At 60.4% G+C, this 54,707-nt stretch carries 68 protein-coding genes and 1 pseudogene (2 of these 69 running past the window's edge); 63 read left to right on the top strand and 6 right to left on the bottom strand.

The genetic code is table 11. From position 1 onward, the window contains the following. On the bottom strand, positions 1-1,044 hold the 5' portion of the coding sequence (locus AC1RR3_RS09090) for an NRAMP family divalent metal transporter (RefSeq protein ID WP_492821558.1). 246 nt of this gene lie to the left of the window's left edge; 1,044 of the gene's 1,290 nt are visible here — the first part of the coding sequence; it begins with the start codon at positions 1,042-1,044; its stop codon lies beyond the left edge, outside the window. A 303-nt stretch (positions 1,045-1,347) separates the two neighbouring features. Between AC1RR3_RS09090 and AC1RR3_RS09095 the strand changes: the two genes are divergently transcribed. Then, positions 1,348-2,052 carry a phytanoyl-CoA dioxygenase family protein gene (locus AC1RR3_RS09095; RefSeq protein ID WP_492821560.1) on the top strand — a complete coding sequence of 235 codons (705 nt, stop codon included), beginning with the start codon at positions 1,348-1,350 and terminating at the stop codon, positions 2,050-2,052. Positions 2,053-2,061: 9 nt separating this feature from the next. Here the strand turns inward: AC1RR3_RS09095 and AC1RR3_RS09100 are convergent, their stop codons facing one another. Next, positions 2,062-2,247, bottom strand: a complete 186-nt coding sequence (locus AC1RR3_RS09100) for a hypothetical protein (protein ID WP_492821562.1) — start codon at positions 2,245-2,247, stop codon at positions 2,062-2,064. Between the two features lie 174 nt (positions 2,248-2,421). Between AC1RR3_RS09100 and AC1RR3_RS09105 the strand changes: the two genes are divergently transcribed. The 3 genes from AC1RR3_RS09105 (at position 2,422) to AC1RR3_RS09115 (ending at position 4,003) form a co-directional block, all read left to right on the top strand. Continuing rightward, a complete protein-coding gene (locus AC1RR3_RS09105) occupies positions 2,422-2,895 on the top strand; it encodes a GNAT family N-acetyltransferase (RefSeq protein ID WP_492821564.1) in 474 nt (157 codons plus the stop codon). A 169-nt stretch (positions 2,896-3,064) separates the two neighbouring features. Further along, positions 3,065-3,451, top strand: a complete 387-nt coding sequence (locus AC1RR3_RS09110) for a response regulator transcription factor (protein ID WP_492821566.1) — start codon at positions 3,065-3,067, stop codon at positions 3,449-3,451. 303 nt (positions 3,452-3,754) lie between these two features. After that, positions 3,755-4,003, top strand: coding sequence for a hypothetical protein (locus AC1RR3_RS09115; RefSeq protein ID WP_492821568.1), 249 nt, complete (start codon positions 3,755-3,757; stop codon positions 4,001-4,003). A gap of 56 nt (positions 4,004-4,059) precedes the next feature. On the opposite strand, the gene AC1RR3_RS09120 is transcribed toward AC1RR3_RS09115, so the two are convergent. Together AC1RR3_RS09120 and AC1RR3_RS09125 are read right to left on the bottom strand one after the other, a co-directional pair. Next, positions 4,060-4,614 (bottom strand): hypothetical protein, encoded by a 555-nt coding sequence (locus AC1RR3_RS09120; protein ID WP_492821570.1) that lies wholly within the window; start codon positions 4,612-4,614, stop codon positions 4,060-4,062. 267 nt (positions 4,615-4,881) lie between these two features. Continuing rightward, positions 4,882-5,436 (bottom strand): hypothetical protein, encoded by a 555-nt coding sequence (locus AC1RR3_RS09125; RefSeq protein WP_492821572.1) that lies wholly within the window; start codon positions 5,434-5,436, stop codon positions 4,882-4,884. Between the two features lie 322 nt (positions 5,437-5,758). Between AC1RR3_RS09125 and AC1RR3_RS09130 the strand changes: the two genes are divergently transcribed. The 6 genes from AC1RR3_RS09130 to AC1RR3_RS09155 all read left to right on the top strand — a co-directional run bounded on the left by AC1RR3_RS09130 (position 5,759) and on the right by AC1RR3_RS09155 (position 11,463). Then, on the top strand, positions 5,759-6,016 hold the full coding sequence (locus tag AC1RR3_RS09130; RefSeq protein ID WP_492821574.1) for a hypothetical protein: 258 nt from the start codon (positions 5,759-5,761) through the stop codon (positions 6,014-6,016). A gap of 476 nt (positions 6,017-6,492) precedes the next feature. Next, positions 6,493-7,266, top strand: coding sequence for a DUF4261 domain-containing protein (locus tag AC1RR3_RS09135; RefSeq protein ID WP_492821576.1), 774 nt, complete (start codon positions 6,493-6,495; stop codon positions 7,264-7,266). Positions 7,267-7,466: 200 nt separating this feature from the next. Continuing rightward, positions 7,467-8,099, top strand: a complete 633-nt coding sequence (locus AC1RR3_RS09140; RefSeq protein WP_492821578.1) for an imm11 family protein — start codon at positions 7,467-7,469, stop codon at positions 8,097-8,099. Positions 8,100-8,866: 767 nt separating this feature from the next. Beyond that, positions 8,867-10,000 (top strand): AHH domain-containing protein, encoded by a 1,134-nt coding sequence (locus tag AC1RR3_RS09145; RefSeq protein WP_492821580.1) that lies wholly within the window; start codon positions 8,867-8,869, stop codon positions 9,998-10,000. Positions 10,001-10,471: 471 nt separating this feature from the next. Continuing rightward, positions 10,472-10,705: a hypothetical protein gene (locus AC1RR3_RS09150; RefSeq protein WP_492821582.1), complete on the top strand. Its 234-nt coding sequence runs from the start codon at positions 10,472-10,474 to the stop codon at positions 10,703-10,705. 419 nt (positions 10,706-11,124) lie between these two features. Continuing rightward, positions 11,125-11,463, top strand: coding sequence for a hypothetical protein (locus tag AC1RR3_RS09155; RefSeq protein WP_492821584.1), 339 nt, complete (start codon positions 11,125-11,127; stop codon positions 11,461-11,463). A 9-nt stretch (positions 11,464-11,472) separates the two neighbouring features. Here the strand turns inward: AC1RR3_RS09155 and AC1RR3_RS09160 are convergent, their stop codons facing one another. Beyond that, a complete protein-coding gene (locus tag AC1RR3_RS09160) occupies positions 11,473-12,432 on the bottom strand; it encodes a hypothetical protein (RefSeq protein WP_492821586.1) in 960 nt (319 codons plus the stop codon). A 200-nt stretch (positions 12,433-12,632) separates the two neighbouring features. Here AC1RR3_RS09160 and AC1RR3_RS09165 point away from each other — a divergent pair. From AC1RR3_RS09165 to AC1RR3_RS09210, 10 genes and pseudogenes are all read left to right on the top strand, one after another. Beyond that, positions 12,633-12,998 (top strand): annotated as a pseudogene (locus AC1RR3_RS09165) (M23 family metallopeptidase); the annotation flags it as partial. Between the two features lie 210 nt (positions 12,999-13,208). After that, positions 13,209-13,427 carry a hypothetical protein gene (locus AC1RR3_RS09170; RefSeq protein WP_492823176.1) on the top strand — a complete coding sequence of 73 codons (219 nt, stop codon included), beginning with the start codon at positions 13,209-13,211 and terminating at the stop codon, positions 13,425-13,427. Between the two features lie 18 nt (positions 13,428-13,445). Next, complete coding sequence (locus AC1RR3_RS09175; RefSeq protein WP_492821588.1) at positions 13,446-14,732, top strand: PBSX family phage terminase large subunit; 1,287 nt, start codon at positions 13,446-13,448, stop codon at positions 14,730-14,732. A 91-nt stretch (positions 14,733-14,823) separates the two neighbouring features. After that, a complete protein-coding gene (locus tag AC1RR3_RS09180) occupies positions 14,824-15,075 on the top strand; it encodes a hypothetical protein (RefSeq protein WP_492821590.1) in 252 nt (83 codons plus the stop codon). Positions 15,076-15,130: 55 nt separating this feature from the next. Next, on the top strand, positions 15,131-15,442 hold the full coding sequence (locus AC1RR3_RS09185; protein ID WP_492821592.1) for a hypothetical protein: 312 nt from the start codon (positions 15,131-15,133) through the stop codon (positions 15,440-15,442). Between the two features lie 62 nt (positions 15,443-15,504). Continuing rightward, positions 15,505-15,693, top strand: a complete 189-nt coding sequence (locus AC1RR3_RS09190) for a hypothetical protein (RefSeq protein ID WP_492821594.1) — start codon at positions 15,505-15,507, stop codon at positions 15,691-15,693. A gap of 541 nt (positions 15,694-16,234) precedes the next feature. Next, the gene (locus tag AC1RR3_RS09195; protein ID WP_492821596.1) at positions 16,235-16,810 is read left to right on the top strand and encodes a portal protein; all 576 of its coding nucleotides are present in this window, start codon (positions 16,235-16,237) and stop codon (positions 16,808-16,810) included. Positions 16,811-16,943: 133 nt separating this feature from the next. After that, complete coding sequence (locus tag AC1RR3_RS09200) at positions 16,944-17,423, top strand: hypothetical protein (RefSeq protein ID WP_492821598.1); 480 nt, start codon at positions 16,944-16,946, stop codon at positions 17,421-17,423. Positions 17,424-18,205: 782 nt separating this feature from the next. After that, positions 18,206-18,874 (top strand): hypothetical protein, encoded by a 669-nt coding sequence (locus AC1RR3_RS09205; RefSeq protein WP_492821600.1) that lies wholly within the window; start codon positions 18,206-18,208, stop codon positions 18,872-18,874. Positions 18,875-19,053: 179 nt separating this feature from the next. Beyond that, on the top strand, positions 19,054-20,025 hold the full coding sequence (locus AC1RR3_RS09210; protein WP_492821602.1) for a M23 family metallopeptidase: 972 nt from the start codon (positions 19,054-19,056) through the stop codon (positions 20,023-20,025). Positions 20,026-20,234: 209 nt separating this feature from the next. Here AC1RR3_RS09210 and AC1RR3_RS09215 read toward each other — a convergent pair whose 3' ends face one another. Then, the gene (locus tag AC1RR3_RS09215; RefSeq protein ID WP_492821604.1) at positions 20,235-21,065 is read right to left on the bottom strand and encodes a hypothetical protein; all 831 of its coding nucleotides are present in this window, start codon (positions 21,063-21,065) and stop codon (positions 20,235-20,237) included. A 237-nt stretch (positions 21,066-21,302) separates the two neighbouring features. Between AC1RR3_RS09215 and AC1RR3_RS09220 the strand changes: the two genes are divergently transcribed. The 43 genes from AC1RR3_RS09220 to AC1RR3_RS09430 form a co-directional block, all read left to right on the top strand. Continuing rightward, positions 21,303-22,475, top strand: a complete 1,173-nt coding sequence (locus AC1RR3_RS09220) for a M23 family metallopeptidase (RefSeq protein ID WP_492821606.1) — start codon at positions 21,303-21,305, stop codon at positions 22,473-22,475. Positions 22,476-23,111: 636 nt separating this feature from the next. Further along, positions 23,112-24,773 carry a portal protein gene (locus AC1RR3_RS09225; protein ID WP_492821608.1) on the top strand — a complete coding sequence of 554 codons (1,662 nt, stop codon included), beginning with the start codon at positions 23,112-23,114 and terminating at the stop codon, positions 24,771-24,773. Further along, positions 24,766-25,761 (top strand): HNH endonuclease signature motif containing protein, encoded by a 996-nt coding sequence (locus AC1RR3_RS09230; RefSeq protein WP_492821610.1) that lies wholly within the window; start codon positions 24,766-24,768, stop codon positions 25,759-25,761. Before AC1RR3_RS09225 ends, AC1RR3_RS09230 begins: the two co-directional genes overlap by 8 nt. A gap of 14 nt (positions 25,762-25,775) precedes the next feature. Further along, positions 25,776-26,231 carry an SMI1/KNR4 family protein gene (locus tag AC1RR3_RS09235; protein WP_492821612.1) on the top strand — a complete coding sequence of 152 codons (456 nt, stop codon included), beginning with the start codon at positions 25,776-25,778 and terminating at the stop codon, positions 26,229-26,231. Between the two features lie 325 nt (positions 26,232-26,556). Next, the gene (locus tag AC1RR3_RS09240) at positions 26,557-26,829 is read left to right on the top strand and encodes a DUF6883 domain-containing protein (protein ID WP_492823125.1); all 273 of its coding nucleotides are present in this window, start codon (positions 26,557-26,559) and stop codon (positions 26,827-26,829) included. Positions 26,830-26,834: 5 nt separating this feature from the next. Next, the gene (locus AC1RR3_RS09245; RefSeq protein ID WP_492821614.1) at positions 26,835-27,086 is read left to right on the top strand and encodes a DUF4926 domain-containing protein; all 252 of its coding nucleotides are present in this window, start codon (positions 26,835-26,837) and stop codon (positions 27,084-27,086) included. 257 nt (positions 27,087-27,343) lie between these two features. Then, positions 27,344-27,592 carry a hypothetical protein gene (locus AC1RR3_RS09250; RefSeq protein ID WP_492821616.1) on the top strand — a complete coding sequence of 83 codons (249 nt, stop codon included), beginning with the start codon at positions 27,344-27,346 and terminating at the stop codon, positions 27,590-27,592. Between the two features lie 25 nt (positions 27,593-27,617). Continuing rightward, entirely contained in the window at positions 27,618-27,917 is a 300-nt protein-coding gene (locus tag AC1RR3_RS09255; protein WP_492821618.1) for a hypothetical protein, read from the top strand. Between the two features lie 109 nt (positions 27,918-28,026). After that, positions 28,027-28,662: a hypothetical protein gene (locus AC1RR3_RS09260; protein WP_492821620.1), complete on the top strand. Its 636-nt coding sequence runs from the start codon at positions 28,027-28,029 to the stop codon at positions 28,660-28,662. Between the two features lie 31 nt (positions 28,663-28,693). Further along, complete coding sequence (locus tag AC1RR3_RS09265; RefSeq protein ID WP_492821622.1) at positions 28,694-29,599, top strand: hypothetical protein; 906 nt, start codon at positions 28,694-28,696, stop codon at positions 29,597-29,599. 409 nt (positions 29,600-30,008) lie between these two features. Next, positions 30,009-30,317 carry a hypothetical protein gene (locus AC1RR3_RS09270; RefSeq protein WP_492821624.1) on the top strand — a complete coding sequence of 103 codons (309 nt, stop codon included), beginning with the start codon at positions 30,009-30,011 and terminating at the stop codon, positions 30,315-30,317. 144 nt (positions 30,318-30,461) lie between these two features. After that, positions 30,462-31,091: a hypothetical protein gene (locus AC1RR3_RS09275; protein ID WP_492821626.1), complete on the top strand. Its 630-nt coding sequence runs from the start codon at positions 30,462-30,464 to the stop codon at positions 31,089-31,091. 35 nt (positions 31,092-31,126) lie between these two features. Continuing rightward, positions 31,127-31,999 carry a hypothetical protein gene (locus AC1RR3_RS09280; protein WP_492821628.1) on the top strand — a complete coding sequence of 291 codons (873 nt, stop codon included), beginning with the start codon at positions 31,127-31,129 and terminating at the stop codon, positions 31,997-31,999. A gap of 144 nt (positions 32,000-32,143) precedes the next feature. Continuing rightward, entirely contained in the window at positions 32,144-33,247 is a 1,104-nt protein-coding gene (locus tag AC1RR3_RS09285) for a hypothetical protein (protein WP_492821630.1), read from the top strand. A 378-nt stretch (positions 33,248-33,625) separates the two neighbouring features. Then, the gene (locus tag AC1RR3_RS09290) at positions 33,626-34,648 is read left to right on the top strand and encodes a hypothetical protein (RefSeq protein WP_492821632.1); all 1,023 of its coding nucleotides are present in this window, start codon (positions 33,626-33,628) and stop codon (positions 34,646-34,648) included. A gap of 45 nt (positions 34,649-34,693) precedes the next feature. Further along, positions 34,694-35,281, top strand: coding sequence for a hypothetical protein (locus AC1RR3_RS09295; protein WP_492821634.1), 588 nt, complete (start codon positions 34,694-34,696; stop codon positions 35,279-35,281). Between the two features lie 226 nt (positions 35,282-35,507). Next, a complete protein-coding gene (locus AC1RR3_RS09300) occupies positions 35,508-36,470 on the top strand; it encodes a DUF5309 domain-containing protein (protein ID WP_492821636.1) in 963 nt (320 codons plus the stop codon). A 79-nt stretch (positions 36,471-36,549) separates the two neighbouring features. Beyond that, positions 36,550-36,912, top strand: coding sequence for a hypothetical protein (locus AC1RR3_RS09305; RefSeq protein WP_492821638.1), 363 nt, complete (start codon positions 36,550-36,552; stop codon positions 36,910-36,912). A gap of 1 nt (position 36,913) precedes the next feature. After that, positions 36,914-37,225, top strand: coding sequence for a hypothetical protein (locus AC1RR3_RS09310; protein WP_492821640.1), 312 nt, complete (start codon positions 36,914-36,916; stop codon positions 37,223-37,225). Then, positions 37,225-37,557 (top strand): hypothetical protein, encoded by a 333-nt coding sequence (locus AC1RR3_RS09315; protein WP_492821642.1) that lies wholly within the window; start codon positions 37,225-37,227, stop codon positions 37,555-37,557. The genes AC1RR3_RS09310 and AC1RR3_RS09315 overlap by 1 nt, the downstream gene beginning before the upstream one ends. Continuing rightward, complete coding sequence (locus tag AC1RR3_RS09320) at positions 37,554-38,207, top strand: phage adaptor protein (protein WP_492821644.1); 654 nt, start codon at positions 37,554-37,556, stop codon at positions 38,205-38,207. The genes AC1RR3_RS09315 and AC1RR3_RS09320 overlap by 4 nt, the downstream gene beginning before the upstream one ends. A 10-nt stretch (positions 38,208-38,217) precedes the next feature. After that, positions 38,218-38,649, top strand: coding sequence for a hypothetical protein (locus AC1RR3_RS09325; RefSeq protein WP_492821646.1), 432 nt, complete (start codon positions 38,218-38,220; stop codon positions 38,647-38,649). Between the two features lies 1 nt (position 38,650). Then, positions 38,651-39,937, top strand: coding sequence for a hypothetical protein (locus AC1RR3_RS09330; RefSeq protein WP_492821648.1), 1,287 nt, complete (start codon positions 38,651-38,653; stop codon positions 39,935-39,937). A gap of 35 nt (positions 39,938-39,972) precedes the next feature. Continuing rightward, positions 39,973-40,377 carry a hypothetical protein gene (locus AC1RR3_RS09335; RefSeq protein ID WP_492821650.1) on the top strand — a complete coding sequence of 135 codons (405 nt, stop codon included), beginning with the start codon at positions 39,973-39,975 and terminating at the stop codon, positions 40,375-40,377. A gap of 3 nt (positions 40,378-40,380) precedes the next feature. Further along, positions 40,381-40,989 carry a hypothetical protein gene (locus AC1RR3_RS09340; RefSeq protein WP_492821652.1) on the top strand — a complete coding sequence of 203 codons (609 nt, stop codon included), beginning with the start codon at positions 40,381-40,383 and terminating at the stop codon, positions 40,987-40,989. Continuing rightward, positions 40,989-42,461: a hypothetical protein gene (locus tag AC1RR3_RS09345; RefSeq protein ID WP_492823127.1), complete on the top strand. Its 1,473-nt coding sequence runs from the start codon at positions 40,989-40,991 to the stop codon at positions 42,459-42,461. Before AC1RR3_RS09340 ends, AC1RR3_RS09345 begins: the two co-directional genes overlap by 1 nt. Then, complete coding sequence (locus tag AC1RR3_RS09350) at positions 42,458-42,772, top strand: hypothetical protein (RefSeq protein ID WP_492821654.1); 315 nt, start codon at positions 42,458-42,460, stop codon at positions 42,770-42,772. Before AC1RR3_RS09345 ends, AC1RR3_RS09350 begins: the two co-directional genes overlap by 4 nt. A 1,491-nt stretch (positions 42,773-44,263) precedes the next feature. After that, entirely contained in the window at positions 44,264-44,836 is a 573-nt protein-coding gene (locus tag AC1RR3_RS09355; RefSeq protein WP_492821656.1) for a tetratricopeptide repeat protein, read from the top strand. A 64-nt stretch (positions 44,837-44,900) separates the two neighbouring features. After that, positions 44,901-45,326, top strand: a complete 426-nt coding sequence (locus AC1RR3_RS09360; RefSeq protein ID WP_492821658.1) for a hypothetical protein — start codon at positions 44,901-44,903, stop codon at positions 45,324-45,326. A gap of 593 nt (positions 45,327-45,919) precedes the next feature. Beyond that, the gene (locus AC1RR3_RS09365; RefSeq protein ID WP_492821660.1) at positions 45,920-46,291 is read left to right on the top strand and encodes a hypothetical protein; all 372 of its coding nucleotides are present in this window, start codon (positions 45,920-45,922) and stop codon (positions 46,289-46,291) included. Between the two features lie 147 nt (positions 46,292-46,438). Beyond that, entirely contained in the window at positions 46,439-46,978 is a 540-nt protein-coding gene (locus tag AC1RR3_RS09370; protein ID WP_492821662.1) for a hypothetical protein, read from the top strand. A 173-nt stretch (positions 46,979-47,151) separates the two neighbouring features. Then, complete coding sequence (locus tag AC1RR3_RS09375; RefSeq protein ID WP_492821664.1) at positions 47,152-47,331, top strand: hypothetical protein; 180 nt, start codon at positions 47,152-47,154, stop codon at positions 47,329-47,331. 451 nt (positions 47,332-47,782) lie between these two features. Further along, the gene (locus tag AC1RR3_RS09380) at positions 47,783-47,962 is read left to right on the top strand and encodes a hypothetical protein (RefSeq protein ID WP_492821666.1); all 180 of its coding nucleotides are present in this window, start codon (positions 47,783-47,785) and stop codon (positions 47,960-47,962) included. Between the two features lie 81 nt (positions 47,963-48,043). Then, positions 48,044-48,922 carry a tail fiber domain-containing protein gene (locus tag AC1RR3_RS09385; RefSeq protein ID WP_492821668.1) on the top strand — a complete coding sequence of 293 codons (879 nt, stop codon included), beginning with the start codon at positions 48,044-48,046 and terminating at the stop codon, positions 48,920-48,922. Positions 48,923-48,930: 8 nt separating this feature from the next. After that, a complete protein-coding gene (locus tag AC1RR3_RS09390; protein WP_492821670.1) occupies positions 48,931-50,127 on the top strand; it encodes a hypothetical protein in 1,197 nt (398 codons plus the stop codon). Between the two features lie 92 nt (positions 50,128-50,219). After that, positions 50,220-50,678, top strand: coding sequence for a hypothetical protein (locus AC1RR3_RS09395; RefSeq protein WP_492821672.1), 459 nt, complete (start codon positions 50,220-50,222; stop codon positions 50,676-50,678). 318 nt (positions 50,679-50,996) lie between these two features. Then, the gene (locus AC1RR3_RS09400) at positions 50,997-51,263 is read left to right on the top strand and encodes a hypothetical protein (RefSeq protein ID WP_492821674.1); all 267 of its coding nucleotides are present in this window, start codon (positions 50,997-50,999) and stop codon (positions 51,261-51,263) included. Further along, positions 51,260-51,748: a hypothetical protein gene (locus tag AC1RR3_RS09405; RefSeq protein ID WP_492821676.1), complete on the top strand. Its 489-nt coding sequence runs from the start codon at positions 51,260-51,262 to the stop codon at positions 51,746-51,748. Before AC1RR3_RS09400 ends, AC1RR3_RS09405 begins: the two co-directional genes overlap by 4 nt. Beyond that, positions 51,714-51,935 (top strand): hypothetical protein, encoded by a 222-nt coding sequence (locus tag AC1RR3_RS09410; protein ID WP_492821678.1) that lies wholly within the window; start codon positions 51,714-51,716, stop codon positions 51,933-51,935. Before AC1RR3_RS09405 ends, AC1RR3_RS09410 begins: the two co-directional genes overlap by 35 nt. A gap of 75 nt (positions 51,936-52,010) precedes the next feature. Next, on the top strand, positions 52,011-53,009 hold the full coding sequence (locus tag AC1RR3_RS09415; protein WP_492821680.1) for a phage tail protein: 999 nt from the start codon (positions 52,011-52,013) through the stop codon (positions 53,007-53,009). 256 nt (positions 53,010-53,265) lie between these two features. Next, on the top strand, positions 53,266-53,952 hold the full coding sequence (locus AC1RR3_RS09420) for a hypothetical protein (RefSeq protein ID WP_492821682.1): 687 nt from the start codon (positions 53,266-53,268) through the stop codon (positions 53,950-53,952). A 151-nt stretch (positions 53,953-54,103) separates the two neighbouring features. Beyond that, complete coding sequence (locus tag AC1RR3_RS09425; RefSeq protein WP_492821684.1) at positions 54,104-54,355, top strand: hypothetical protein; 252 nt, start codon at positions 54,104-54,106, stop codon at positions 54,353-54,355. Then, positions 54,346-54,707, top strand: the 5' portion of a protein-coding gene (locus AC1RR3_RS09430; protein WP_492821686.1) for a hypothetical protein. The gene runs 22 nt beyond the window's last position; the window shows 362 of its 384 coding nt (coding positions 1-362); it begins with the start codon at positions 54,346-54,348; its stop codon lies off the right edge, out of view. Before AC1RR3_RS09425 ends, AC1RR3_RS09430 begins: the two co-directional genes overlap by 10 nt.

Below are 54,707 nucleotides of genomic sequence, written 5' to 3' on the forward strand. Positions count from 1 at the left end.
GGCCGCGATGATGGTGTAGAAGCCGACGGCCTCGTCGGGCTTGGCCTCGAGCGTGGCGTGCCAGCCGAAGATCTCCGCAACGCCGTACGCGGCCGAGCCCGCCAGCACCGGGATCGCAAGCAGGCCCGTGCCGATGATGCCGAGCGCGAACAGGGCGAAGGTGAAGTCGCCGGCAAGCGGCCGCAGCGCTTCGGCGGCCTCCGTCGCCGAATTGATGTTGGTGACGCCATTGGCGTTCAGCACCGAGGCCGTGGTCAGGATGATGAAGAAGGCGATGCCGTTCGACAGCAGCATGCCGAACGTGGTGTCGGCCTTGATGCGCGCGATTTCAGGGGCGCCGCCGCGCCGTGTCTCCTCCCGCAGCGGCTTGTCGCGCTTGCCCTGGTTCATCTCCTCGACCTCCTGCGAGGCCTGCCAAAAGAACAGATAGGGGCTGATGGTGGTGCCGAGCACGGCGACGACCATCATGAAATAGTCGGCGCTGACATTGGCCTTCGGCCATACCGCGGCAAGCAGCGCCGTGCTCCACGGGATCTTCACGGTGAAGGCGGTTGCGACATAGGCAAACAGCGCCAAAGTGAGGAATTTCAGCACGGGCGAGTAGCGTCGATAGGGCAGGAACACCTGGAGCAAGGTCGAGCCCGCCGCGAAGATCAGGGCGTGCTCGTGGTTGAGACCGCCGATGACGAGTGAGAGCGCCTCGGCCATCGCGGCGATGTCGGCGGCGATGTTGAACGTGTTCGCGGCCACGAGCATCGCGACGAGCGCCAGCACCGCCCAGCGCGGCGCGATCTGCATCACGTTGGCGGCCAGTCCCTTGCCGGTGACCCGGCCGATCCGTGCGCTGACGAGCTGAATGGCGATCATGAACGGCGTGGTCAAGAACACCGTCCAGAGCAGGCCATAGCCGAATTGCGCGCCGGCTTGCGAATAGGTGGCGATGCCCGACGGATCGTCGTCGGCGGCCCCGGTGACGAGACCTGGCCCGAGCCTTTGCAGCAATGTCGGCGCGGATTTCGTCGGAGCGAAGGTGCTGTCATTCATGAGGCGGCTCGCGGGGTGTGAAGTCTGGAAAGAATGCTGCGGCGGGAACAAAGGTTCCTGAACAGGGAAAGGTCGCGCGTCAGCCGGGATTTCCGATTAGGCGAATTCAATTTGACCCGTCGGGCAAAACACCTGTATAAGTACATCATCGCAAGAACAGTCGAAGCCCGCGCCTGCACCGGTCGCGGGCTTTCTTTGATGTTCGCCCCCTCTTCAAGACCGCCCCGAAGCCGCACGCGCGAGCCTGCCGGCTGTGATGTGCGAGGCTCTTGCGTGGAGCACGTTGAGGTTGTAGGCAGCGGCATGAGCCATGACCCGACGGCCACGAAGGTCGCTTCCCTGGAGGCTGAGCAGGCGGCTGCCCTCGACCGTGACGGTTACCTGCTGCTGCGCGGCGTCGTTCCTGCGGGGTGGCGTGATGCGCTGCGTGCCGCTTTCGATCTTGGCGTGGGGACCGGCGACCAATGGGCCGCGCCCCGCGGCGCCGGCTGGCGCCACGCCCTCGTCGATCTCGATCCGACGGTGCAGCAGACCTGCCGCCTGCCGTCGCTGCTGGCGGCGGGGGCGCACATGTTGGGCGGTCCGTTCTTTCTCGCCCAGGTCGAAGGCCGCGAGCCGCTAAAGGACGGTGGCCACCAGCCGTTGCATCGCGATGGCGCGGGCGTGAAAGCCGTCGCCGCGCTGGTCTTCCTCGATGCGTACGGGCCGGACAACGGCGCAACGCGCGTGGTCCCGCGTCATCTCGATCCAGGACCTTCTGATCAAGGCGAGCCGGACGAGACCCTGGCGCTGATCACGGCGGGTGAGGCGGGAGACATCCTGGTGTTCGACGCCGACCTGCCGCACGGGGCGACCTGCAACCGCTCCGGCGCGCGGCGCCGTTCGCTGCTGCTGAATTTCATGGGGGAAGGCAATCGCGCGGCCATGGAGGCCTGTCGCGTCATCCGCAACGTGCGCATGGACACCAGCGAGGTGTTCGTCCCCGCGGCGATCGCCTCGAGGTCATGACATCAAGGCCTACTTGATGCTGACGAACATGCCCCAGGCGGCGGCCAGCGCCGCGCCGGTGAACACGACCACCGGGTTCTCGCAGAACGCGCTGCCATAGGTGCAGACGTCCGCGCCGAACTGGCCGAGCTCGTGATGGCTCGCGGAATAGAACACCCCCGACAGCACCAGCAATGCGGCGGCGACGTAGTACATCGACGATCTCTCCGAAGCGGGTTGCGCCCTCGCGAGCGGCATGTCCCAGCATGGCGCGAACAGATTTCATTCCGCCAAATCCGATTTACGGCATTTGAATAAAGTTTGTGCCGTCGGGCAAAACAGGGGCATGATGACAGGATCGCCACAGCTCGGCCTCCTGGAGAAAGCGCGATGATCCGCCGTGCCCACGCGTCAGATATCTCCGGGGTGGCCGCTCTCTATCACGCGGTTTGGCACGAGACCCAGGCTCCCTTCATGCCCCACGCAGAAACTGTTCGTCGGTCCATGGAGTTTTTCATCGAAAGAATGACGGCACTCTTGCATTCGACATTGGTGACGGAACTGAACGATGAGGTCGCGGCGTTCTCGGCGTGGCGAGGCCGGCTTTTGGGCCAACTTTTCGTCGCGATGCCGCATCGAGGGATGGGCGTCGCGTCAAGTCTGCTGACGGCCGCTGAAATCGAGATGGCCAGGGAAGGCATTGCCGAGGCAGAACTGCACTGTGTCGTTGGCAATGAACGTGCGCGCCAATTCTACGAGCGGATGGGCTGGCATCACAAAGCGGAAATCATGGAGCAGGTTGCTGGTGAGCACGGGCAAACCGACGTTCCGTTCTGGTGCATGACCAAGGTTCTCACCATCTAGCACGCGTCCATCCGCCGCGCCCGCTCCTGACCTTCAACGGACATTGATTTCGTTGGCCGCGTTCTGAAGTCGCCATTTATGTGCACTTTTGCACACTTTCCGCGGAACCATCATCCTCTGACCGCGTGTACCCCCGCTGCTGTCAGGGCGGCGCACGTGGAGGCGCAGAATGGCAAGCCAACTGCTTATCCTGGTCGTTGAAGACGATCCGGATGTTCAGAACATCGTCCAGGACTGCCTGAGCGACGGAGGATTCGAAGTCGTCATAGCTTCGTCCGGCGAGCGCGCCATCGAGCTGCTTGATGTCGCCGAAGGCAAATACCGGGCGCTTGTCACAGACATCAATCTGCGTGCTGGAGGGGGAGACGGGTGGCACGTCGCACGACACGCCAGAGAAATCGACCCCAACTTTCCCATCGTCTATATGAGCGGAAAGGACGCCGACGATTGGGCGTCACAGGGTGTCCCTAACAGCATCATGTTGGCGAAGCCGTTCGCGCCCGCGCAGCTTGTCACCGCTGTTTCCAACCTCCTGAACGCAGGGCCGCCGACCTAGCCGACGGAGTTAGCCAACGGGATGAAGGCCTCCTCATTCGCGGATATCAGCATGGCCCACCGGCTAAACGGCCATGTCGCCATGATAGCCCATGGCGGACGAAACAGTCCTGAAACAATCCTGAAACCTGATTGTCCTGAACGCCTTGTCCGCTGGTCTCGACCAACCAAGCGAAAAGGAGATCATCATGATCCAGATCGGTTCGAAGGAAGAAGTCGCGTTTTTGCTGATGCTGTTCGGCACCCACACCCAGCCCGTCAAGCGGCCGAAGCCGAAGTCGCGGCAAGGCTGAGGCCGAAACCCATGCCCGGCTTGGCCGAATGCCAGAGCCTGTTGCGGCTCTTGATCGCAAGGGGCGATCCGAAGGCGATCCCGCAGGCCAAGGGGGCCATCGATTCATTCCTGAACACGGCGCCGGTCAGTGCCCGCGGGCGCGGCCTGCGCGTGCTCCAGCGCGATGCGCTGGACCTGCACGTTGCCGCGGTCGGCGTGCAGCGTTCCTTTGCGGAAACGGTGGACGCCTATATCGAGCGCAAGCTCGCGGAGGAGTGAGTCGAACGCGGCAACAGGGCTTGCCGCGCTCGTCGTCATCGATTGCGACCCGGGGATTACTGGGTCGGCGGCAGCACAACCTGCGAGGTCTGCTGCGGCAGGTTGGTGTAGGTCGCGCTCTCCCTGGTGCAGATATCCCGGAAGACCACGACGCCGGCCTGCGGGTATTCCTTCACCAGGCAGTTGCAATTGTTGTTGACGACCGGCGCGGGGGCCGCCGCCGCGACGGGCGTGCTCGTAACCACGGTCGCGGGCCGCTGAATGACCACCGTCTCCTTCACCACCTGCGGGGTCGGGACATACACCGGCCTGTTGACGACAACCGGCACCGGCCTGACGACGACCGGCGACGGAATATAGACCGGGGGCGGCGCGGGCCGGGGATAGACGACGACCTGCGGCTGCATCGGCCGCGGGCCGGGAACCACGACGACGGGGCGCTGGCCGCCGTTGCCGCCATAACCGCCAAAGCCGGGATTGGCCTGGGGCGCGTTGCCGTACTGGCCGTTCGACCCCCAGCCGGCCTGCGCCGAATTGCTGGTAACGCCTGCCGCCACGCTCGCCAACACCATCGCGGCCGCCATCTTGGTGATCATCGCTGTCTTCGTCATGGTCCACCTGTTTGTTTGTTTTGCTGCATTGTTGCCGTGGGATGAGTGATAGGCCGGCCTGACGCGGGCATCCGTGACGCGGCGCACACAAGCGGCGAAAACCTCCTCCGATGGAATGAGGGAGCGGCATGGCGCCGCGATCGGCGTGCCGCGCTCCTTTGCGGAAACGGTGGACGCCTATATCGAGCGCAAGCTTGCGGAGGAGTAGATCGAACGCGGCAATAAATCCTGCCGCGTTCGTCGTCATCGATTGCGACCGTCCAGGGATTACTGGGTCGGCGGCAGCACAACCTGTGAGGTCTGCTGCGGCAGGTTGGTGTAGGTCGCGCTCTCCTTGGTGCAGATATCCCGGAAGACCACGACGCCAGCCTGCGGGTATTCCTTCACCAGGCAGTTGCAATTGTTGTTGACGACCGGCGCGGGGGCCGCCGCCGCGACGGGCGTGCTCGTAACCACGGTCGCGGGCCGCTGAACGACCACCGTCTCCTTCACCACCTGCGGGGTCGGGACATACACCGGCCTGTTGACGACAACCGGCACCGGCCTGACGACGACAGGCGACGGAATATAGACCGGGGGCGGCGCGGGGCGGGGATAGACGACGACCTGCGGCTGCATCGGCCGCGGACCGGGAACCACGACGACGGGGCGCTGGCCGCCGTTGCCGCCATAACCGCCAAAGCCGGGATTGGCCTGGGGCGCGTTGCCGTACTGGCCGTTCGACCCCCAGCCGGCCTGCGCCGAATTGCTGGTAACGCCTGCCGCTACGCTCGCCAACACCATCGCGGCCGCCATCTTGGTGATCATCGCTGTCTTCGTCATGGTCCACCTGTTTGTTTGTTTTGCTGCATTGTTGCCGTGGGATGAGTGATAGGCCGACCTGGCGCGCGCATCCGTGACGCGGCGCACACAAGCGGCGAAAACCTCCTCCGATGGAATGAGGGAGCGGCATGGTGCCGCGATCGGCGTGGCGCTCCGCCGGTGGATGCTTGCATCGCGCCCAGGCTTGCGGAGGAGCGAGCGAGGCTTTCCGCGCGGCTCTGGTTCGTCGGAAACGCCTCGAGCCCCGTCTGGCATCGCTCTTGCTGCACGATCTCTAAATGTCTGCCCGTCCATGCGGGCTGACCCAAATTGAGGCGATCACATGCAGTCAACGTCCCGTTTCGAAGCGACCGCGTCCCTTAAGCTCCACGCACTGATCTCCGACCTGAACTGGCGGATCCAGATGCTCGAGGGCGACATCCTGGAAGAGGAGCGCGCCACCGGGAATGCCGACCCCGGCAGTGCCACCTATTCCATGCTGGCCCTGACGCTGCGGGCGCGCAGGGACAATCTGAGGACCTCGATTGCGCTGCTGGAGGCGCGGGGCGAGCGGAAGGTGGAATTGTCGCGGGCCGCGTAGCGCCGCCGCCGGTCGCCGTCGTGGCGGCCTCAGCCGCGGCGAAGCGGTCTGAAAGGGCGGCGCCGGCCACGGGAAGGTCGAGCGCAGGCCCATGCGCGCCGGAGCAACTTCGGTTTATCCTCAAAAAAGAGGTTGACCCGTCGGGCAAAACACTGGCAGAATGACATCATCGAAGAAGTTTGGTTCAGCCCGCGCGGAGTGATCCGCCGCGGGCTTTTGATTCCGGTAACGCCGATCGCTCCTTCAGAGAGGATTTCGCGATCGGCCCGATTAAGAGCATGGACGAACAGTCCCTCTTGTTGCTCAGCTCCTTGTGCGGATTACGGCAGTCCCTTGCAGTCGTGCAGAACACCCAAAGAGATTAAGCACAGGGAAAGCGCATATTGACAATGTTCTTGGTTTGTTCTATATGAAGTAACATCTCAACCTTTGGGCGAATTGCAGTTTTACGGTAGAGCATCTTTGGGGGACGGCCGATGAGTAAGTCTTTCCTTGCTTTGGTCTTGTTGGAATCCGCTGCAACTCCCGACATGGTCGCACTGACTGAAGCTATTCGTAAGCGCCATCCCCAACTTCCTGTAGGTCTAGACGAGACTGGCGAGGAAGGAGCTCGCCGAGACTCGCCGCTCATCCACTGTGGCAACGAACTCGTTGCTGTGATGGCGATGCCGGCTCCTATCCCGGACGATCCGGGCCTGTGGTCGCGCACTTCCAGGACGTGGCCGGAGGGCATGGCGATTGCGGAGCGGCACCGAGGGCATCTGATCGTTTCGGTGCTCGGTCAAAACCAGCGGCCGCTGCAGACTGCTCGTCTAATGACTGCTGTCATCGGCGCATTGATTGCTACGATGCCGCAGTGCTGCGCCGTGGTCTGGAATGGAAAGGTGGCGCGACCGTCCGATCTGTGGTTGGACTGGTCCAGCCGATCGTTTGCGCCGTACCCCGACTATCCCTCCTCGTTGTGGGTCGACATACTGCCGTTCCGATCAGCAGCGGGTATTGGCGCAGTAACGATGGGTCTGTCAGCTTTTGCCGATCGTGAAATCGAGTTCGAGACCCGCAAGCTGACACTCGCCACCTTGATCGACAAGGTGGACGGTCTTGCTGTCTATCTGGTTGAGCACGGACCTGTGGTTAAAGACGGTGATACGTTCGGTCGCGACTCGCGCGAGCGCTTCACGGTCCGTTACAAGAATTCCGATCGATTCGAGAGGCTGCCCGTTTTTTTCTGCGCTGACGGTCCGGTATAATTGAGTTTGGTGATATGCCGAAGTGACTTGCGTGTGTCACATTCAGGGCCGATCGTTTGACACGTCGCGCAAGACAGGGGCAGGGTGGCATGATCAAAATGAATTCGGGTGCAGCCCGCGGGATATCGCGGGCTTTATTGTTGGGCCATTGATCTTAGGGGTGGCGTCATTACGAGCACGATGTTCCGCGGGGCTCAGTTATGAGTGGCGAAGGTGAAACCTCTATTGCGAAACGATCCAGGGCGCGAAAGCGCCGTTACTACGAAATGGGTCCCGACTTCGGCGTGGGCGGCAAGCCGGGCTATTGGCTCGAAGACGAAAGTATTCTTCCTCCCTACAAGGTCTTCCGTCTGCCGGCTTCTACCGCGCGTGCACCGTTCGTGTTTGATAAGTCGATAGGCAGTTTGCCGTACGACCTCGAGCCTTACTATGGCTGGTGGTTGATTTCGGATCGGACAAAGGTGCTCTTTGAAGCGCTGGATCCGGAGGCCTTTGTGTTTGTACCATGCGATGTGCGAGTACCGCAGGGTAGCTATCATGGACCAGGCTATTGGCTCTGCGATGTTGTTCGAGTTCTCGACGCCCTGGATGAATCGCAATCACGCTTGATCATCCGGACTGAAGACGATCATCGCTCTCTCAAATTTGGAAAGAAGGTCTATTTGACCATGCCAGGCTCCAAGCTTGTCTTCACGGAGGCTGCAATCGGTGAAGCCCATATCTTTCGTATGGCTCATAGCGAGTCGGACGTCATATGCGATCAAGAGATGAAGGATGCCTGCAAGGCGGCGGGTCTCAAGAGAATACGGTTTGATAACGTCTCGAAGCTTTGAGCCGCCATGGGCTCGCCGCGTGCAATGCGGCTCGACTTTATGAGGGGCGATGCGTCAACTTAACGGGTTGGACGAAGCTCGCGTGGTTCGGTTTAACGGGCGATGCTTGCGGTCGCGCGAGTAGAAAATCTGCAACTCTTTGACAAAATTGCGAGTATCTTGGATTGTCTCACCGTCGAAAGCTCGGGCGGCACGGCGATCACCGTGCAACTGCGATCGTTACTCGGATAGTATCTAGCTGTGACTTTTCGACGGTCCAGGCGCATTTACGTGCAGATCGACGCTGCGCGTTGACCTTGGCTACACTGCAGCGAGAAACCCGAAGATCGTGCTGTCGATCCTTCTCGCGAAGCACGATCAGTATCGACGCGACTGGCCGATGAAGGTGGCTTGCGGAGCCGGCTTGCACTGGTTCTTGATTGCGGCTCTCGATCTGCGCAATTGCTCCTTTCTGGAACAGTAGTTCTACATATTCGGCGTTGATGGCGACTTTGACGCCGATGTTTTCTTCGAAGGATCTGGATCAGTAGCAGAAAGGCCCTGCTCTCGGCCGACGGCTGGTCCGGTGTTCTGCGAGCCGTGCACTTCGCAGGCAATCTGATTTGGCGTTTCCTCTACAAGACCGAGCATATCGGAAACACCGCCATCCGATCTTGACGAACTTGAATGCGAATCGGCGGCCGTGGTCGGGCTCGCTCGCATCGACACGTCTCCAAAGCAGATTTCATCGGCGCACCTCCCAATGAGCCCGCATCTCGTGAGGGTACATGTCAATTTTCGACGACCATCATATTATCCCTGAGCGTTTTCGCAATCACCAGGCCTTTCGCGGTATCGACAAGCAAACCTTTGATATCGATTCGTCCGCCAACCGCATCTACTTGCCAGGGGATCGGACTGTGGCAGCAGAATTGAATGCGCCGCCACATCCCAGTCGGCACACGTCTTCTTATATCAAGGCCGTCTGCAAAAGACTTAATGAGATCGCAGAAATTGAGAGTCCAAGTGATCGAATGGCTGAGATAAAGACGCTCATCGATGCAATGCGTATCGGGTTTGCCAACGGGGATCTCAACACCAATGTGCCGATTGATAAAACACGCGATGAAGTTGATCGCGGTATCGCGAAGGTTTTGACGAACGACAAAGCCTATATCGGTCAGCACCCAGATCGGCTGAGAGCAATCAGAGACCTCGAGCAGAGAGGTGTGGATGCCGGCTTGGACCATCTGATCAAATGGCTGCTCTATCTGGATGATCCGCAGAAGCAGAAACAGCTGGACGAGATAATAAAGCGAAATCCCGAGGTCAACATAACCGCAGGCAATAAGGACCTGCAGGGAACGCCGTGGGGGCCCAAGTTCGCAACGCTCGATCCTTCCTTAAGTGATCTTCGCATACCTGGCTCGACTCCGGTCGACCCTGCTGACTTTCCGCCGCTGTCGGGCTCCACGCTGCCCTCTCTGGGTACCCTGAACGGAATGGAAGGGTTTGCGCGGAGCGATCCGCGCTTCTCAAGCGGAATCCCGGCCTTTCCGGCGTTAGGCGGAGATGAGCGGCGGCTTGGTCAATTGCCCCCCAGCACGGCCGTGCCACCGGAGCCGCAAGAGTTGCAGTTCCATTCCGAGACAAGCGACTTACTCAGGTTTACTGATGGTTCGCCAATGCTGGGGCCGAATCCGTACGCGATGCGGTCCAATCAGAAAGACGGTCCGGCGGTTCTCGCCGGATTGGGAATATTTGCGGCGGCAATGTCGGCACCGGCATGGGTGCCGCTGTTACCGGCATTATTCCCCTTGGCAACCCTTGGGCTCATTGGAGCAACGGCCGCTAGCGCGAAACCGACTGGCAATGCTGGAGAGAGAGACTATTTCAGAAGCTCCTTCGCTCCATCCATCTGATCCGGCCCAGGACGCGTCGAATATCGATGGTCGTCCATTCGGGGCAAGTTCCGCGGCAGCGCAAGTTCCGAACGCCTCGTTCGATCAAGGGCCGATGCGGGCCAGCACATTTGCGGATCGCTTCGGAAGCTGGGCTGACACGCCGGCCGGCGTTGTGCCTGCCCAGAATGGGCAAGAAGTGTCGGTCACTCCTGCTGCAGAAGCCGCTGCACCCCAAGACGTTCGCCGTCTCACCCGCTTGAACACGTCTAACGCGGGTAGCGTCTTCACGTCGGGAAGCGCGCCTGTCCCATATCTGCCTTCCACTGAATTCAACGATCGGTTTGGCAACTGGACTGCGCCGACAGCTGCCGGCTGGCCTTCGCAAGCGAGCAAGCCTATCGGTCCGATCGGGGAAGAGCCGAGCTACATCATACCGCCACCGATCTTCGGAGTGGATGGCTTACGCAATCCGCGCAATGATGGCGACGAGTGGTTCTCGCGCTGGATACGACCGTTGCTTCCGCCGGAGTGAAGACTGATGACGGAGCCGTACGTATGCCATTCGAGTTCGCTCGATTGACACGTCGGGCAAAACACCGGCAGAATGGCATCATCGAAAAATCTGGTTCGGCCCGCGCGGAACAATCCGTGGCGGGCTTTTTCATGTCGACGATTGATTGTGCCGGCTTCCTGAAAGTCAGTTGCCGATTTAAGTTCGTATAAAACGAAATATCGGTTGACCCGTCGGGCAGAACACTGGCATAGTGGCATCATCGAAAAGTTCGTAACACCCGCGCGGGACAAATTCCGCTGCGGGTTTTTTCGTACCCAATTCCAGAATCGGACGGTGGCCACGCAACACGGCCACGAACTTAGCTGATACGCGTTCAGGGAGCGCCGATCGGCGTGCCGCCGTCCGAACCATTGCTGGCCGTGCACGCGCGAACGTGCCGGCTCGCGGCGCAAGCGATGTGCTCGCGCCGCTGCGGTCTCCGGACACGGAGATAGGGTTCGCGCCCGAAACGATCGCGCCTCATTCGCGATCTGCCGCGCATTTGTTTTCGTGGAGAGACGATGACCGCCTATCTGATATCGCTCGCGCTCGCGGGCCTGGTTGCAATCGTGCTGTGGGAGATGTTGTCTTGAGCGACGACATGGAAATTGCGCTTGTGAGTGAGCCGGCCCGCGTCCCGGCGCGAAGGAAGACGTCCAGTGCGCGCACCCTGACCGAGATCCGCTCGCTGGCGCGCAGCCACACCAGGACCGCGCTCAGGGTGCTCGTCGGCATCATGCGCAGCGACGACGCAACGCCGGCCGCGCGCGTCTCGGCCGCCAATGCGATCCTGGATCGCGGCTGGGGCAAGGCGGCGCAACCGATGGAGAACGGCGAGGATGGCGTGCTGGAATTGATCCACCGGATCGAGCGCATCATCGTGTATCCGGCAACCCCGGGCGATGGCGATGCCGGGCGCGACGCCTGAGCCGGCGGGCTAGTTCTTTGTCTGCTGACCGGTCCGGCGTTGCCCGGCATAGGCACGCTGTACCTGGTCGCTGCAATAGGACAGCCTCCTGCCATCGCCGGTAAAGTGTCCGTTGTTAATGATCCAGAGGATGACGGTCTTGTCGTCGATCCTCTTGAGCATGAGGTTCTCGCGGTCTTGGATGGTGTTCGGATCCTGGACGCTGACGGTTTCAGGGCCTGAAGCCGCTTGCAATGTGCAGGCTGCATCGATCCTGACGGTGTCGGGAAGCTGAACCCGGGTGTTTTCGATCTTGCACACATTCGAAGCCGTCGAGATCGACTTGCCGGAGAATGCAACGATGGTGTCGTTGAATTTCGCGCAGCGGTCCTCGAAATCGCTGCCCGCCGCCGCGTAGACGCCGTCCCGCGGATGGGCTCCCTTGAGGGCTCGCTCCTGGTCAGCCTTCTGCTTCGCCTCTTCCCTGGCCTTGAGCCCGGCCGCTGCATAGGCGTCCTGAGTCGCCTTGGGGCAGTACGCCGCCTGCCATGCCGGATATTTGAACTGCCCATTCGACGATTTGTGAACATTGACTGTTTTTGCATCGATGCGTTTGAGGAGGAGCGTTTCCTTGAATTGTCTGCTCTCCGGGTGTGGATCGCGAGGATTGACGAACTGTGCCAAATTGTAATCGTCGCAAGTCATGTCCGCCCTGATCGAGGTTGAATCTAGATCGAGAATATTGGTGACACGGCAACTCCATTCGTTGCCGCTGACAGACTTGCTGCCGAATTCGATCGCGATATTGTTGGCCTCGTCGCACGACGCGGCAAAGTCTTTGCCCGGTGCGGCATAAATGCCGTCCTTCGGCCGCCATCGTCCTTCTGTCGAAGAAGCTGGACTCTGTGCGGTGCAGGGAACGCTGTGCAGAATGAAGAACAGTGCAGGCATCGCTGCAACTACAGCATTGTAATTCGCGGCATTCTTCAAGGCGAACCTCCAACAGCTACCCGAAATCCGACGTCGCATGCCCAGACGCGATGCATGCGGCACAGATACGTCACCAGCTCTGGTTGAGCAAGCCACACGTGTTTGCATCCCGAACCCCGCGGCGATGCTCTTCGCGGCGGTTGCAGCCGTTCCAATCCAGCAAGTGTCAATGGAGTTTCGATATGTCCTGGGATGATATGATGCGGCGGGTCCTGCCGCCGACTGCTGGTTTCTCGCCTCATGTTACGAGCCACTTTGGCGAGAGATTCAATCGGCCTGCAGGCTCGTCAAATCCGCATGGAGGCGTCGACTTCAATTACAACGTCGGCCCGGGTGGGCAACGTGGGATCAATCTTCAGAACCCCGCGCTGCGATCGCCCGTGGATGGCGTGGTGGAGCACGCGGGCGGTGGCACCGTTGGCAAGATCGCGATCAGGGACAAGGGCGGGCTTTTGCATGAGATACTCCATACGCAAGCTCAGTACGTTCGTGTTGGTGAACCGGTAGCCGCGGGCCAACTCATCGGTGCTATGGGCAATACCGGCGTGAAGACCGCCGATGGCAAGCCGGGCGCCCATCACGTTCACTATCAACTCCGGGATCAAGCAGGTCGGATTGTGGATCCGGCCGCATTTGCGGATGCTCTGGGACCGTTTGATCCCAATCCAGCACCCCCCGCTTACCTTTCGGAACATACACAGTATTTGCGAGAGTCGGATGGCGCTCGTAAGAATATGGCTCCTGCCGACGTACGCGTTCTGCGACGTGTACCGGCCATGAAACCCGACAAGCCCTTCGCCAGCTATGGTCAGGATGCTTCCGGCGATCCGCTTCCGGCTCGGGAGGGCAGCTTCAGGGATCGCTACGGCGATTGGTCCCCCTCGGTCCAGGGCGCCGCGGTGCCGCCCAAGGTGCACCAGCCGCAGCCCGGAATAACGACCGAGGCTCTGGAGGACTGGTCCGCGATGTGGCGCAGGCGCACCGGCCTGCCCTAGGGTGAGCGAGCGCATCCATTGTCCATCCTGAAAATTCCGACGGCCAAGATCTTCGAGCCACTGCTGCAACCGGCGCGCTACAAGGGCGTTTACGGCGGGCGCGGCTCGGGAAAATCGCACTTCTTCGGCGAGCTGCTGGTCGAGACCTGCCAGGCCGAACGCGGCACGCTCGCGGTTTGCATCCGCGAGGCGCAGCGGACGCTGGCGCAGTCGTCGAAGCGGCTGATCGAGGGCAAGATCGGCAGCCTCGGTCTCGGCCACGGCTTCAAACTCTTCAGTGACAAGATCGAGACGCCCGGGGATGGCTTGATCATCTTCCGCGGGCTTCAGGATCACACGGCCGACTCGATCAAATCACTGGAGGGATTTCGCATCGCCTGGATCGACGAGGCGCAGTCGCTGAGCGCGCGCAGCCTTGCGCTGCTGCGGCCAACGATCCGCGCCAAAGCCTCCGAGCTGTGGGCGAGCTGGAATCCCCGCCGCAAGAGCGATGCCATCGACGATTTTTTGCGCGGACGTCAACCGGACGGGGCCGTCGTCGTCAAGGCGAACTGGCGGGACAATCCCTGGTTTCCGGACGTGCTGGAGGAGGAGCGATTGCTCGACCAGAAGCTCTATCCGGAACGCTACGATCATATCTGGGAGGGCGAATATGCGCGTGCCTTCGAAGGCGCGTATTTCGCCTCGCTGCTGTCGGAGGCGCGGGCGCAGGGGCGGATCGGAAAAGTCGCGGCGGATCCGCTGTTGCCGCTGCGTGCCTTCATCGACATCGGGGGCGCGGGAGCCGCGGCGGATGCTTTCACGATGTGGATCGTGCAGTGGGTCGGGAACGAAATTCGCATTCTTGATTATTACGAGAGCGTCGGCCAGGTGCTGGCATTTCACGCCAACTGGCTGCGTTCGCACGGCTACGACAACGCAATCCTCTATCTGCCGCATGACGGCATCGCCGCCAACAACATCACCGGCAAGCGCTATGAGGATCATCTGCGCGAGGCCGGATTCACGGTCGAGCCTCCGGTGAAGAACCAGGGGCCGGGCGCGGCGATGATGCGGATCGAGGCGCTGCGGCGACTCGGGCCGCAACTCTGGTTCAACAAGGACACGACGGAGCCCGGCCGCGAAGCGCTCGGCTTCTATCACGAGCGCAAGGACGAGGCGCGCGATATCGGTCTGGGCCCCGAGCACGACTGGTCGAGCCATGCCGCGGATGCGCTGGGATTGATGGCGATCTGCTACGAGCAGCCGGGCAGGGCGGCCGCGTTCAACCGGCCGATCCGCTACGCCGCGCAGGGGTGGGTGTGAGTGACATCGGCCGCTGGGCTAAAACCTGCGGTTGACGATGTTCTTGTTATGTTCTATAAAGTGTAGTCTCTACCGCTGCGTGAGTTTTGCGATGTCGGCGTTTCGAATACTGGTCGATCTGATCGGATACGCGGTGGCGCGTGCTGCCTTACCATTTCTTTCATTCGGCCGGATCTACGTCGAACCGTTCAGTGCAACTCCGCAGCCATTTCAGTGGCCGTGGTATCGTCGCGATGCGAATGGACGGATTGAACTGCGGCAGAGCGCTGCCGGGTGGATCGGGTTTGGGATCTGCCTTCTGGTGCTGTTCGTGATTATCGCCATATTTCACGGCACGTTCTGAGCTGCTGGGTGTTGGCGATGGCAAATCGAAAGACGCAGGTCGAATGAGCTGTGTCGTGAAGCCCGACAAAATCTCGATATCCGCTGCGGCCGGGGAGTGTGGCAAGGACAGGCAAATGGAGTACCTGATATACTGGCTCTTCGAGTTCATCGGGTGCTCGGTCGCGCGGCTCGCCATTCCCGCGCTGTCGTTTGGACGCGCCTATGTCCATCCACTCAATGCGCCTGCCGTTGGCTTCAACTGGCTTGGCTGGCGGCGGGATGAAGACGGTCGAATGGTGGTGGCTCGCGACGTAGCCGGATTTATCGGGTTCTTGATCATCGTCGTCGTGTTTCTCGCGTTCGTCTTGAGCACGCATCCGTTCTGATGGTGCCCTCGGTGCAAGCGATGTCAGCGCGTCACATCGACTGTTCAGCGAGAGAGGGAAAAATGGATAATTTCGTCTCCATCTGCATCGGCTTCCTCTATGAGACGTTCATCGAATGCATAGGATGCACGGTCGCCCGACTTGTCTTTCCCCTGCTGTCGCTTGGTCGAGTTCATGTCAAGCCGTTCAATTCACCGCCGCAGCGCTTCAATTGGCTGGGCTACCGGCGGGATGCCATTCGTAGTGACTAGATCGCTGCATCGCTCAATTCGGTAAGGAATGTCGATGTTGAACTTTCTACTAAACCAACTGCTCAAACAGGGTGGAGGAAGTCTTGCGAGCCTCGCCTTCACCAAGGAGCTCAACACACCTGAGGTCGACGTCGAGCGGATCAAGAGGGACCTCCGGATAACCGACTACTACGATGCCTGGCAGCTCTACAATTCCGATCCTGCTACTGGGAGCGATACTACAATCCGCCGCCCAACGCTGTCGAAGCAAAGGACACGTTTGTCAGCGATTCTGCGGCGCAGGCGGGGATTCCAAGCCGTCGAAACGTGTTCGAGTACGGCTATCCCGAGCCTGCCCCAAGGGCGCCGTCGATGGAAGGCAGGTCGCCCTGGGCGAGCGGCGTCCGGTAGCGGACCGTCCTTTGCCGATCGTTTCGGAAATTGGACTGCGTCCCAGGCCGGCGCCGGGCGCTGAGGTGACTCCCGTAGCATGCGCGGCGACCAGTGCACCGTCGCTCATCAGAAAACCAACAGAGCAGCATTGCCAACCGAAAGGTCATTCATGGCAAAGATGTCGATCTCCGAAGTGAAGTCCATGCTCGCCTCCGAGAAAGCCAACGCGCTCGCCGCCATATCGGCCGCACGGCTGGCGGAGGAGCGGGCCGATGCGATGGACTACTATCTCGGCGACATGCGCAAGGACATGCCGGCACAAGACGGCCGTTCGCGCGCGGTATCGACCGACGTCGCCGACACCATCGAGGGCCTGATGCCACAGTTGATGGACATCTTTGCCGGCTCCGACGAGGTCGTGCGCTTCGAGCCGGTCGGTCCGGAGGACGTCGCGGCCGCGCAGCAGGAGACGGACTATGTCAACCACGTCTTCATGCAGCAGAACGGTGGTTTCATGGTCCTCTATTCCTTCATCAAGGACGCGCTGTTGTCGAAGGCCGGGATCGTCAAGGTCTGGTGGGAGGAGCGCGAGGAGGAGAGCCGCGAGACCTACTACGATCTCACCGACGACCAGTTTGCGCTACTCGCCCAGGATGTCGCGGAGTCGAACGGGATGATGAGGATCGTCGCGCATACGGTGCACGATGGGACCGATCAGCGCGATACGCGGCAGGCGACACTCTGAGCATCAGCAGGGACGTGCGCGGCTGCTGGCTCGCGGGTTGCGAGCCCGTGGCCGCGATGGCAAACGGTCTCGTGCGTTGCGCGCCACCTATGGTAGTGAGGTCCCGCGGTGTGGGGCGCTTGAGGGAGTAAGCATGCGACGGCAATTTCGTTGGATCGTGATGGCGGCGGCCCTGGTGACGATGTGGATCGCGTGCTCGCCTGCGAGGGCGATCGGTTATCTGTCCGGGGTCCTGAACAAGCCGGCCTATGTGCAGACTTTGACGAGTCTGCTCAACGACGCGCCGGCCTGGACTCGGGAAATCCTCAAGAGGAACGGTCCATATGTGAGTAGCGTTCGAACCACCACGGACATTGCCGGAACCAGCTACGAGCTGTTTAACATGTGCGTGCGCGTCGCAAAGTGCATCGACACTTCAATTGTTGTCATGTTTGCGCCGAACGGCACGCAAGCGTGGGCCGGGCTCAGCGAAAAAGGGGGTATGTCCTTCCTGGGAGCTCCAAGCGATGCGCAGCAGGCGGTGGTGAAGCGAGAGCTATATGTTCCAGAGCCTCCACCGAAGGTGACGACCCCCTATCTGTTCGACGTGCTCAAGAAGCCGGCCTACGCGTGAGCGTCGAAGAATCTGATCGAGCATGCCGGCAAGCTGCCGCGTTGGGCCCGTGATGTTCTCGCCCAGAATGATGTTGCTTACAACAGTACCCCGGCCGAGCTGGTGGACATTCACGGGGGCACGTACGACGTGTTCACGATCTGCGCTAAGGAATACAGTTGCGCCAACGCCCACTTGGCCGTCATGTTTGCTCCGAACGGCATCCAGGCGTGGGGTGTGCTCGTCCATGAGGGGGTGATGTCCTACCTCGGTACGCCGAGCGATGCGCAGGCCGCGGTGATGAGAGGGCAGCTCGATCCTGACGACCGCAAGTGGGGAGTTCCTGGTGGCAAGTAAGGGGATGAAGCTGCAGCGCGGACAACCTCTACAATGGTGTGACCGTTCCTGGCTCGAGTGCTGATCGACGATCGCTGACGAGATCGAGGCGCGGCTGCGCGTAAGCGATCATGCCGGGCAGCATTTGCAAGATGAACGTCGGGATCGCATCGGTTGGGCCGACAATCCCGCTGCCAGGTTGAAATGAACGAGGGGGATTTTTTGCGCGATGTTCAAGGCCGCGGCGAACCGGGAGGCCAGCGACGCAACTGCCATTGTCCGTTGATGTGAACGACTTCGGCGGGCCAGTCGACGAGCTCGGATTCAGGCTTGGGGCGCAAGGTCACTTTGAGCGATAAACGATCGTCGCCTTCCAGCCGACATATTCCCAAAGCTCGTATTGATCGGGTCCGTAATGGAAGGCAAGCTCGGTCACGTCGCAGCAATGAACTCTTTGGAGGTTTCGAATGGAAAGGGCCGTATCCGTAGTTCGGAATGGACTTACGCGAGTTTACACAAACGACGAAGGTTCGGTCACGGTTCTCAGCGGCCTGATGGAGACGCCTCATGAGATTATCTCCTTCTGGCGCCAACGGACCTGGCGTTTCGGCCTCGTCTTGTGGGCGGCAGGTCTGCTCACAGGGCTGCTCGTCTCGTTTGATTACGCTGTAGCCCAACCCTCAGTATCAGATGTCAAGGCCGTCACGGCGAGCGAGACGTGTCCTGCTGCCGATTTCACGAAATTCTTGCGCATCTTCTCTGCGAGCCCCGATTTGCAGCGGCGATACACGCGCCTCCCGCTCAAGTTCGGGGTCTGGTTACAAAATCCGGACGAAGTTTATAAGACGAGCATGATCTATTCGTTCGAAAAGATACCGAACTATGATCCGAAGGACCGGACGGTGCTTCCAACGCCATTGGATATGCAAAAGGACGGAATCAAGACAGAAATCATCACGATCAAGAACTCAAAGAGGCCCAATGACGAAAACGCCTTTCCGGAAGAGATCATAAGCGACCCCGCTCAAGTGATCGTCCGCGCCGGGGTCCCGGACACCGGAGTTAATGTCCTCTATCTTTTCAAGCGCATGAACGGATGCTGGTTTCTCTATTTCATTTCCGATCGGTCAACTTGAAACAGATTGCGGCTTGTCTTGCGAGGATAGTGTGAATGCGATTCAAAGACGTTCAGGATCTGATGCTCCCGCCGATCAATGGCGTGCGAGCTCACACCACCGTGCCATCCGGAGATTTTGGAGCCGGAGAGGCGCAAGGCAGACGTAGGCCATCATCAATACCCCACACCGGGGTCGACATGAATTACCTCGGCGGGCAATCGGGGATCAATCTCAGGCATCCGGATGTGCACTCGCCGGTATCCGGAACTGTGAGGAAGGTCGGGTACGGAAAGCCCAAACGCATTTCCATCGAGGACGCAAACGGAATCGTCCATGACATACTTCATACGAAAGATCAGTTTGTAACTGCGGGGCAGAAGGTCTTTGCCGGCGAAAAGATCGGCACGATGGGCAACAGCGGAACAAAAGATCATCACGTCCATTACGAGATCCGAGATCCTGCGGGGAACATATTGAACCCGCATGGTGTCTGGGAGCAGTACCTTGAAGAGCATCAACGCTATCTGGATGCTACTGACGCTGGCTTCCCTGGTGGAGCGGCCAGGGACATGCCGCGTCCCGCTTCGCCCAACGTGTTGTCGCCGGATGCGGCCCGTCGCATTGCCGGAGCACCGAGCACCGCGCCCGTCCCCTTCGTTGACGGAACGACGCGGGCACAACAGGCGCTCGACAATTCGCTTCCGACTCCCGGATCCGCACCCTGGGATCTTTCCGATCGCTTCGGCAATTGGCGCGGAGTTAGCGGTGTATTCGGACCGGCGGACTCGAGCGGAAGTGGCGGCCTTGGTCGGACCGGCGACGGCAATAGTTTCGGCGTCCGCAACGAGCAATTTGCGCGGATGGATGTCGATCCCTCGCAGCCGATGCAGCGTGGGACGGCGTCGGAGATCACCGGCGGTACGCCGTCGCTCGCGCCTGCGCGTTTTCCGCTCGAGGCATTGCTTGCGGCTGACCCCAGCCGCGGATTGAACGAATGGGCATCGTCTCCGCGCGGGAGGAGTGCTCCTTCAGCCGCGCAAGGTGTCGCGATCGGCCCAGCGAATCCAAGGGCCTCAGTCGCTGGAGGCGATCCGTCCAGCCCCGATCGGGTACCTGCCGGCGGACTGCTGGGCCTGATCCAGGACTACATCCGCAGCAACGGCTACTAGACCGGCAGCACTGCGGACACCCGCCCGATACCTAACAACGCCAGGACCGGGAGCAGAGCAGGATAATGGTCACGATGCCAGCGATCATCAAGTCGAGTGCTAAGCGATCATGCCGGGCAGTATTTGCAAGATGAACGTCGGGATTGCATCGGTTGGGCCGACAATCCCGCTGCCAGGTTGAAATGAACGAGGGGGTTTTTGCGAGATGTTCAAGGCCGCGGCGAACCGGGGGGCCAGCGATGCAATTGCCATTGTCCGTTGACGCGAACGACTTCAGCGGGCCAGTCGACGAGATCGGACTCAGGCTTGGGACGCCAGGTCACTTTGAGCGATAGACGGTCGTCGCCTTCCCAGCCGACATATTCCCAAAGCTCGTATTGATCAGGTCTGTAATGGAAGGCAGGCTCGCTCGAACCTCCGTTCGCCGGGACGATGTCAATTCCGTTGTTTCCGTCGGAAGGGCCTTCAGTCCTGAAGACCGAAGCAAGCCACGTCTTGCCTGGCGAGTAACGCGGAGGGGCGACGATGTTCTCCTCCTTTCCATCCTGCTGCCGGACCAGGAGCCATTCGTCGCTTTCGTAGGACATCACGTGGACGAGAAATGCCCGGGATTTCGGGAAATAGTCATAGAGCATGTAGCTCTTGCAGGCCTCTGAGGTACCTCTTTCGCAAGCTTTCTTGTTCGGATTGTCCTTGTAGAGTTTGACGGCGCCGTTGCCGAGCTTGAGGCGAAGTTCGCCGCCGCGGCGGCCCGCTTGCGGTCCCATTTTTGCGAGGCAGGCCTTCTCGACTACGGACGAGAAAGGATCGCTCTCATAGTGATCCGATTTCACGTTCTCATCGCGAACTATTCCTGGATGCTGACAGATGCCATCCAGCGGATATGGCTCCATGCAATTGTAACCCGCAGGGCATGCGGCCTTTGCTGAAACTTTCGTGAGTGCGCTGCCTGTCGCTATGGATGCGGCCAGTATGACAAGAAGGGCCGCCCGAACTGTCATTTCCGGGACCGAGAAGAGAATGGCTGAAACGAATCTCAATTTGTCATCTCCGTGGGGCGCATCTGAAGCGAGCCGCGCTCCGGTAGAACTTGTGGCCGATGGTCCGGTATGAACGCCAATCGTCTGGCTTGGCCAACTTAGAGTAGTGCTTGGCCACCTGGAATATCAAGTCCTCGCTTGCTGCGATTCAAAGTGGTGCCTGCGTCTACGATGCGAAGAGCCGTCCCACTCCTTCGATCCGGTCCGAACAGCATCAACAATTGACGGAATCAAGAGATGCCCGAGTACAAATATCCCGGCTATGGGGCGACCACGGAAAGCTGGCTGACGCCCCGCGCGAATACCAAGGGCGGCTATCACGGCGGAGGCGACAATCCAGCCAAGGCGGGAACACCCGTCTACGCGCAATACGGTGGAGAAGTGTTCAGGAGCGGTGTCATCAGCGGCTATGGCCCTGCCGTCGTCGTGAAATCGACTGCGGCAGACGGCCAACCATTCTACAAGGTCTACGCACATCTCGGGCCCGGTCCATTGCCGGCCCCGGGCACCCCCATCGAAGCGGACAAGCCGATACCGGGCGCGGTGATCGGCACCAAGGAATATGTTCAACAGATGGGAGGTCTCACTTCAGGCCCGCATTTGCATCGCGAGATCATCTCAGGCCGAGCACCGCTGAATGCAGATCCGAACAAACCGTTCGGAATATATTCCAGCGACATTACGTACAGGGCTGATCCGGATACGTTTGACATCAATCATCCCGTCTTCCCGTACCAGAACGGGGAGCCGAAGCCGCCTCTGCAACCTCGTGCAGTCGTGACGTCGCCGAGACCTTCGCAGGTTCGACCACCCGCGTCCGGCAGCGCGCCATCGACACAGGATCCCCGCATCGAAAGTGCAGCTAGACTCCCAGGCGGTATGGCCGTTCCCGACGCAACGGGTCCTACGTCGCTCGGCGGCCCGAATGGTCCGGCACCCTTGCAGCCTCCTGTGCGCCCGCGAGCCCCTGCGAATTCGGCGCCAGCGGTCGATCCGCTGCTGCCGCCGCTCCATTTCGCTCCGGAGCAGCCGCCTATGGTTCCGGAACCGTTCCGATCGAATACATTTGGTGGCCCAGCCGTCCTGTCGGCTGTATCGGGAGCCATCGCGCCAACCTCGTCGCCGCTTCCGCTCGATGCGTCAGGCCTGTCTACGACCGCGACGCCGCCCGCGGTATGGGCGTCATTTCCGCTCGAGGCGTTGTTTGCACCGGATCGGGATGGTGCATTGAATCGATGGGCCTCCTCGTCGCGGAGGCGGGAGGTGTCGCCATCTGCGCAAGCTGCTTCTGTCGGGGTGCCAAGCCTGACCGCCTCGACCGTAGAAGGCGATCCGTCGAATGCCGGGCGGACATCCCCAACGGGGCTGCTCGGCATGATCCGGGACTACATGCGCAGCAGCGGCTACTAGGCATCGCTGCTCAAGAGAGGAAGATTGCGGGAGCCACAAAACCGCAAAGCGTCCAGAAGCCGATTTGGAATCCATTCGTGGTCCGCCGCGCCGGCCTTGTCTTTCTGTTTGCCCGCGGGGCGAGCGGACGTCGCTTCTGCCTGAGCCTTGAAACAGTCCGCCGGATGCCGCCTGGGTGGGCTGAAACAAGAAAGCCATGTGATCGCCCCGAGCAATCATCTTATGAATGAGGAGCATTGCGATGTCCTTCAAATGAGAATGGAAATCTTCGGGTCGACGGAGTCTCGGTCTCGCTGCCCGGCAATATCCGGGTCGGTACCCCTCTCGACACTAGCCGATTTGGTTGGCTGGGTTTCAGGCGCGACGAGAGCGGGCGTTTGGAAATCGAGGCCACACTTTCTGCCCTGATCGGTATGGTGATTTGCTGCGCCGGCCCTGCAGTGGTTATCTACGTTATTCTCTGATCACGCTGGATCGACCGCACTATGGCCGGTCGGATAACGCCGCGAGCGTGCGGCGTCGCTTCGCTGCGCGCCCGCAGGCCTTTTTTGTATTCGAAAGTACGAGCGTAGTAGCGTTGACCAAATTGGCTGGTCGCTGCGTTTAGCGCTCCGCGCCATTGAAAGTTCAATCAACATGCCCGTTCCCTTGCTCGCCCCGGCGCCGCTCGCGCCGATGGGGTCTCTCGTCACGCATGACGTCACCATCGTCACCACGCGCAAACTTGCCCAGGCGCGGGTGATGGGTGTGCCGCCGGAAGAATTCGGCATCGAGCGCGGTGCGCGCAGCATCCGCGATTGCAATTACTGTTTCCACGAGGTCGTCACCAGGACCGAGGCGCAATTGATTGCGGAAGGCTTTGACGCCGGCCAGGTCAGGGCGCTGCGGCCGCATGCCGGCACGACCGAGATCGAGACGCTGGCGCGCGACACGGTGGAGGAGCATCTGTCCGCGACCGCCGGCGGCGGCAGCGCCAATTCGGCGGCGCGGCTCGTTCGTATCACCGAGCACTACGTACGCATGGATTTTGAGGGCTCGGGCCGTCCCTGCCTCTACCAAGTGATCACCGGCGGCGACCAGGCCGAGATCCTGCGCAAGGACGGCAAGGACTGCATCACGCCGTTCGACGAGATGCCGTTTGCCGCGACCACGCCGGTGCCGGTGACCCATCGCTTCTTCGGCCGCTCGATCGCCGATCTCGTGATGCCGTTGCAGCGCGAGAAGACTGCGCTCAAGCGTGGGGCGCTGGACAATCTCTATCTGCACAACAATCCGCGCGTCGAGGTCGCCGAGCAGAATGCCGGACCAAATACGCTAGACGATCTCCTGGTGTCGCGGCCCGGCGGCGTTGTGCGTACCAAGACCGCGGGCGGGCTGAACTGGCAGGTTGTGCCAGACATCACCACGTCGATCTACCCGATGCTGCAATATCTCGACGCCGAGCTCGAGATCCGCACCGGTCTCGGCAAGCAGACCCAGGGCATCGACGCCAACGCCTTGCAGAACCAGTCGGCGACGGCGGTCGCGCAGGTGTTCTCGGCCTCGCAGATGCGGATCAAGCTGATCGCGCGCATCATGGCCGAAGGCGTGCGCGACATCTTCGCGCTGCTGCACGGCACGATCCGCAAGCACGGCCAGCGCGAGGAGACGGTGCGGCTGCGCAACGCCTGGGTCGAGATCAATCCGCGCAACTGGAAGACGCGCGACGACATGACCATCAATGTCGGCCTCGGCGCAGGCGGAAAGGCGCAGCAGTTCGCCCAGACCATGGCGATCGCCAACGTGCAGAAGGAGCTGCTCGCCGGCGGCAAGTTCAATCTCGTCGGCGACCAGCAGCTCTACAACACCGCGGCGGAGCTGACGCGGATCATGGGGCACAGGAATCCCGATCAGTTCTTCAACGATCCCGGCGCGGTCAATCCGCAGACCGGGCAGCTGCTACATCCGCCGCCGGCGCCGCCGCAGCCGCCGCCAGATCCGAAACTGCTGGCGCTGCAGGCGCGGGCGCAGGTCGACGCCGCCGTCGCTGCGCATCAGGCGCAGCTCCAGCAACAAAAGGCGCAGAACGACGCGATCCACCTCCAGGTCAAGACGCAAGGAGAGATCGAGCTCGCCAAGATCAAGGCCGCCCTCGATGCCAAGATGTCGGTGCTGGAGACGCATCTGAAGGCGGCGATCGAAGCGGGGAAAGCGCATCGTTCATATCCGCCTGGCGCGCGGCGGGCGAGAGACGGCCACCACTACGTGCCGGACTCGAACCGTCCCGGCAAATATCTGCTGGTCGTGCACCATGGCTGATTACTCCCTGGTGCCGGTCGAGCATCAGCCGGACTTCGAGAATGTCTCTCTCGTTCCCATCGACCACGATCCGTTCGGCCCCGATGGCGTAACGCAGCAGGCGCCGGGGCAACTAGCACAGAGTCAGCCGGCGCAGCCTCCGCCGCAACAGCCCGCGACCGGAGTTCAGAGACTCTATGTCAGTCCGGCAGCAAAGATCACACAGACGTCGGAGCAGGGCGAGTCCTGGGATCCGGAAAGTGAAGCTAACGATACGTCTACACCAGATCGACCGGTCGCATCGACACCTCCGCAAGACAAGCGCCCTCCTGATTTGTCGCACTTTATACCGCTTGGCGAGCTGAAGCCGGCGACATTCACGCCCACGCAGCAGACCGGGCATCGCGCGATCGACGCGCTGCTAGCTCTCGGCGTGCCGCTGCACAATGCCCAAGAGCTGGCGACGCGTATCGGCAATTTATTGAGCTTGACCCCGCTTGGAGTGGTGGGGTCCGCGCTTAACCTCATCGATGCGAAGCGCCGCGATGACCTCCCCGGAGCCATTGAGGCTGCGGTCGGACTGATACCGGGTGCGAAGGGCGTCGGGCGCGTCGCCGGCCAAGAAGTACGCGCGTTAACGAGTAAGGTTCGGCTGACGCCGGCGGAATGGGCGGCTAAAAAAGGATACGCCGGTGTCGGAACGACTGCGAACGGCGGGCCGACTTTTGCAGGAACCGAGCACCTCTATCCTGTCGCAGAGGGGCAGCGAAACATTGTGAGAATAAAGCTTACCGGCAGCCGAAAACGTGACTTTCGCCTTGCGAACAGTGAGGGTAAGCTCGCCAAAACACCGGTTGGATATAGCTGGCATCACGTGGACGATTTCGATCCGACGAGCGGAGAGGCGACCCTCGAGCTAGTTAAGCGGGACGCGCATGAAGCGGGTTTCCCCCATGAGGGGGCAGTGGCGCAGTACGTGAAGCACCACGGTGTCAAGTACAGGCGTTGACAAGGAGAAAAGCATTGGTTGTTTTTGAACAGACCGCTCCCCCGCTTTCTGAGTTGGATATCAAGCGCGTCGAGCACTTCTTGGGCATTAGTTTGCCGCAAGATCTCAAGGAGCACTATCTCCGGCATAACGGCGGAAGCCCTCGTCCTCAATTCTTCCTCAAATATGGAGATGCATATGACGTCGAGGAATTTTTACCTATGAACACACGTCGCGAAGGATTAACCTTCGAAAGATCCTACACAGTGCTGGTGGATCAGACACCCGAATTTCCGCGGGGATATATACCGTTCGCGTACGATGAAGGCGGTGATTATTTTATGTATAGCGTGATCCCCCAATCCTTCGGGAATATAATGTTCGTTTCACATGAAGATTATAAAGACCCCGATCAATACGTTGTGTTTCTCGCTCCGACACTGAAGCAATTTATCAATTCTCTCACCGAACTACCTGAAGGCTGGGAGTAAGCCTTGCGATGCGCGGGTCGGCAACTCGCTAGCTGACTCTGCGCCGGCTTGTATCGCTTGATCGAAGCCAATATCGTGGCTGTGTGGCTGGATGCATTTGGCATGAAGGCGCGCGGATTGGACGCTTGCTGAAGCATCCCTCTGCCACCGTGGCCGCCGCCCGATCCGAAGCTACTCGCCGTCCAAGCACGCGCGCAGGTCGACGCCGCGCTCGCCGCGCATCAGGCGCAGCTCCAGCAACAAAAGGCGCAGAACGACGCGATCCATCTCCAGGTCAAGACGCAAGGGGAGATCGAGCTCGCCAAGATCAAGGCCGCATCGCTATCTGCTTGATCCGGATCATGTCAAGGGTGGTCCGAAAGCAGATTGGTTCAGACAAGCGCTTGGCTTCACTCGGGAAAATGCGTCGGATCTTGCAAAGCAACTGATCTTCGACGAATCTCAAGCGGTCCGGAAAGGGGGTAACCCGCATGGAACCGTGTTCAACCAGACCATCAACGTGACCGGAGCCAATGGTCGCACAATCCCGGTTGTCACGGGCTGGACAATTGGAAAAGACGGCGTGCCACGGCTCGATACAGCCTTCCCAGGCAGGTAAATCCAATGTTTGAGTTACATGACGTTGTTGTACTGAAGCACGCGATACCCGGAATACCGGTGCCGGCCGGTTCTCGAGGAACCATTGTGTACGTGCCAGACGACGGCCCGTCAGGATATCTTGTCGAGTTTCCGGACGCAGTGGATGCATACGGGCGGGACGCGAACGGGGAGGATACGCTGGGGGTCTATCCCGTGCGCGCCGCTGATCTGAGCAAATACGATAATTCCTGTAAGGATGTCGGGAAGCGTCACTAGGCCCGAGAACTTTGAACTCGCTATGGCGATTTCGGCTGCACCTCTCACGGATATTCAGCGGCAAATGATGATGAGGTAGTTGGCACCTGCGGGAGTAGAGGTGGCTGCTCAGCGGGGTGATTGACCGCGGAAGTATACCCCGGCCAAGCTGACTCGGATCATGGGCCACACGAACGCCGATCCATTCTTCAACGATCCGAGCGCGATCGATCGCAGGCCGATTCCTGCATCAGCCGTAACCACGAGGCTCGAAATTATTGGCCGCGCCGGCGCGAGCGCAGGTCGAGGCCGGCTCGAAGCGCATCGGGGGCGGCCAGCAACAAAAGGTGCAGAACGACGCGATCCACCTCCAGATCAAGACACAAGGCGAGATCGAGCTCGCCAGGATCACGGCCGCCCTCGACGCCAAGATGACGGTTCTGGACACGCATCTGAAGGGGGGCGATCGAAGCAGGGGAAAGTGCAGCGTTCGTAGTGTTCATTTCGCACGAAGACTATGGACGTAACGGTTGAACAAGGAGGAGGAAACCAATGTCTGATGAGAGCACACTGGAGAGGGCGGCCACGCGGGCGGCTCGAGCCGAAGCGTTGCTCGATGATGAGCTTTTGAACGAGGCGTTCGACACGCTCGAGAAGAGCTACATCGCAGCCTGGCGCGCCACCACGGTCGACGATGCCGCCGGCCGGGAAAAGCTCTTCCTCGCCGTCAACATCGTCGGCAAGGTGCGCGACCATCTCGCAGGCGTTGTCGCCAATGGCAAGCTGGCGCGCGCGGAATTGAAGGAGCTTGCGGAGACGGCGGAGCGGCGGAAGCGGTTCGGGATCATCTAGCCTGCACAGATTCTGCGCAACTACAGGATGAGTTGACATTGTTCCTGTTTTGTCCAATCAATGCCATTATCGCCGTTGCGCTGTCTTGGGAAAGTTGGAGAGGTGTCGGTTGAGCAGTGATCAGGAGCAGTTGTCCCCCGCAACTTCTGGGGGAGAGATGTTCCGACGTCCGCCCTGGCTGACCTATGCGTTCGCTGTCGTGACGTTGGCGAGCCTGGCAGGCCAGGAATTCCTGACGTATCTCCAGCCTGAGGCGGCCGACTGGCTCCTATGGATCGGATTGGCGGGTATCGCCATCGCCGTCGTATGGCTCATCATCTGCGCGTTCATTCGGAAACCTCGAAGTGCACCGGTCCTCCTCGCCACTTTGCTGATTTTTTTCGTTCCCTATCTTGTCCCGCGCGAAAATGCCCCTTGGCTCACATCACTCGGATTCCGCCTCCAGGCCTCGCCCCTCGAGCAGTATCTGAAGGAGTGCAGGTTGATCGAGTTCAACGAAGCGGGGGTAGCCCAGGCCATGGGCTTTTGTGAGCGGCGAGAATTCGGTTATTCGCTCAACACGCAGTTCGATAGTGTCTTCTACGATTCAACGGGAGGGATTCAGAAGTGGGAACGACGAACGCCAGAATGGACGCAAGCTTGGCGCGATGTCGAGACCGCCGACGCCGGCCAAATCCGGGCTTGCGGAATAGCGCTTCGTCTCGTTGATCATTTCTACCGCGTTTGTACTGCTTATGGAATGTGAACAGTAGTCCTGGAGACAATGGATCAATTTGATGGCTGGACGGACATTCTATGCCAGTGCGATACGCAAGGAAAAGGGCAAAGACATAGTGGCCGGCTTCGCGCCGGCCAAATTTTTGATGCGCGAAGGCGCCTATGTCGTGGACCCAGTCCCGGGCAGTTCCCAAGGTTTTGCGCTCTATTCTGACGGCCGTGGGAACAACAGAACCGAAGGAAAGATTGCAAACCCGAACAACTACCTCATCGTGCCCGCGAACTATGATGAGCAGAAAGCGAAAGCTTTTGCCGCGCAGATCGCCCAAAAATGGAACACAATCCATCCTGGTGGTGATGACACAGGACTGACGGGACCAAGCGAGGCGCTGATGGCGATGACGCAAGCCTTCAAGCGTGGTGGTCCGCAGGACCTGCAGCGACATCCGCAATGGGGCGTTCCAAACGGCCTCTTCGTGCCTGCCTTTACCAGCAGCGCTTCGAACCATCTGGGATATGTCACAGCGCAGACACCCATTCCAATGGTTGCTGCCGAAGTCGGTGGAGGGACTTCAAATCGACTAGGCGCGATTCAGAAATCGATTGTTGCTGCCATAGATTCGCTCCTGAACGAGAATCGGAGGAATATCGGCGGTGCCAAGCCACCGCCGCCGCCACATACCGATACGAGCGGGCCCTACGGCCTTTCCCAGCAGAACCATGCTAACATCGTTCATGGCTATGAATACGGGCGCCGTAGCGATGCTCCGCCATCCGCTTTCGAAGATTACGGCCATGACGCTCAGCCACAAGGTGCGGCCGCAGTCATCGGCGACGGCAATGGTATCGCGCCATTCACCGGATCGCTTGCCGGGGTGGACGCCGATGAGCCGACGCCGCCGTCATGGCCTCCCGCGGCGACGGCTCCTGTGCGCTATCTGAGCTCCTATCGTGTGCGATACTGATCGCCAAGCAACGGACGACATGTGCGACGGCGCAGTGATGCCGTGACAGAAAATTCAGGCGTGGCCGCAGAAACGTTGGGAGCCCGGAAATAGACATGACGGATCGTCGCCCACACCACGTCGCCTCACGTCAGAGATGAAATCATGCGTCTTCGCTCGATTGATCTTCGTCTTCCCATTGTCGGTGCGGCGCTCGCATTGCTTGTCGTGACAACTGTTTGCCACGCCGAGGAGGCGGCACCCGTCCCGTCGGCCAAGCCTGTAGCCGTTCCGACCTTCGAGAAATTGCCGCATACGACGCGATCCATCTCCAGGTCAAAAAGTAAACAGAGATCGAGCTCGCCGAGATCGAGGCCGTCCTCGATGCCAACATGGCACTGCGGCGGCCGAAACAACGAGAAGGAAACCGATGTCTGACGAGAGCACACTGGAGCGCGCGGCGGCGAGGGCAGTCCGCGCCGAAGCATTGCTTGATGACGAGCTATTGAACGAGGCGTTCGACACGCTCGAGAAGAGCTACATCGCGGCCTGGCGCGCAACCACGATTGACGATGCCGCCGGCCGCGAAAAGCTCTTCCTCGCCATCAACATCGTCGGCAAGGTGCGCGATCACCTCGCAGGCGTGGTCGCCAATGGCAAGCTGGCGCGCGCGGAATTGAAGGAGCTCGCGGAGACGGCGGAGACGGCGGAGCGGCGGAGGCGGTTCGGGATCATCTAGCCTGCACAGCTTCTGCACAACTACAGGGAGAGTTGACATCGTTCCTGTTTTGTACAATCTCTGGCGCAGAGCTTCTTCGCTGCCCTACCTCCTCAGGGGAGCCTTACAGGGATTGGCGGAGAGCTTCCACGAAGTGGGTGTTACATGAACTCTGATCTGGCCCCGCCGGCTCAAGAAACCTCTGGTGGAGAAATGTTCCGGCGGCCGCCATGGTTGACCTACGCGTTTGCGGCCGTGACTTTGGCAAGTGTAGCAGGTTACGATTTTCTGATGTACCTCCGGCCGGAGGTGGCAGACTGGCTTCTCTGGCTCAACCTGGCGTGTGTCGTCATTGCCGTCGTGTGGCTCGTCGTTTGCGCGTTTCTTCGAAAGCCGCGAGGCGCACCGGTTCTCCTCGCCACTTTGCTGATTTTCTATGCTCCACACCTTGTCGCGAGCGACGACGTTCCTTGGCTCATATCCCTCGGATTCCGTCTCCATGCTTCGCCGATCGAACAGTACAAGAAGAAATGTAAGCTGATTGAATTCACCGAAGATGGGGCGACGAAGGCGATCGGCTTTTGCGAGGCCCGTGAGGCTGGTTCTGCGCTTAACACCTATTTCGACAGCGTTATCTACGATTCGTCGGACAGAATCCTCAAGCCGGAACGGAGAACGCCCGAATGGACGCAGGCATGGAATGATCTCGAATCTGCCGACGTTGGTCAAATCTCGATTTGCGGAGTGCCGCTTCGGCTAGTCGATCATTTTTATAGTATTTGCACTCGTTACTAGTCGAAACCTGAATCCTGAAAAAACGGATTAATTTGATGGCAGAGCAAATTTTTTATGCTGGCGCATTGCGCGACAGGAACGTGGCCGGCTTTGCGCCGGCCAAATTTTTGAGGCGCGACGGTGCCTACGTGGTCGATCCGACGCCGGGTGGCTCCCAGGTCGCGCTCTATACTGACGACCGTGGCAGCAACAGAACCGAAGGAAGGATCGCAAATCCGAACAATTATCTCATCGTGCCAGCGAACTACGACGAGCAGCGTGCGAGAGCTTTTGCCGCGGAGATTGACCGGAGGTGGAATACGTTGAATCGTGGTGGTGACGACGCAGAATTGGCTGGGCCAAATGATGCTCTTATGGCGATGGCGCAAGCCTTCAGGCGTGGGGGCGAGCAAGACCTGCAGCGGCACGCACAATGGGGCGTTCCGAACGGTCTCTTTGTGCCGGCTTTTACCAGCAGCGCTTCGAACCATCTCGGATATGTCACTGCGCTGACACCGATCCCAATGGCTGCCGCCGAGGTAGGCGGTGGGGCCTCGAACAGGTTAGGCGCAATGGGTCGGTTGCTGAAGGAGTTCAACAAGAGTCGAAGGAATACCGGTGCGCAATCGCCATCTCCGCCGCCCATGGATACATCCGGTCCCTATGGCCTATCACAGCAAAATCACGCCAACATCGTCCATGGCTACGAGTACGGTCGCCGCAGCAGCGTCCCGCCATCCGCCTTCGAGGATTACGGCCATGACGCTCAACCGCGCGGTGCAGCGGCGGTCATCGGCGACGGCGATGGTATCGCGCCATTCATCGGATCGCTTGCCGGGGTGGACGCCGATGAGCCGACGCCGCCGTCATGGCCTCCCGCGGCGACGGCTCCTGTGCGCCATCTCAGCTCCTATCGTGTGCGATACTGATCGCCACGCAACGGACGACATGTGCGACGGCGCAGTGATGCCGTGACAGAAAATTCAGGCGTGGCCGCAGAAACGTTGGAAGCCCGGAAATAGACATGACGGATCGTCGCTCACACCACGTCGCCTCACGTTAGAGATGAAATCATGCGTCTTCGCTCGATTGATCTTCGTCCTCCTATTGTCGGTGTGGCGCTCGCATTGCTTGTCGTGACAACTGTTTGCCACGCTGAGGAGGCGGCACCCGTCCCGCCGGCCAAGCCTGTAGCCGTCCCGACCTTCGAGAAATTGCCGCATACGCCGCGGCCGAAAGGCGAGTTCATCGCGTGGTGCGGGGATCGGGAGCGCTATCTGCTCGCGACGGATGGGGAGTATGTCGACGCATACGATGGGAGCACGAAGATCTCCGCCCCATCTCCTACGGGGTCCAGGTGGGCCCAATGTGGACCGGATGGTCAGTACATCGTTTTTCCTGAGGATGATGCAGGGCGCGTGCGGAAGTTCGAGCTCGAGACCGGCAAGAGCGCGATCCTGGCGACGTTCGACAGCCGGTCACGTCGCATCGGCATGGCATTCTCCCCAGACATGAAGGCCGTGGCTTCGGACCAGCCGCTGCAACTGACGGCCGAAGCTGGAGAGTTGCGCGTGATCAGCGTCCCCACGACGACCAGGCAGCCGGTCGCCAAAATCGTTTGGTCTCGCGACAGCTCGAAGTTCTTCTTGGCTTACTCCGATACAGTCGATGTCCTGGACGCGCAGGGCAAGAGGATCGGAGGAGGCAAGATTCGAAAATATTCGGGTGTGACCGCAGGGTGGTTCGATGCCGAACAGAAGTCACTGTTTCTGTTTCTCGTGTCGGACGACATTCAGGGCATCGGCAATCTTGTGAGATGCCGCATCGCCGATTGGCGATGTGTGCGACTAAAGGAGCGCGTTGAGCAGGCCGCGGGCGGCGGCAAGGGCTTGATCGGCATCGTCGGTCCGATCGATAGACCGAAGCTGCCCGACGACGATTCAAGCGTGGTCTATGCGCGCTACGCGGCAGAGCTTCGCGACAATTCATTTCGTCTGTTGTTCCGCCAGGAGTTTACCCTGGCAGCCGGTCAAACCAGCCCTCGGCTTTATGTGTCCCCATCGGCCGCCACGGCAGTGCTGTCGTGGTGGCTGACGGAGCGCGCGAAATGCCCCGATCCGACGAACGACAGGTGCCAGCCCGGATGGATACTGGATATTGGAAAGGCCATTAAATGAGTGATCCTTACAATCCCGGGCCGCCGTTTCGCCGCACCTCGGCTTATGGCAGGCAAAAAGATCCGATCACCGGCGAACTCGGAAAATTTCACACAGGCCAGGATTTCGCGGCCCGCCCCTTCGCGAGCGTCTGGCGGCTTGCCTGTCGCGCCGGCGGTGCCGTTCGTGACCGCCGATGATCCATTGTCAGAGGGGCAGCCGGCCAATTTCAAGGATCGCTTCGGCGACTGGTCCGAAACTCGCCGATTGTCGTCGCGCCGGGAGTCGAGATGACTGTCTGCGACGATGCATCGGCGCTCGCGCGCCCATAGGGCTGGTCGGAACCAGGCGGCGAACAGAATGCTCATTCGAAATTTCAGGTGTATTGGTGTCATCTGCATGTCGCTCGCCCTTTCGAGTTTGCCAGTTTCGTCGCAAGAGGCCGAAACGAGAATCCTCGGCATCCATCTCGCAATGTCTCCCGAGCTGTCGCTGTACGATCAGCACATCAACCAAGAAATACTGGGTGCGCTGTTGCTCAATGCCCGCCGGCTTCCCGAAGTCGCGCCGTGCGAATTGTCCCGGCCCTATCAAATCGACTACGTCTTCGGCGATTTTGCCGTGACTGCTCGACACTTCAGTCCGGCTACGCTTGTGAAATGTCTTGGCGGTGTGGTCCGCTATGTTCTGCACGAAGACATCGCCGAAATTGATTTTCGCGCCGCTCGCGCATCCAAGGTCCGCCTGGCACGAGAAAGTCGCGAGCTTGACGCGAAGATCCCGCAACGAGCAGACGAAGTTGCGGAACGAATGGCGCTTCTCTCGATCTATCGAAAGCATTCGCCGCTCCACCAGTTGCTTTCGGTTGATGCGAACGCAATAGCGGCACTCTCTTTCGAGGAATTCTCTCGCTGGCTCGAGCGCAACCGCGGGGCGGGAAGATTCACCTTCCGCGGTTCAAAGAAGCTGCTGGAAGCACTTGATCTCCCCGTGCCCGACCCAATGGTCCTGCAGCCGATCACCTCGCTGGCGTCGCCTCGGATGCCTGCTGGCGTCCTGACCGTTGACAGCGAGCCTGCCGGGATTGCGGCGATGATCGTGTTGTTTTTGGGGCATGACGAGACGCTTCCCATCGATGAGAAGGCGAAGCGGCGATTTGCTTGTAACCAAGATACCCCCTCGAATCTGGGGGACGGCTATGATGCTATCGCGCGCGCGTCGTGTCGTACCTACGATCATTTTGGCGATATTTGGTTCACGATGCCGCTCAGGAAGGCCGAGAGTGCGCCTTACTCTGATTTTTGCCGGCAAGTGCTTGAGCTGAGCCGTGACGACGACATTGCGACCGTGGCGCGTTTCAGTCCGGAGGGCTCGAAAGGCCTGTACGTCTTGCTGCCACCGGCTTGCAAAGCGTCCAACTAATCTTCCAACGAGAGTGGATTGTTAACTTCCGGGGGCGGACGCCGGATGAAAGGAATCATCTTGCCTATCGAGACCTTCGACGTCACGGACGAAAATGGTGCGCGGGTGATTGGAACTGCGGAGGCTTATCGCGACCCCAAGGGAGAGTTTTACGATCCGAACAGCCCGTACTATCAGCATCCCCGCTTTTCCAACCATCGCATCCAGTTTCTGAACGATAAGGATCTATGTCGCATCGATCGATCAACGCTCAGCAATGCGATCCAGAAGGCGCTCGGAGACGCCCTGACCAGGTTTGATATTCCTAAGCCGGACCCGGATGCAATCAAGTCGCGCGTCGATGCTTCGATTGCCGACGCACTGCGGGCGTGCATGCCCATGAGCCAAGCTGCGCCCCCGGCTGCACTGCAAGAGCCTCCCTCGTCGATGGCCGACCTCATCATCGACAATATCCGGCGTCAGCAACAGCCGAACGCCGATCAGCCGCGATCATCCGTTTTCGATGCCAGGGATACATCCTTACCGTTCGTCCCCACTGCCGCGCTTGTGTCGCCAGGATACGGGGCACGTGCAGACGATCCCTCTCAGGACACGTCGCCCATCCGGCGCTTGACGCGTGTGCAGCCGCGCTGATGTGGCGCGATGCTACTGACCAGGCTCGTAATGACGCCGCCCCTGTGCGACCCGCCCAGGCCCCCGGCCGAGATGTCTCGTGAACTCGCGAACCGGAAGCCGCCGTTTCCGCGCCATCGCATGAACGAGAACTGAGACCACCAGCCAATCAGGCCGCCGTTTCCAGGACAGGCACAGCTCTATCGCTGCGCTATCGAAACCGCATGGCCATTACAAGGACACATCGATGACGCTACCGACCTCTACTTTCGTCACCTACTCCGCGGTGGGTAACCGCGAAGACCTCAGCGACATGATCTATCGCATCGATCCCGTCGACACGCCGTTCATGAGCGGCGTCGACAAGGAGAAGGCGACTGCCGTCAACCACGAATGGCAGACGCAGGCTCTGGCCGGCGCCGACGCCAATAACGCCCAGCTCGAGGGCGACGATCCCAACACCAACACGACCACGCCGACCGTTCGCCTCGGCAATCTCTGCCAGATCTCCTACAAGGTCGCGCGGGTTTCGGGTACGCAACAGGCGGTGGACCATGCCGGCCGCGACAACGAGCTTGCCTATCAGGAGATGCTGAAAGGCCTCGAGCTCAAGCGTGATCTCGAAACCATCCTGTGCGGTGCCAACCAGGCCAAACTGGCCGGCAACACCACGACGGCGCGCAAGACCGCTTCCGTCCTCTCCTGGGTCGTTTCGAACACCTCGAAGGGAACGGCCGGCGGTGCGGCGGACCCGGCGGCGGCCGACGGCACCGGCACGCGAACGGACGGCACCCAGCTCGCCTTCACCGAGGTGCGCCTGAAGACCGTGCTGTCTGCGATCTGGACCAATGGCGGCAAGCCTGGCACCATCATGACCGGCGCCTTCAACAAGCAGATGTTCTCGACCTTCACCGGCCGCTCCACCGCGATCGAGGAGTCGAAGTCGAAGAAGATCGTCGCATCCGTCGATGCGTATGAATCCGACTTCGGCAAGCTCAAGGTGGTCGCCAACCGCTTCCAGCGCCCGCGCGACGTTCTGGTGCTTGAGCTCGACAAATGGGCGGTGGCTTATCTCAACGGGCGCAACATGATCTCGATCCCGCTCGCCAAGACCGGAGATTCCGATCGCCGGCAGATCCTGGCGGAATACGCGCTGGTGGCCCGCAACGAAAAGGCCTCCGGCGGCGTGTTCGACAACACCACCTCTTGAGCGATCAGGATCATCCGTTCCACCCTTGTCCACTTCTTGGGGCAGCCTTCGGGCTGCCCCTTCTTTTTGGAGAGCCAAGATGCCGCTTCCCGGCAATCGCACCCTCAATACCGCCGATCTCACGGCCTACACGTCGTCCTGCGGCGCGAGCCCCGTCGCCGCCTATGTTCGCGTCCCCTTTCGTTGCCGCGTGCTGAAAGTCGCCGGCATTCTGGGCGGGGCGATCACGACCACTGATGGCACCGTCACCGTCTCGGCCAATGCGGCGACGCTGGCGACGTTCACGGTGACGCAAGCCGGATCGGCCGCCGGCCAGCTGTTCTCGGCCGTGCCGCCGTCGCCGACCTATCTCAACGAGGACGACGTGATCGTGCTGACGCCCTCCGGCGCCTCCGGTGCCGCTATTCCCATGCATTTCTCGATCTCCGTGAGGACCGCCTGACATGCCGTTTTTCTCGAAGCAAAACTCCTCGCGCGTCGGCCCGACCCAGACGATCGCCTATGACGCCAGCGTCGGTGCCACCAACGCTTTCGGGCCGGAGACATATCAGCTCCGCCTGGTCGCAAATTCCGGCTGCTCTTATCGGATCGGTGATGGCGCACAGACCGCCACCATTTCCGATCCGTATCTGCCGGCCAATGTCGTCGAATACGTCACCGTCAGTCCTGGCCAGCGCATCGCCGCGCTGAAGGCCGCGACCAACGGCTTGGTCACTGCGACCGCCGGCACTCTATGGATCACGGAGATGTCGTGATGGACGGTGTCGTGATCAGGCCTCATCTCGACAGCAACGGCCGCGAGCTTGCGATCGAGCATGTCCAGGACGTCGCGCCGATCCTGGAATGGAACAAACTGGCGCGCCGGGACGAACAGCATGGCGATTGGGGGCGGCACGTCGCCCGCATCCCCAACGTCATCTACGTCCAATGGCTTAACGAGGAACATGCGAGGGGCAACACCTCGCTGCGGCTGTTCACGCCCGAATTCGACGCGATCGTGCAGCGGAAGCTCGATGATCCCGAATGGGCCTATTTGCGAACCGACAAGCCGAAATTGCAGGCCGGCTGGTCAGCGGAGCTCACGTGACCCAGATAACCGATTACACGTCGTTGCAGCTAGCTGTGACCGAATATCTCGCGCGCGACCAGGATACGACGCTGATCGCCCGGATCCCGACCTTCGTCCAGCTGGCGGAAGCCAAGTTCAACCGCCAGCTCTTTGTGCGGCAAATGGAGCAGCGGGCGACCGCGCTGATAGACCTCGGCTCGGACGAGCCGGAGTTCATCTCCCTGCCGTCGGATTTTCAGTCCATGCGGAGGGTTCGGCTGTCGGGTGTGACGGGCAAGCCGTGCCTCGAATTCAAATCGGGGACGCAAATGGACGAATATCGCTTTGCGACGTCCGACGTCGCCGCGCGGCCGTGCTATTTCACCGTTTTCGGCAACGAGCTCGAACTCGCTCCGAGCCCTGATGCGGCCTACACGATCGAAATGGTCTATCGGCAGAGTGTTCCGCCGCTTGCGTCGAACGGGAGCAATTGGCTGCTGACCATGGCGCCCGATGTCTATCTCTACGGTGCCCTGCTGGAGTCGGCGCCGTACATCAAGGAAGACGCACGCATCCAGACCTGGGGTCTCGGATTCACGTCGGCGCTCGCGGACCTGAACAATCTCGGGCTGACATCGACCTTCAATGCCGGGCCGATGACGGTGCGCGTTTCGGGACAAGTCATTTAGGAGGGGCACAATGGCGAGCTTCAACAAGTTCTATTGCTTCGTGCAGGACGTTGCAAATGCGCTGCACGACATGAAGACCGGCACGGCGCAGGTGTACAAGGTCTATCTGACCAATACGGCGCCGGTTGCCGCCAATACGGTCTACAATGCGCCGGCGGATCTCGCGGCCGGCAACGGCTATACCGCGGGCGGCAACAGCGTCGGCACCATCAGTGGCGCGCAAACGACCGGCACGTTCAAGTTCGTCGGAGGCACCGATCCGGCGTGGACCGCTTCCGGCGGCTCGATCGGTCCGTTTCAATATGCGGTGCTCTACAATTCGACGTCGTCGACCAAGCCGCTGATCGGCTGGTGGGACTATGGCACGGCGATTACGCTGACGAACGGCAATACCTTCACCATTGATCTCGACCAGACCAACGGCATCCTGACGATCACCTGACATGGCTGCTTTTCTCAACAATTGCCGATTCATTCCCTCGGCCGGCGGCACGACGGACTGGGTCTATTCGTCCACAGTCGGTGGATGCCAGTCGCCGGCGCTCGCCGGAGCGATCGACGGGCGCAAGTACAAGTTCATCGCGATCAGCAGCGACCTGACCCAGTGGGAGATCGCGGAGGGCGCCTATACCGCTGCGAGCGGAACGTTTGCGCGTACCACCGTGCTCTACAATTCGTCGGGCTCTGGTGCCGCTTCGGGTCAGAGCAACGCCGGAACCAGGATTAATTTCACGGCGGCGCCGAACGTCGCCATTGTCGGCGTGAAGGAAGATTTGATCTCGATCGAGGAGCCGAACGGGTTTACCGCGGTACAGATGGCGCAAGGTCGCGCCAATCTCGGCGTCACGAAGAAGAACTACCTTGTCAACGGCGGGATGCAGATCAGTCAGGAGAACGGTGTAAGCTCTGGCAGCACCAATTTTTACTATCCGGTTGACCAGTGGTTTATCCAGCATACGATGACCACGGGCACCCTTGGCTGCGTTCAGGCGAACTCGAATACTCCTGGTGGCTCGCCCTGGCGTATCCGCGTCACCGTCGGCACGGCGCAATCGGCCCCCGGCGGACAGGTTTGCTTACTCCAGCAGAAGATCGAAGGCAGCCGGGTTGCCGATCTCATGTGGGGTACGGCGGCGGCTCGAACGGTAACGGTCCAGGTCGGCGTCAAGGCGCCGGCTGCAGGTTCGTATACCGTACAGTTGCAGAATGCCGCCACCGATTCAACGGCAGTTGGGACCTTCACGATTGCGGCCGGTGAGGTCAATTCCGACGTTGTGAAGTCGGTCACTTTGGTCGGCATCACGACAGGCGCTTGGGCGAAGGATACCAACCTTGGCATGTATTTTTATGTCTACCTGATGTCTGTCGGCCAGACGGCTAATGTCTTCGCAACCGCTGGAAATGTGTTCGAGCTGTTCGACGCTGGTATGTACGAAGGAAGCTCGGCTCCTCCGTTTCAGCTGCCGGACTATTCGACCGAACTTGCTGCCTGTCAGAGATATTACGCCAAGCTTGCCGCGGGCGCTCAAATATACAACGGAAGCGGCTCAACGCAGCAAATGTCGGTGACCACGCCGCTGCCGGTGTGGATGCGCGCGACGCCGACTTGCACGGTTTCGACTGGCGCCATTCAGGTGGCCGGCATCGATTTTGTCACCAGCTACGCGTCCAGCATCGCGGCTGGAACTTGGTACAATCCGGTCAATGTGATTGCAAACGCGAGGCTGTAGCGATGACAGAGTATCGAGCCACAGAATCCGCCGCTGTGATCCGCGTGTTGGACGGCGCCTGGATCCCGGACGATGCGGCAAATGTGGATCGCCAGGTGTTTCAAGCCTGGCTTGCCGCGGGCAACGTACCTGATCCCGCCGCGTCGGCGAATCCCGTTCCGAGCACGATCTCGGATCGGCAGTTCTTCCAGCAACTCGCAGTGCAAGGCGTCATCACGCAGAGCGAGGCCCTGGCCGCGGTGAAGACGGGCGACATCCCGGCCGCGCTCCAGCAGGTCATTGACGGTCTGCCACCTGGCCAGCAATTCGAGGCAACCATGATCATCTCAGGCGCGACGACGTTTCAGCGAGGCCATCCTTTGACGGTCGCGGTCGGCGCCGCCTATGGATGGACGGTTGAGCAAATCGACGCACTGTTTCGAGCTGCTGCGGTGCTTTGACCCATGTCTCTTCTCGGTTTCGACGCGCTTGGCCGATGGGCGCTGGCCCAACTCCCAAGCAATGGCAATTTTGCGCTTCTGACTGCACGCGGTTCGGTCGCTCTGACGGCGCAAGCGGCAACATTTGCGACTTCAGAACCGGCGGCGGCCGCGAGCTTCCTGGCGGCAGGGATCTTGGCGACCTTCAGGGTCGCAGAACCGGCGAGCGCAGCGCCTTTTGTCTTCGTTGGTAGTGCAGCAGCATTCGGCTCCTCGCAGATGAGCTTCGGTGGCCCGTTCCTACTGGCCGGCGCAGCGACGAACTCGATGGTTCGCACAGTCGCCTCGCCAGGTGCCGTTCTTTTGTCAGGGGCGTCCGTCCCATTTTTCGCGTCGTGGGCCTCAGGATCCAGCGCATTTGCCTGGGCCGGCGGCGGTTCGACCTACGACCGCGACCACGAGGCCTGGGTTCGGCGACCCTTCGATACGATGTCATGGCAGGCCGAGGCCACGTTGCCGTCGCCAAGCTGGAGCGGTGCCGCACCTCCAGCAAGCGCCTGGGCTGCTGAATTGCAGCCGGCAAATGCGTGGACGCCCGCTACAGTTGAACACGAACCATGGACGACCGAATAATGCCGCTTCTTGCCTATGGTGAGTATCGCCCCGACGTCAGCGACTATGAGGGGCAGGCCACGCGCAACATCCTCAACGTCATTCCGCGCGGTGATGGCTATGGACCGTTTCCATCCTTCTCGGCGTATACGTCGGCGCTGCCGGCGCCGTGCCGAGGCGCGTTCTACGCGCTGAAATCCGACGGGACGGTTGTCACCTTTGCCGGCACGAGCACGAGGCTCTACCGGCTCAACAACATCGATTTCACCTGGGTTGATGTCTCCAAAGGCGGGGCGGCCTATTCGGCGCTTTCCGCCACCGCTCAATGGCAGTTTGCCCAGACCGGAAATTTCGTCTTCGCGACGCAGGCCAATGCGGTGTTGCAGATCTTCGACCTCTCGTCGTCGACGGCCTTCGCCGATGCGCTGGGTTCGCCGCCGCAGGCTGCCTATATCAGCGTGGTCGGACGCTTCCTGGTGCTGTCGGGATTGCTGTCGACGCCGTACCGAATCCAGTGGTCCGGGCTGAACAATTTCAACGCCGCGGACAGCTGGACGAGCGGAATCAAGTCGTCCGACTTCCAGGACTTTCCGGATGGCGGCATCGTCCGCGGCGTCGCCGGCGGCGAGTCCGGCATCGTCTTTCAGGACCAGGCGATCCGGCGCATGTCCTATGTGCCTGGCTCGCCGATCATCTTTCAGATCGATCGCATCACCCAGGACAAGGGCCTCTACGCGCCGTACTCGATCATCCGCGCCGGCGAGCGCATCTTCTTCTACGCCGGCCAGGGCTTTCACAAGATCGAGCCCGGCGGCGTGCCGCAGCAGATCGGACGGGAGAAGGTCGACCGTAGTTTCCTCGCCGATCTCGACAAGGGCAATCTCCAGCTCTTCATGGGGGCCGCTGACCCGCGCTCCACGCGCGTTTATTGGGCCTACAAGTCGGTGTCGGGCACGGTCGCCACCTACGACAAGCTGCTCGGTTACGACTTCCTGCTCGACCGCTTCTTCCCGGTCGCGGTGACCGGCGAGTATCTGCTCGGCATCTCGCAGACCGGACTGACGCTGGAGAACCTCGACAGTATCTCGTCGTCGCTGGATGCGCTGACGCTGAGCCTCGATGCCTACGCGACGGCAGTTCAGCCTGAGATCGCACAGTTCTCGAACGCCCATGTGCTCGGCTTCTTCCGCGGCCCCAGTCTCGAGGCGACGTTGGAGAGCCCGGAGCAGGGCACGGACGAGAACCGTATCACGATCCGCGGCTTCCGCCCGGTGACCGATGCTGCAACGCTGTTTGGCTCGGTGTCGTGGCGCGACACGCCGGCCGCAGTGGCAACGCCGGGCGCGGAGGTTCTGGTCAACGCCCGGACCGGTCGCTGTGACGTCCGACGCGACACCCGCTATTCGCGCTTCAAGATTCGTATCCCGGCCGCGACCTCGTGGTCGTTCTGCGCCGGCGTCGTCCCCGATCTCTCACCCAACGGCACGCTATGACGGCTTACGTTCCCGGCATTACCGAAACGGACCTGAAGAAGATCGTGCTCGCGATCCAGCAACTCGCGGCCGGGCGATCGAACGCCGTCGGCAGCGTGACGCTCGCGACGGGAGCATCGAGCACGACGGTGACAACGGCGAATTGCGCGGTGGGGTCGGTGCCGATCCTCGTGCCTGCGTCGGCGAATGCGGCGACTGAGGTCGGCAACGGGACGATGTATGTGGGCGCCGTCGCGAATGGTTCGTTCACGATCACGCATGCGAACTCCGCGACGGCGGGGCGGGTGCTTTTGTGGGCGGTGGTGGGGTGAGGGCGGGGCGCCGGAGACGCCCCTGACGATCACGATCTAAAGACAGCAAACATTTTACCGACCATTCCAACTAGCCGGGCTCGCATCGTTTGCGCGCAGCCGAGCCGCACAGTATTGCGCGCGTTTCAGCTCCTCATTTCAAAATCGTGAAAGATTTTCGATGGCAACCCCTGATATCCAGAATCTGTTCGAGCGCTTCCTTCAAATCTACGGAGGGCGGAGCGGCCCGACCGAGCCCGCGCGATCAGAGCCGCGTTATCGATCGTCGCAACCGGCGTACTCTGCACCTGCGGAGGTTTACGGAGGTGACGATGCTTATGCGCCCACGGGAGGAGTGCTCCGCGGATGGAGTTCACCGTCCTCGGCTGCGCCGTGGTGGGCTCAGTCCCTCGCGGGTCCAACTGGGGTGCCGGTCGGCCTACGTGGGCCACGGATAGGTGGTCGCCTCGGAGGCGTTCCCTTGCCTCCGATGCCAGTTGGGCGCGATGAGGTCGTTGAGACTCAGATCCCGCATCTGGAAAGGTTGATTCCCCAGTCGACGCGCGATTTCTGGAATGTGGTGGCGCTTCTGCCGCAGATGTTAAGAGGCCAACTGCGCGGCGATGACTGGTCAAGTGGAACCATAGAAGGAGGGGAGGGAGCTTCATCACCCGACCCTTCGCGCGTGCAGCCGCCCCGCCCTCGTGGCGGTCCGCCGCCCTGGATCATGGGCCCAGCGATATTAAACGAGGAGCGTGAACGGCAAGCCAGAACAAGTAATCAACCACCGCCGCCGGTCGATCCAAATTTCAGGCGTTTAACTCGAATCCCACCTATCGCTCTGGGCTCGGAAGGAGGCAACGTAGCAAGTAACGCCACCATACAGTCCGGCTCGGATGGTGACAGCAGGCCTTCGTCCGGCGTCCCATCTCCGCCGCTAGTGCCCGACCAGGAGCCGCCCGTCAGCACACTCGAAGCGGATACGAGCGGGAACGGTTCAGGTGGAATTGGTGGTAACAACACCGGGTCAGGCGGCAACAAGGCCGAGCGGGACAGGGAGTGTAACCAACAATGGCAGGATGAAAAAAACGACTATTGTCCCCAATTCGGTAAGTTCGCTGCCGAGTATCAAAGAAAGTGCGAGGAACAAGCAACACGACGACTTCAAGCTTGCTATCGGGATCAGAGAGAGCCCCCGAAATACTCATGGAAGGACGTTGCCGGTGAAGACTTGGAAGGCCTTCAGAGCTGGCTGAAAAAGCAAGAGAAAGCGCGCATCGCGAAAAGGAAGAAGGGGAAATGACATTCGCTCGACCGCCAAGTCAAACTTATGTGGCTCATCCCGAAGTTGTAGGATTTCATCCTTGATGGCGTTCTTATTTTGTTCTAGATATATTTGTCTGCGCATCTTAGCAATCCGAGCACAGAGAATATCGTCCTGCGGTAAGCGGTTTGCCGACAAACATTGAGGGCCTCGCCATTTCGCCTGTTCGTGACCTAATGCAGGTTTGGATGGATCAATTGGGACGGGGCGTGTCTCCCAACGACATCGTGGCTTCCATCGAAGCGCGATTTCAAGCGGCAACCGGGGAAGACCGTTACGACTTGGCGGCGCAGCTTAATACTTTCCTGGCAATTGCCTATCGAGACGAAGAGCGGCTGCGGCTCTTGGATCAGATGATGAAAGAGTTTCCTGACGATGTCCAGCTGCCGATGAACAAGGCAGAGGTGTATCTCTATTTGCCGGGAGAAATCCCTGAAGCGTTGAAGTGGATCGATGTCGCGATCGAACGCGCCGATCGTCAGGGGCGCTCCCAGAGAGAGACGCGCGGCCACAAGGCTCGCATCCTGCTGAAGCTCGGTCGTGGTGATGAATTGTCCGATGTTCTCGAGCAGATTATGGCACTCCGGTTGGGAAAGGGTGCCAACGATATCGGGCGGGAACGTGATTTCGTTGATCGCGCGCCCTCTGGATTGATCCGGAAAAATGTTCTTGATCGATACAATGAATTTCGGCCAAAGCGCTCGACGGATACCTTAGCTGACGTGCCGCCCAAATACGAACCCCCGGATGAGGCGATGTAGCGTTTGGGGATGCCGATGACGGTGATTGTGCTCCAGGAGTATGCGGCGAATCAGGGAGATCTGATTGTTCTCGTCGGCAGAAAAGTTCGTATCCCTGGTTTTCGACAAGCGGTACGACGAGGCCGAAGCCATTCTTCGCGAGCATCGAGGGGCTGTATCTGGAGACCAGATCCCTCGATTGGTCGGAGTGGAGGAGGCGCTGCGGACCAAAATCGGACAGCTTGGATCCGGTCCGAAAGCACAGCGGCGAACTCTCGCTGGTGCTGATATGGTGGCATGTGCGCTGAGGGAGCAGAACTACTGGGATGAAGCCCAAGCCATCTATCTCAAGTTAGTGGAGCTATCCTTGGAGATGAACGACGCATTCTTCCTTAATGACGCCAGGTTAAGCCGAGCAGGGTGCCTCAAGAACCTCGGGCGGATGAGCGAGTACGAACAAGCGATGGCTGAAGTACCTTCGGGGTACAGCGATCCTGATCCATGGCACTGACTGGCGGGTTGAAGACCTGCGAAGGTGATTTTGACTGGCCCGGCCTGGCGTTTCTTCCGCATTGGTGCCTTTTCTCATCTCTGATCCGAGATTTCCCCTGAGCGACCAGCATCAGGACATCGAAGCCCCCCACTGGATCCGACCGGTGAGGCCGCAGCGGATGAACCTTCTGAGTTCACCGCACGATGCTCATCGCTCCCTTCGTCTTGAAGAGCAATTGGGAATTCCAGCGGGCGCTCGTTACGCAGAGCCCAGAATGGGGGCTCATATGGCGGGACGACTACGCTATTGCGGATCTGGCTGCACGGCACTTGATCAACCGGACGATGTGCTGGGAAGGCGCCGACGGGAAGCTTACTATGGAGATTGCAGTCGGTCAGCGCATCGCGCCGTTGCGGGTCGCTCTGCGCGACGACGCCGACGATTGTACGCCCTGAGGCGCGTCCGTTCTCTCAAGCCGGGTTAGGCTGCCTCTAGGGACGACGCCGGAGAATGCGATGTTCAAGGAGCAGGCCCCGCAGGCGTGACAATCATCCAACACGAGGTCTGATTTGTTGTCCTCCACTCAACTCGTGTGCATCGATCCGAAATGCGTGCGTGAGATATGGTCATCTGCCGCTCCACTCCTGAAGCGGGCGATCGCACGGACCGGGCTTGCGGAGTTCACCACGATCGAACGCGCCATTCTTGACGGCGCCTCGTTGCTCTGGATCGCCTGGAATGGCTTCGGCATCGAGGCCGTGGCATCGACAAGTCTCGAGCAGACCGACGCGGGCAAGGTCTGCGTCATCACGGCCTGCGCCGGCGCCGGCATGACGCGCTGGCTATCTTTGATACGCGGAATCGAAGACTACGCCGAAGCAGAGGGTTGCCGGTGCGTACGAATTTTCGGACGGAAAGGCTGGGGCCGCGTTCTCGATGGATACGAAGAGACCTATGCGATCATCGACAAGCGCTTCCAGTAGTGGCGAGACGCGCATCCGGGAATGGTGATGACGATCCCGGTTTGCGCTCATGAATTTTTCAGCACTGCGTGCGACCAGGGATTGCGTTAGTTCACTATTTGTTCTATCTTGGAGGTGCCTGTGTTTTCGCAAGTGTAGAGGCCGAAGATGTCGTGGGCCGAGCGTCATTTGGATGAGGGCTGCATCGCGTGGTTCGCGAAGGTCGATGGGCGGCGATACAACTTGACGCGCGGGGATCGAGCCCCGGTGCCTCGTTGGTTTGCGAGAAGTGAGTTTGCGCTGCTCTGCTTGTTGATTGGCTTGGGCAGTCACCAATCAGCGGCACAAGAGGCGGACTTCGCCATTTTCGCTCGCGCCGCCGAATATTGTCGCGGCGATATAGTGCGGCCGATGGCATTGTCGCCAGACAAGCGCATGCTCTGCCTCGATGGCGTGATTGCATCGGACCTGGACGTTTCGGTCGCGGCAGATCTGGCGGATCGTGGTATCGCCATCGTTCGCAGCCGCGGAGGAGACCCCGCACGCGCAGTTCAATTGGCGAATGTGCTCAGAGATCGCAATGCGGTCGTTGTCGTGCGGGATTTCTGCTTGTTTGCGTGCGCCAGTTTCATCCTGCTGGCTACGTCCTGGACGAAGCCCTCGTCGCTTGGGGAGCTATCCAGCGATTTCCCGACCATGATTGTATAGGCTTCATCGAGGGCGAGGACCAGGCGGGGCCTTTTCTGACGTCGATGACGTGCTTGCGGACCAACTCTGACGAAGAGCCGGAGTGGCGCCGTTGGACCGAGTTCTATCGCGATAGAATTGCCGGTCCTGCCTTTACCGATCCGCCAGAGAGCAAGTTCATCAGACGGACACTCATGAATCTGTATCGGTCGACCGGTCAGTATCCCGCCGTGCTGTGGACCTGGAATCCTCGTCATCATGCCAGCGCGATCAAGACGAGGCTCGTCTACCAGCACTATCCGGGCAGTCAGGAAGAGGTCGATGAAATCGCGAAGCGATTGGGTCTGATCTACCGCGTGATCTACGCCCCCTAGAAAATGAGATGACAAGAAGTTTCCCGTTTGGCGAAAAAGTTCAATGGATTGTCTGCGCGGCACGCATCGACAGGTCGTCAACGATAAATTGCATTCCGTGAGAGTATAGATGACACGATCATTCAAAAACCCGAACGTACGTATACCCAATTTTGGTGTTGAAGGCGCGATGCCGCAGACGCGGCCCGGGTGGGTGGATCGCAATTGGAGAATAGTTCCGCCGACGTCGCCTCCCTGGTCGCCGCCGCCATCGCCCCCTCGGGAAGGTCCCGATCCATTCGGCGTTCCGCCGGCGACGCCATCTCCGCTGCAGCCAAGGTCGGACGAGCAACGTGCTCCGGCCAGCCGCGATTTGATCAACTGGCTGTTGGGAACGCCTCGCGCGTCCCGCGCACGGAATGGGGCAACTCCGCGGGTATCCAGTCCGGACGGGTATACGCCGGACCTCGATATGGATGCGCGCCCGTGGCAGGCCAAACCGGATCCCGGCCTTATGCAAACCCTGCCATTCAATTCGCGGCAACTGGCCGCGCTGCTGCAGACCCGACCGGAAAACCTGGTTCAGTTGGCGAGAGGGACGCCTTCAAAAGAGAAGGTCGTCCAGCCGCCGATTTTCTTTCCGTTCGACTGACAGTTTCACATTGGCTCTTTTCCCGTTCGACCAGCATTCGCGCCTGCGAAGAGCGCACTCTAATTCAAGGAATCATCGTCCATGGGCGGACAATCCACCTCCACACAGACCCAGCAATCGCAGACCACACCCTGGGCTGCTGCGCAGCCGGCGCTGCAGACAATGTTGGGTCAGATCGGCACGGGGCTCAACAACACCGGCCTGACCTCGGCGGAAACCTCCGCGCTTGACACCCTGCGGAACAACGCCACAGCGGGCAATCCCTATGCAGGGCAGATCGCAAGCTATGCGCAGTCGCTGCTGGGTGGTGGCGGCGCCACCGCCCAGGCCGGCAATGTACAGGACAACCTCGCGGCCTATCGCAACTGGCTGACGCCATATGCGAACGGCAGCATGGTTGGAAACAATCCGGCCCTGACTGCGCAACTTGCGCAGATCCGGTCGGATGTCGGCAATGACGTCAACTCGCAGTTCGCCGCCGCGGGCCGCGATTTCAGCGGCGCCAACCAGATGGCCTATGGAAGGGGCGTCGCGGCAGCTGAGGCGCCGGTGATCGCCGCGCAATATAACCAGGACGTGGCGAACCAGCTCGCCGCCGCCAATGGGCTGTACGGCGCCGGCAATACCACAGCCAACACGCTGGCTCAGATGCAGCAGACCGATCTGGCCAATCGCGGCCAGGGCGTGACCGCAGCGCAATCGGCCCTCGATGCCCAGAACTATGGAGCCAACGCCACCCTGGCGGAAGAAGCGCAGCGTCGCGGCATTCCCGTGCAGGCGCTGAGCTTGCTCGCGCAGATCGGCGTGCCGATCGCCCAGCTTGGACAGCAGGGCAATAGCACGACGACGGGGACACAGGAAAAATCTGGTGTTGATCAGTTTGCGACGATCGCCAGCGGGATCAACAGCCTGTTGAATCCATTCACCGGTCTGATGAATCCCGGCGCTGGTCGAAAGTGAGGCGAGATATGACGGTTAAAACCGACACGGAATCTACCGGCGCAACGTTCGACCTGGTCAACGCCGGCTATGCGGAGATGCCGGACCCGGACAGGGAGATCCAACATGAGCCGATTGGCAGCGACAGTGCTTCGCTGCACGATGCCGCCGTCCGGCGGTCCGGCTCGCAAGCCGAAGTCGTCGTCAGACGATATACTGACGGCGAAGGCAAGCCCGCCGCCGCAAACGAGGCGGTAACCCTCGCACGCGCTGCGCGGGATTATGCAAGCGCGGCGGCTGGCGACAGGCAGATCGCCGAGAGCAAGTCTTCGGAAGCGCTCGCCGCAAGGATCGATACGTTGCGCGCGGAAGTTGCCGTCGACGACCCCGATGCGTCGGAATTCTACGGGTTTGATCAGCCCGAGGAGGACGGTGCGCGTGATGGAGAGTCCGAAGCTCCGTCAGATGCATTGGGCGATGAGGGAAAACGTCCGACCGGGCTCGATCCGGATATCGGGCAGCTCATGCAGCACCCGGAGGTGCGTCTGGCGCTCGAGGAAAAGGTGGGCGAGGTCGAGCGCGCACGGCGGAGCTATGTCGACGGACTCGATGCGGCCATGCAGATCGCGCAAGCGAGCTTTGTGAGCCAGTTTCCGGAATTGGCCGGCCTGGCGCCGGAGCGGCTTCCGGAGGCCCTCGCGCAAATAGCGCAGCAGGATCCGGCAAAGCTGTCGCGCATCCAGGCGATCGTCGCGGGTAGCGAGCAGTTGCGTGCTCGACAGCATGACGAAATGCGGCGGGGGGCGGATGCTTCGCGGCGCGACTTTCAGAACTATGCAAAGGCAGAGGATGCCCGGCTGGAGACGCTGCTCAAGGAGGAGACGAGAGACGTCAGGCAGGCCGTGGCGCAGGAGATTAGGGCATCGGCCAAGGCCAGCGGCATTGAACCGGAGGAGCTACAGCGCCTCTTCGACAGCGAGCCGCTGATGCGCAATGCGACGTTCCAGCGTATGATGTACGACGCCGGCAAATACAGACTGATGATGAAAGCGAGGGATACCGTCACGGCAAAGCCGATGCCGCCGGTGCAAAGGCCGGGCATGGCGGCCAGCCGAGGTGAACGCGATCAGAATGATCTGCGAGCGTTGAACGCGCGGCTTTCCAGCTCAGGCGATCTCAAGGACGCGGTCGCGCTCTACCAGGCGAGGACAGGCGGTCGACGGTGAGGGAGTCTGCCCCGGGCAGCCCCGCGCGGAAAGCGATGAATGTCTTTCCCCGGCGCTGAATAGAGACGGTGTGCACACAGGATACGATTCTCATGCTGTTGCGACGTGTTTTGTCCGCCATGATTATCGCGACTGGCCTTCTCGCATCGGTCGATGCATCTGCCGGTGACTACAGCGTCTCCTATGCCTTTGACGGTGCGACGAAGGAGGACGTCTTCGCAGGAGCAACGAGCTCGCTCAACGAAGCAGGGGGCACGAAGGAATGCCAGTATGACAGGCCTTGTGCGATAGCGCTGACGAAGTCAGATCTGACGATATCGTTGAACGTACAGCGCTCGGGACGCCATAGGGTGGTCGTCTTTGCCGATGGCGGTCGCAGCCGCAGTATTGGTTGCTGCTATTTTTCGGGCGGTGAGCAGCGCGCTGAAGGCGACCTTGCTCAGCCGATGCTTTGGCTGCGCATCTACGATGGGCGCGCTCGCAGGACAAACGAAGTCGTCCAGAATATTCATTTGGGGCTTCTGTATCTCCAATTTTCAGATTTGAGATAATTCGGCGTTCGGGAGCGCCAAGGGCGCCGGCCCCTCCGATCCAATCGAGCTGCCGCCGAGCTTGTCACCGACAACCCGAGACAAGAACGAGCTGTATCTCGACCCGAACCCGGTTGCACCCCCGATGGACGCTGATCCTCATCCGCGAGAGGAGTGGGCGGTCTCGCCAACCTCCGGAGGCCTGCCGGGTAGCGGGACGACCAGGCCGGAGCGACGCATCGCGCCACCAATATTCTTCCCGTTCTAGGGCAGTCGCCGTCGATCTTCTGGCCGTACCGCCGATCCGATCAAAGTGAATCTACGACAGGACAACATACCATGAGTGAGGACGACAGAAATTTCATTGAACGCGCCGGGTCCATCACCGGCAATCTCTACGGCGAACCTATGTCAGCGGAACGGATCGCGGAGAATTTCGCGCTCTACGGACTGAAAAAGCGCGTGGCGGCACTCGAGAGGTTCGACGCCGAACTGGGCGGCGAGATCGATTCGAGTCCTCATAGTCTGCGGAAGCGTGTTCAGCTGGTCGATTTGCGCCGGCGCATGGGCAGCATCCATGAGGCGCTACGCAAAGCGAAGCGATGACCCATCCGTTGCTGAGGGCGCTCGCGCAGGCTCGCCGGCGCGATGCGCCGATGTTCGTCAAATGGTGTGAGCTGAGCGGTGTGCCCGCCTGTCCTGCGACGCCAGCGTCGGTGGCATGTTTCGTGACCGACTGTGCAGCGCTTGGCATGGATCGTCTCTGGCCGGCCGTTGAGGACATATCACGTATGCACGTGTCGCTCGGACTTGCGGATCCCACGTTGGGCGGCGCGGCTGCACGCGCGATGAGCGCAATTGCGCGCATTCAGCCGCCACGGTCTTGGCCGGGGCCATTCAAGCGACGGTTCGAGGCATTACCTTACGACATCCAGATCCATCTTGCCTCGCACGAAACTCAGCGGGAGCGCGCGCTCCGGCGTGCGCAGAACGAGGTTGCGTCCACCCGCAAGAGGCTGGCGGCGCTCGAAGCTCAAACAAAGGACGAAAAGACCAATGGCAATCAAACAGCAGCGCCCGACAAGGATTGAGGAACGCATCGAGGAGTTGCGTGCCGAAATCGACGGTATCATCGACGCGCGTGTGGCCAGGATTGCAAGCGAGAGTCCCGGCGTTCCCGCAGGCGTGATCCGCAACCTCCTCACGGCCCGGGCGCCGTCCTGTCGCTGCACCCAATATATCGAGCTGTGCGGCAAGGAGACGAAAACGCCGGACTGAAGGCCGGCAGCGATGCCCCCCTAGAAACGCGCGGCACCGACCCGTGGCGTCGCTCTCTTACATGAAGGACAAAGGATGACTCTTTACAAATGGTCTCAGACGGCCTCCGCCGATGCCACGGCGGATTCGACGATCAATTGGGCGGAGGGGCAGTCGCCCTCTAGCGTCAACGATTCGGCGCGCGCAATGATGGCTGCGGTTGCAAAATATAGGGATGACGTCGCCGGAGCTCTAGTGACGAGCGGGACCAGCACGGCGTACGCCGTCAATACGTCCCAGGTGTTTCAGTCGCTTTCGCAGATGAACGGACAAATTGTCGCATTTACTCCACATGCGACGAACACCGCGGGGACTCCTAATGTCAGTTTGAATGTGGACGGTCTCGGTGCAAGGACGATCCGTGCGGATCCGTCGAGTGAGTTGCCAGCAGGGATCTTGGTCGCTGGCACGCCCTATACAGCAGTCTACAATAGTGCTGCCGGGATTTTTTATCTTCATAACTATTACGGCAATCCCTATGGCGTCCCTGTGGGTGGGCTCCTACCGTATGTCGGAAGCAGCGCACCCAATTCATCGTTCGCCATACCGTTTGGCCAAGCGGTCTCGCGCACGACATATGCCACGCTCTTTGCCATCTGCGGAACGAGCTTTGGGACGGGCGACGGTTCTACTACGTTTAACCTCCCCGATCTTCGCAGCCGAGTGATTGCAGGCAAAGACGATATGGGCGGTTCTGGTTCATTCAGGCTCACCAGCGGCAACTTCGGAGCCAATCCCCAAGTGATTGGTGCTGCCGGCGGCGCCGAGACAAGGACCCTCGTTACGGCAAATCTGCCGCCCTATACCCCGTCCGGCTCCATTACGAATGGTGCTATTACTATCTCGCACAATGCAAACTCGGGTCTCAGCTCGACGGGTGGTGGCGGTTTCGCTTGTGGCAGCAATACGGCGGCGTCAATCAGCGCTTCGCAGGGGACGTCTACCTTTTCTGGTAGTGCCCAAGGCGGCTCCAGCACGCCTCTCGCGATAGTCCAGCCGACTCTCATTCTGTCTTACGTCCTGCGCATTATTTGAACGAAGATGTAGACGAACAAAGCGTCTGCCTACGATGTGCTGCGTCGCTCAGATCGCTGCGTTTCAATTCCTAGCCGATCGATATTGGCTTTATCCCTGCCTCTTTGAGCGGATCTACGATAGTTGCATCGCTTGATGTCGATAAGCGCAATCGCATTGGTCCAGCGAAGCACGGCGGTAGGCACCAGGTAGGCTGTCTCATAGCAGTGCCTAAATCTCCAGTCGAAGATCCATTCAATCCCAATCGAGACAACCCATGGTAGACCTGAACGCCCTCACTCGGGCGAATGCGAAGCGCTGGGCGAATGCCAAGCCGACCCGGAAAGCCGAGGCCGCCAATGTTGCTCTGCGCCTTTACAAGGCCAGGCAGCGTTACCAGGCCGTCGAGCGAGAGACCGGGGTCCCCTGGCCGGCGATCGCAGTCATTCACGAGCGCGAATCTTCCCAGGACTGGAGGGCGTCCCTGGCCCAGGGCGATCCCTGGAACCGCGTGTCGGTTCACGTGCCGGCCGGGCGGGGCCCGTTCGATTCATGGGAGGCCGCTGCAATCGACGCGCTGGCCAAGTGTTCGCCCTTTCTCGCGCGTCACAAGGACTGGTCGATTGCGGCCGCGCTGACCGCGCTCGAGACCTACAACGGCATTGGGTATGCCGTCCGCGGCGTACCATCGCCTTATCTCTGGTCGGGGACCAATCAGTACCGCGCGGGAAAGTACGTGCGGGACGGCGTCTACGATCCAGGCAAGGTCGATGCGCAGTTGGGATGCGCGGCGCTCATGATCGCGCTGATGGAGCTCGATCCCGAGATCAGTTTTGTGGGCGCGAATATCGCAAAGAGCGCGTCCGCGGGCGATTCTGCAAAGCCTTCACTGACGAACCCGTCGAGGGGCTCGATCGGCGCGTTCGTAGTCAATCTGGTCAGAGCAATTCTTCGAAGGAAGTGAACATGCGAACAATACTCGACATCATGCTCTTCGCTGCCGGCTCTGCCTCCTGCTGGTTCTGCAAGGAGCCTCTCCTCCGGCTCGTGACCGGAACCGACGCCCTGATCAAGTCGCTCGAGGCGCGGCTCGTAGTCCTGCGAGGCAAATCCTGATGCTCGCGAGACTCAAGGCAGCGTGCCTGCACTCCATGACGATTGCCTGGAGCTATTGCATCGCGCTCGCCGGTGCGTTGGCGTCGATCATCGATGACCTCGCCGACGCGCTCGGCGATCCAGGTGTGAAGGATCAGATCAGCTCGGCCATCGGTGACGTCAAGACAACAGGACGCATCTTGCTGGTGATTTCCGTCGTCACGATCATCGCACGTCTGCGAACCCTTCGGAGGAATAATCAATGTGGATGACGATCATCTCGTTTCTCGGTGGTCCCGTCGTCAAGGGGCTGATCGACGCTTACAGCGCGAAGCTGAAGGCCGAGAACGTCGACACCAAGATCGCGGCAGACCTTGCTGCAAGTGAGATCGCGTCGCAGACGGCCGAAACCAAGGCCGTCACGCAATATAGAATTGCAGAACTCGGTTATTGGTATGAGCCGGACAAATTGATCGGATATTGCGTGACGGTTTATTTCGCGAAGCTCCTTGTCTGGGACAAGGTTCTCGGCCTCGGTACCACCGATGCCCTGGCGGGATTTGCGGCGATCACAGCCAATCTCGTTGTCTCCTTCTACTTCGCCAAGCGCGGTTTCGAGAATGT

The organism is Bradyrhizobium sp. GW821-FHT13H05, from assembly GCF_058804065.1.

Coding starts and splice junctions, on each gene's coding strand:
- AC1RR3_RS09180 (WP_492821590.1), top strand. CDS start 14,824: ATGTCGGCGTTTCGAATACTGGTCGATCTGATCGGATACGCGGTGGCG.
- AC1RR3_RS09130 (WP_492821574.1), top strand. CDS start 5,759: ATGCAGTCAACGTCCCGTTTCGAAGCGACCGCGTCCCTTAAGCTCCAC.
- AC1RR3_RS09115 (WP_492821568.1), top strand. CDS start 3,755: ATGCCCGGCTTGGCCGAATGCCAGAGCCTGTTGCGGCTCTTGATCGCA.
- AC1RR3_RS09210 (WP_492821602.1), top strand. CDS start 19,054: ATGAATTACCTCGGCGGGCAATCGGGGATCAATCTCAGGCATCCGGAT.
- AC1RR3_RS09270 (WP_492821624.1), top strand. CDS start 30,009: ATGTCTGACGAGAGCACACTGGAGCGCGCGGCGGCGAGGGCAGTCCGC.
- AC1RR3_RS09220 (WP_492821606.1), top strand. CDS start 21,303: ATGCCCGAGTACAAATATCCCGGCTATGGGGCGACCACGGAAAGCTGG.
- AC1RR3_RS09345 (WP_492823127.1), top strand. CDS start 40,989: ATGCCGCTTCTTGCCTATGGTGAGTATCGCCCCGACGTCAGCGACTAT.
- AC1RR3_RS09200 (WP_492821598.1), top strand. CDS start 16,944: ATGCGACGGCAATTTCGTTGGATCGTGATGGCGGCGGCCCTGGTGACG.
- AC1RR3_RS09400 (WP_492821674.1), top strand. CDS start 50,997: ATGAGTGAGGACGACAGAAATTTCATTGAACGCGCCGGGTCCATCACC.
- AC1RR3_RS09425 (WP_492821684.1), top strand. CDS start 54,104: ATGCTCGCGAGACTCAAGGCAGCGTGCCTGCACTCCATGACGATTGCC.
- AC1RR3_RS09415 (WP_492821680.1), top strand. CDS start 52,011: ATGACTCTTTACAAATGGTCTCAGACGGCCTCCGCCGATGCCACGGCG.
- AC1RR3_RS09350 (WP_492821654.1), top strand. CDS start 42,458: ATGACGGCTTACGTTCCCGGCATTACCGAAACGGACCTGAAGAAGATC.
- AC1RR3_RS09280 (WP_492821628.1), top strand. CDS start 31,127: ATGGCAGAGCAAATTTTTTATGCTGGCGCATTGCGCGACAGGAACGTG.
- AC1RR3_RS09140 (WP_492821578.1), top strand. CDS start 7,467: ATGAGTGGCGAAGGTGAAACCTCTATTGCGAAACGATCCAGGGCGCGA.
- AC1RR3_RS09100 (WP_492821562.1), bottom strand. CDS start 2,247: ATGTACTACGTCGCCGCCGCATTGCTGGTGCTGTCGGGGGTGTTCTAT.
- AC1RR3_RS09390 (WP_492821670.1), top strand. CDS start 48,931: ATGACGGTTAAAACCGACACGGAATCTACCGGCGCAACGTTCGACCTG.
- AC1RR3_RS09305 (WP_492821638.1), top strand. CDS start 36,550: ATGCCGCTTCCCGGCAATCGCACCCTCAATACCGCCGATCTCACGGCC.
- AC1RR3_RS09135 (WP_492821576.1), top strand. CDS start 6,493: ATGAGTAAGTCTTTCCTTGCTTTGGTCTTGTTGGAATCCGCTGCAACT.
- AC1RR3_RS09385 (WP_492821668.1), top strand. CDS start 48,044: ATGGGCGGACAATCCACCTCCACACAGACCCAGCAATCGCAGACCACA.
- AC1RR3_RS09315 (WP_492821642.1), top strand. CDS start 37,225: ATGGACGGTGTCGTGATCAGGCCTCATCTCGACAGCAACGGCCGCGAG.
- AC1RR3_RS09205 (WP_492821600.1), top strand. CDS start 18,206: ATGGAAAGGGCCGTATCCGTAGTTCGGAATGGACTTACGCGAGTTTAC.
- AC1RR3_RS09110 (WP_492821566.1), top strand. CDS start 3,065: ATGGCAAGCCAACTGCTTATCCTGGTCGTTGAAGACGATCCGGATGTT.
- AC1RR3_RS09195 (WP_492821596.1), top strand. CDS start 16,235: ATGGCAAAGATGTCGATCTCCGAAGTGAAGTCCATGCTCGCCTCCGAG.
- AC1RR3_RS09355 (WP_492821656.1), top strand. CDS start 44,264: ATGGATCAATTGGGACGGGGCGTGTCTCCCAACGACATCGTGGCTTCC.
- AC1RR3_RS09300 (WP_492821636.1), top strand. CDS start 35,508: ATGACGCTACCGACCTCTACTTTCGTCACCTACTCCGCGGTGGGTAAC.
- AC1RR3_RS09370 (WP_492821662.1), top strand. CDS start 46,439: ATGTCGTGGGCCGAGCGTCATTTGGATGAGGGCTGCATCGCGTGGTTC.
- AC1RR3_RS09340 (WP_492821652.1), top strand. CDS start 40,381: ATGTCTCTTCTCGGTTTCGACGCGCTTGGCCGATGGGCGCTGGCCCAA.
- AC1RR3_RS09420 (WP_492821682.1), top strand. CDS start 53,266: ATGGTAGACCTGAACGCCCTCACTCGGGCGAATGCGAAGCGCTGGGCG.
- AC1RR3_RS09105 (WP_492821564.1), top strand. CDS start 2,422: ATGATCCGCCGTGCCCACGCGTCAGATATCTCCGGGGTGGCCGCTCTC.
- AC1RR3_RS09095 (WP_492821560.1), top strand. CDS start 1,348: ATGAGCCATGACCCGACGGCCACGAAGGTCGCTTCCCTGGAGGCTGAG.
- AC1RR3_RS09295 (WP_492821634.1), top strand. CDS start 34,694: ATGAAAGGAATCATCTTGCCTATCGAGACCTTCGACGTCACGGACGAA.
- AC1RR3_RS09285 (WP_492821630.1), top strand. CDS start 32,144: ATGCGTCTTCGCTCGATTGATCTTCGTCCTCCTATTGTCGGTGTGGCG.
- AC1RR3_RS09225 (WP_492821608.1), top strand. CDS start 23,112: ATGCCCGTTCCCTTGCTCGCCCCGGCGCCGCTCGCGCCGATGGGGTCT.
- AC1RR3_RS09375 (WP_492821664.1), top strand. CDS start 47,152: ATGAATCTGTATCGGTCGACCGGTCAGTATCCCGCCGTGCTGTGGACC.
- AC1RR3_RS09125 (WP_492821572.1), bottom strand. CDS start 5,436: ATGACGAAGACAGCGATGATCACCAAGATGGCGGCCGCGATGGTGTTG.
- AC1RR3_RS09395 (WP_492821672.1), top strand. CDS start 50,220: ATGCTGTTGCGACGTGTTTTGTCCGCCATGATTATCGCGACTGGCCTT.
- AC1RR3_RS09325 (WP_492821646.1), top strand. CDS start 38,218: ATGGCGAGCTTCAACAAGTTCTATTGCTTCGTGCAGGACGTTGCAAAT.
- AC1RR3_RS09230 (WP_492821610.1), top strand. CDS start 24,766: ATGGCTGATTACTCCCTGGTGCCGGTCGAGCATCAGCCGGACTTCGAG.
- AC1RR3_RS09145 (WP_492821580.1), top strand. CDS start 8,867: ATGTCAATTTTCGACGACCATCATATTATCCCTGAGCGTTTTCGCAAT.
- AC1RR3_RS09275 (WP_492821626.1), top strand. CDS start 30,462: ATGAACTCTGATCTGGCCCCGCCGGCTCAAGAAACCTCTGGTGGAGAA.
- AC1RR3_RS09380 (WP_492821666.1), top strand. CDS start 47,783: ATGGATGCGCGCCCGTGGCAGGCCAAACCGGATCCCGGCCTTATGCAA.
- AC1RR3_RS09290 (WP_492821632.1), top strand. CDS start 33,626: ATGTCGCTCGCCCTTTCGAGTTTGCCAGTTTCGTCGCAAGAGGCCGAA.
- AC1RR3_RS09190 (WP_492821594.1), top strand. CDS start 15,505: ATGGATAATTTCGTCTCCATCTGCATCGGCTTCCTCTATGAGACGTTC.
- AC1RR3_RS09410 (WP_492821678.1), top strand. CDS start 51,714: ATGGCAATCAAACAGCAGCGCCCGACAAGGATTGAGGAACGCATCGAG.
- AC1RR3_RS09405 (WP_492821676.1), top strand. CDS start 51,260: ATGACCCATCCGTTGCTGAGGGCGCTCGCGCAGGCTCGCCGGCGCGAT.
- AC1RR3_RS09245 (WP_492821614.1), top strand. CDS start 26,835: ATGTTTGAGTTACATGACGTTGTTGTACTGAAGCACGCGATACCCGGA.
- AC1RR3_RS09330 (WP_492821648.1), top strand. CDS start 38,651: ATGGCTGCTTTTCTCAACAATTGCCGATTCATTCCCTCGGCCGGCGGC.
- AC1RR3_RS09310 (WP_492821640.1), top strand. CDS start 36,914: ATGCCGTTTTTCTCGAAGCAAAACTCCTCGCGCGTCGGCCCGACCCAG.
- AC1RR3_RS09170 (WP_492823176.1), top strand. CDS start 13,209: ATGAAACCCGACAAGCCCTTCGCCAGCTATGGTCAGGATGCTTCCGGC.
- AC1RR3_RS09255 (WP_492821618.1), top strand. CDS start 27,618: ATGTCTGATGAGAGCACACTGGAGAGGGCGGCCACGCGGGCGGCTCGA.
- AC1RR3_RS09265 (WP_492821622.1), top strand. CDS start 28,694: ATGGCTGGACGGACATTCTATGCCAGTGCGATACGCAAGGAAAAGGGC.
- AC1RR3_RS09120 (WP_492821570.1), bottom strand. CDS start 4,614: ATGACGAAGACAGCGATGATCACCAAGATGGCGGCCGCGATGGTGTTG.